The organism is Desulfosporosinus paludis, assembly GCF_045689965.1.
In the GTDB taxonomy this organism is placed as follows: domain Bacteria; phylum Bacillota; class Desulfitobacteriia; order Desulfitobacteriales; family Desulfitobacteriaceae; genus Desulfosporosinus; species Desulfosporosinus paludis.
The window spans coordinates 2890001-2947671 of the sequence record NZ_CP144211.1 but is presented as its reverse complement, the minus strand read 5'-3'; the positions used below and the strand labels follow the sequence as shown (position 1 = coordinate 2947671).

At 44.1% G+C, this 57671-nt stretch carries 56 protein-coding genes, 1 rRNA gene and 2 pseudogenes (2 of these 59 running past the window's edge); 55 read left to right on the top strand and 4 right to left on the bottom strand.

Annotated features, from left to right (window positions below):
* The 3 genes in view from VZF35_RS14830 to rsmI are tightly spaced (at most 36 nt apart) and all read left to right on the top strand, a layout consistent with a single transcriptional unit that may run on beyond the window.
* On the top strand, nucleotides 1-256 hold the 3' end of the coding sequence (locus VZF35_RS14830) for a stage 0 sporulation family protein (protein WP_407305959.1). Its footprint begins 557 nt before the window's first position; the window shows 256 of its 813 coding nt (coding positions 558-813); its start codon lies off the left edge, out of view; its stop codon occupies nucleotides 254-256.
* On the top strand, nucleotides 253-558 hold the full coding sequence (locus tag VZF35_RS14825; protein WP_407305956.1) for an initiation-control protein YabA: 306 nt from the start codon (nucleotides 253-255) through the stop codon (nucleotides 556-558). Before VZF35_RS14830 ends, VZF35_RS14825 begins: the two co-directional genes overlap by 4 nt.
* 36 nt (nucleotides 559-594) lie before the next feature.
* Nucleotides 595-1437, top strand: a complete 843-nt coding sequence (gene rsmI / locus VZF35_RS14820) for a 16S rRNA (cytidine(1402)-2'-O)-methyltransferase (protein ID WP_407305953.1) — start codon at nucleotides 595-597, stop codon at nucleotides 1435-1437.
* An 88-nt stretch (nucleotides 1438-1525) separates the two neighbouring features.
* On the opposite strand, the gene VZF35_RS14815 is transcribed toward rsmI, so the two are convergent.
* The gene (locus VZF35_RS14815; RefSeq protein WP_308892589.1) at nucleotides 1526-1804 is read right to left on the bottom strand and encodes an AbrB/MazE/SpoVT family DNA-binding domain-containing protein; all 279 of its coding nucleotides are present in this window, start codon (nucleotides 1802-1804) and stop codon (nucleotides 1526-1528) included.
* Nucleotides 1805-2018: 214 nt separating this feature from the next.
* On the opposite strand from VZF35_RS14815, the gene metG reads away from it, so the two are divergent.
* The 9 genes from metG to VZF35_RS14770 all read left to right on the top strand — a co-directional run bounded on the left by metG (nucleotide 2019) and on the right by VZF35_RS14770 (nucleotide 11562).
* The gene (gene metG / locus VZF35_RS14810; protein ID WP_407305950.1) at nucleotides 2019-3959 is read left to right on the top strand and encodes a methionine--tRNA ligase; all 1941 of its coding nucleotides are present in this window, start codon (nucleotides 2019-2021) and stop codon (nucleotides 3957-3959) included.
* Nucleotides 3956-4720 carry a TatD family hydrolase gene (locus tag VZF35_RS14805; RefSeq protein WP_407305947.1) on the top strand — a complete coding sequence of 255 codons (765 nt, stop codon included), beginning with the start codon at nucleotides 3956-3958 and terminating at the stop codon, nucleotides 4718-4720. The genes metG and VZF35_RS14805 overlap by 4 nt, the downstream gene beginning before the upstream one ends.
* Before the next feature lie 64 nt (nucleotides 4721-4784).
* Nucleotides 4785-5795 (top strand): 3D domain-containing protein, encoded by a 1011-nt coding sequence (locus VZF35_RS14800; RefSeq protein WP_407305945.1) that lies wholly within the window; start codon nucleotides 4785-4787, stop codon nucleotides 5793-5795.
* A gap of 76 nt (nucleotides 5796-5871) precedes the next feature.
* Nucleotides 5872-7044: a ubiquitin-like domain-containing protein gene (locus VZF35_RS14795; protein WP_407305943.1), complete on the top strand. Its 1173-nt coding sequence runs from the start codon at nucleotides 5872-5874 to the stop codon at nucleotides 7042-7044.
* Between the two features lie 167 nt (nucleotides 7045-7211).
* Nucleotides 7212-7919, top strand: a complete 708-nt coding sequence (locus VZF35_RS14790) for an N-acetylmuramoyl-L-alanine amidase (RefSeq protein WP_407305941.1) — start codon at nucleotides 7212-7214, stop codon at nucleotides 7917-7919.
* 110 nt (nucleotides 7920-8029) lie between these two features.
* Nucleotides 8030-9199 carry a glycosyl hydrolase family 18 protein gene (locus VZF35_RS14785; protein WP_407305939.1) on the top strand — a complete coding sequence of 390 codons (1170 nt, stop codon included), beginning with the start codon at nucleotides 8030-8032 and terminating at the stop codon, nucleotides 9197-9199.
* Nucleotides 9200-9351: 152 nt separating this feature from the next.
* Entirely contained in the window at nucleotides 9352-9903 is a 552-nt protein-coding gene (gene rnmV, locus VZF35_RS14780) for a ribonuclease M5 (RefSeq protein WP_407305937.1), read from the top strand.
* Nucleotides 9887-10723, top strand: coding sequence for a 16S rRNA (adenine(1518)-N(6)/adenine(1519)-N(6))-dimethyltransferase RsmA (gene rsmA, locus VZF35_RS14775; protein WP_407305935.1), 837 nt, complete (start codon nucleotides 9887-9889; stop codon nucleotides 10721-10723). Before rnmV ends, rsmA begins: the two co-directional genes overlap by 17 nt.
* A 245-nt stretch (nucleotides 10724-10968) precedes the next feature.
* Nucleotides 10969-11562, top strand: coding sequence for a hypothetical protein (locus tag VZF35_RS14770; protein ID WP_407305933.1), 594 nt, complete (start codon nucleotides 10969-10971; stop codon nucleotides 11560-11562).
* A 55-nt stretch (nucleotides 11563-11617) separates the two neighbouring features.
* On the opposite strand, the gene VZF35_RS14765 is transcribed toward VZF35_RS14770, so the two are convergent.
* Nucleotides 11618-12493, bottom strand: a complete 876-nt coding sequence (locus tag VZF35_RS14765) for a glycosyltransferase family 2 protein (RefSeq protein WP_407305931.1) — start codon at nucleotides 12491-12493, stop codon at nucleotides 11618-11620.
* 217 nt (nucleotides 12494-12710) lie between these two features.
* Between VZF35_RS14765 and yabG the strand changes: the two genes are divergently transcribed.
* Nucleotides 12711-13547, top strand: coding sequence for a sporulation peptidase YabG (gene yabG, locus VZF35_RS14760; RefSeq protein ID WP_407305929.1), 837 nt, complete (start codon nucleotides 12711-12713; stop codon nucleotides 13545-13547).
* Nucleotides 13548-13615: 68 nt separating this feature from the next.
* Here the strand turns inward: yabG and VZF35_RS14755 are convergent, their stop codons facing one another.
* Nucleotides 13616-13954, bottom strand: a complete 339-nt coding sequence (locus tag VZF35_RS14755) for a L,D-transpeptidase (protein ID WP_407305927.1) — start codon at nucleotides 13952-13954, stop codon at nucleotides 13616-13618.
* Between the two features lie 124 nt (nucleotides 13955-14078).
* Between VZF35_RS14755 and VZF35_RS14750 the strand changes: the two genes are divergently transcribed.
* From VZF35_RS14750 to VZF35_RS14715, 8 genes are all read left to right on the top strand, one after another.
* Nucleotides 14079-14879, top strand: a complete 801-nt coding sequence (locus VZF35_RS14750) for a cyanophycinase (RefSeq protein ID WP_407305925.1) — start codon at nucleotides 14079-14081, stop codon at nucleotides 14877-14879.
* A gap of 89 nt (nucleotides 14880-14968) precedes the next feature.
* Nucleotides 14969-17626, top strand: a complete 2658-nt coding sequence (gene cphA / locus VZF35_RS14745; RefSeq protein WP_407305923.1) for a cyanophycin synthetase — start codon at nucleotides 14969-14971, stop codon at nucleotides 17624-17626.
* Nucleotides 17627-17775: 149 nt separating this feature from the next.
* Nucleotides 17776-18642, top strand: coding sequence for a 4-(cytidine 5'-diphospho)-2-C-methyl-D-erythritol kinase (gene ispE, locus VZF35_RS14740; protein ID WP_407305921.1), 867 nt, complete (start codon nucleotides 17776-17778; stop codon nucleotides 18640-18642).
* A gap of 17 nt (nucleotides 18643-18659) precedes the next feature.
* Nucleotides 18660-19352, top strand: coding sequence for a GntR family transcriptional regulator (locus tag VZF35_RS14735; protein ID WP_407305918.1), 693 nt, complete (start codon nucleotides 18660-18662; stop codon nucleotides 19350-19352).
* Between the two features lie 5 nt (nucleotides 19353-19357).
* Nucleotides 19358-20185, top strand: a complete 828-nt coding sequence (gene purR, locus VZF35_RS14730; RefSeq protein ID WP_407305916.1) for a pur operon repressor — start codon at nucleotides 19358-19360, stop codon at nucleotides 20183-20185.
* A 117-nt stretch (nucleotides 20186-20302) separates the two neighbouring features.
* Nucleotides 20303-20557, top strand: a complete 255-nt coding sequence (gene spoVG / locus VZF35_RS14725; protein ID WP_014825186.1) for a septation regulator SpoVG — start codon at nucleotides 20303-20305, stop codon at nucleotides 20555-20557.
* A 159-nt stretch (nucleotides 20558-20716) separates the two neighbouring features.
* A complete protein-coding gene (glmU, locus tag VZF35_RS14720; RefSeq protein WP_407305914.1) occupies nucleotides 20717-22090 on the top strand; it encodes a bifunctional UDP-N-acetylglucosamine diphosphorylase/glucosamine-1-phosphate N-acetyltransferase GlmU in 1374 nt (457 codons plus the stop codon).
* A gap of 2 nt (nucleotides 22091-22092) precedes the next feature.
* Nucleotides 22093-23034 carry a ribose-phosphate diphosphokinase gene (locus VZF35_RS14715; RefSeq protein WP_407305912.1) on the top strand — a complete coding sequence of 314 codons (942 nt, stop codon included), beginning with the start codon at nucleotides 22093-22095 and terminating at the stop codon, nucleotides 23032-23034.
* Here the strand turns inward: VZF35_RS14715 and VZF35_RS14710 are convergent.
* Nucleotides 23031-23780: a PRC-barrel domain-containing protein gene (locus tag VZF35_RS14710; RefSeq protein ID WP_407305910.1), complete on the bottom strand. Its 750-nt coding sequence runs from the start codon at nucleotides 23778-23780 to the stop codon at nucleotides 23031-23033. The two genes, VZF35_RS14715 and VZF35_RS14710, sit on opposite strands and share 4 nt — an antisense overlap.
* A gap of 91 nt (nucleotides 23781-23871) precedes the next feature.
* On the opposite strand from VZF35_RS14710, the gene pth reads away from it, so the two are divergent.
* From pth to VZF35_RS14540, 34 genes and pseudogenes are all read left to right on the top strand, one after another.
* Nucleotides 23872-24429, top strand: a complete 558-nt coding sequence (gene pth, locus VZF35_RS14705; RefSeq protein ID WP_407305908.1) for an aminoacyl-tRNA hydrolase — start codon at nucleotides 23872-23874, stop codon at nucleotides 24427-24429.
* A 56-nt stretch (nucleotides 24430-24485) separates the two neighbouring features.
* Nucleotides 24486-24662: a hypothetical protein gene (locus tag VZF35_RS14700; protein ID WP_407305906.1), complete on the top strand. Its 177-nt coding sequence runs from the start codon at nucleotides 24486-24488 to the stop codon at nucleotides 24660-24662.
* Between the two features lie 112 nt (nucleotides 24663-24774).
* A complete protein-coding gene (mfd, locus tag VZF35_RS14695) occupies nucleotides 24775-28350 on the top strand; it encodes a transcription-repair coupling factor (RefSeq protein ID WP_407305904.1) in 3576 nt (1191 codons plus the stop codon).
* Nucleotides 28351-28387: 37 nt separating this feature from the next.
* Nucleotides 28388-29356 carry a peptidylprolyl isomerase gene (locus VZF35_RS14690; protein ID WP_407305902.1) on the top strand — a complete coding sequence of 323 codons (969 nt, stop codon included), beginning with the start codon at nucleotides 28388-28390 and terminating at the stop codon, nucleotides 29354-29356.
* Between the two features lie 169 nt (nucleotides 29357-29525).
* Entirely contained in the window at nucleotides 29526-30092 is a 567-nt protein-coding gene (gene spoVT / locus VZF35_RS14685; RefSeq protein ID WP_407305900.1) for a stage V sporulation protein T, read from the top strand.
* 80 nt (nucleotides 30093-30172) lie between these two features.
* The gene (gene mazG, locus VZF35_RS14680; RefSeq protein WP_407305898.1) at nucleotides 30173-31630 is read left to right on the top strand and encodes a nucleoside triphosphate pyrophosphohydrolase; all 1458 of its coding nucleotides are present in this window, start codon (nucleotides 30173-30175) and stop codon (nucleotides 31628-31630) included.
* Between the two features lie 83 nt (nucleotides 31631-31713).
* Nucleotides 31714-31989: an HU family DNA-binding protein gene (locus VZF35_RS14675; RefSeq protein ID WP_407305896.1), complete on the top strand. Its 276-nt coding sequence runs from the start codon at nucleotides 31714-31716 to the stop codon at nucleotides 31987-31989.
* A 95-nt stretch (nucleotides 31990-32084) separates the two neighbouring features.
* Nucleotides 32085-32354: an RNA-binding S4 domain-containing protein gene (locus VZF35_RS14670; RefSeq protein WP_407305894.1), complete on the top strand. Its 270-nt coding sequence runs from the start codon at nucleotides 32085-32087 to the stop codon at nucleotides 32352-32354.
* 215 nt (nucleotides 32355-32569) lie between these two features.
* Nucleotides 32570-32848 carry a sporulation protein YabP gene (gene yabP / locus VZF35_RS14665; protein ID WP_407305892.1) on the top strand — a complete coding sequence of 93 codons (279 nt, stop codon included), beginning with the start codon at nucleotides 32570-32572 and terminating at the stop codon, nucleotides 32846-32848.
* Nucleotides 32849-32880: 32 nt separating this feature from the next.
* A complete protein-coding gene (gene yabQ, locus VZF35_RS14660) occupies nucleotides 32881-33387 on the top strand; it encodes a spore cortex biosynthesis protein YabQ (RefSeq protein ID WP_407314627.1) in 507 nt (168 codons plus the stop codon).
* Nucleotides 33388-33534: 147 nt separating this feature from the next.
* Nucleotides 33535-33776, top strand: a pseudogene (locus VZF35_RS14655) (sigma factor-like helix-turn-helix DNA-binding protein).
* Nucleotides 33751-34056: an FtsB family cell division protein gene (locus tag VZF35_RS14650; RefSeq protein ID WP_407305890.1), complete on the top strand. Its 306-nt coding sequence runs from the start codon at nucleotides 33751-33753 to the stop codon at nucleotides 34054-34056. The pseudogene VZF35_RS14655 and the gene VZF35_RS14650 overlap by 26 nt, the downstream one beginning before the upstream one ends.
* A 99-nt stretch (nucleotides 34057-34155) precedes the next feature.
* Complete coding sequence (locus VZF35_RS14645; RefSeq protein WP_407305888.1) at nucleotides 34156-34545, top strand: S1 RNA-binding domain-containing protein; 390 nt, start codon at nucleotides 34156-34158, stop codon at nucleotides 34543-34545.
* Nucleotides 34546-34849: 304 nt separating this feature from the next.
* Nucleotides 34850-36948, top strand: a pseudogene (locus VZF35_RS14640) (SpoIIE family protein phosphatase).
* 318 nt (nucleotides 36949-37266) lie between these two features.
* Nucleotides 37267-39027, top strand: coding sequence for a formate--tetrahydrofolate ligase (locus VZF35_RS14635; RefSeq protein ID WP_407305886.1), 1761 nt, complete (start codon nucleotides 37267-37269; stop codon nucleotides 39025-39027).
* Between the two features lie 255 nt (nucleotides 39028-39282).
* Entirely contained in the window at nucleotides 39283-40740 is a 1458-nt protein-coding gene (tilS, locus tag VZF35_RS14630; RefSeq protein WP_407305884.1) for a tRNA lysidine(34) synthetase TilS, read from the top strand.
* Between the two features lie 79 nt (nucleotides 40741-40819).
* Nucleotides 40820-42724, top strand: coding sequence for an ATP-dependent zinc metalloprotease FtsH (gene ftsH / locus VZF35_RS14625; protein ID WP_407305882.1), 1905 nt, complete (start codon nucleotides 40820-40822; stop codon nucleotides 42722-42724).
* Between the two features lie 27 nt (nucleotides 42725-42751).
* The gene (gene ndk / locus VZF35_RS14620) at nucleotides 42752-43201 is read left to right on the top strand and encodes a nucleoside-diphosphate kinase (RefSeq protein ID WP_407305880.1); all 450 of its coding nucleotides are present in this window, start codon (nucleotides 42752-42754) and stop codon (nucleotides 43199-43201) included.
* A 165-nt stretch (nucleotides 43202-43366) separates the two neighbouring features.
* Nucleotides 43367-44077 (top strand): DUF881 domain-containing protein, encoded by a 711-nt coding sequence (locus tag VZF35_RS14615; protein WP_407305878.1) that lies wholly within the window; start codon nucleotides 43367-43369, stop codon nucleotides 44075-44077.
* Nucleotides 44077-44778, top strand: coding sequence for a DUF881 domain-containing protein (locus VZF35_RS14610; protein WP_407305876.1), 702 nt, complete (start codon nucleotides 44077-44079; stop codon nucleotides 44776-44778). Before VZF35_RS14615 ends, VZF35_RS14610 begins: the two co-directional genes overlap by 1 nt.
* Nucleotides 44779-44999: 221 nt before the next feature.
* Entirely contained in the window at nucleotides 45000-45482 is a 483-nt protein-coding gene (locus VZF35_RS14605) for an HD domain-containing protein (protein ID WP_407305874.1), read from the top strand.
* Nucleotides 45483-45498: 16 nt separating this feature from the next.
* Nucleotides 45499-46713 carry a dihydropteroate synthase gene (folP, locus tag VZF35_RS14600; RefSeq protein ID WP_407305872.1) on the top strand — a complete coding sequence of 405 codons (1215 nt, stop codon included), beginning with the start codon at nucleotides 45499-45501 and terminating at the stop codon, nucleotides 46711-46713.
* Complete coding sequence (folB, locus tag VZF35_RS14595) at nucleotides 46700-47077, top strand: dihydroneopterin aldolase (protein ID WP_407305870.1); 378 nt, start codon at nucleotides 46700-46702, stop codon at nucleotides 47075-47077. The genes folP and folB overlap by 14 nt, the downstream gene beginning before the upstream one ends.
* Nucleotides 47074-47535, top strand: coding sequence for a 2-amino-4-hydroxy-6-hydroxymethyldihydropteridine diphosphokinase (gene folK / locus VZF35_RS14590; protein WP_407305868.1), 462 nt, complete (start codon nucleotides 47074-47076; stop codon nucleotides 47533-47535). Before folB ends, folK begins: the two co-directional genes overlap by 4 nt.
* Before the next feature lie 247 nt (nucleotides 47536-47782).
* Nucleotides 47783-48649, top strand: a complete 867-nt coding sequence (locus VZF35_RS14585; RefSeq protein WP_407305866.1) for a Rossmann-like and DUF2520 domain-containing protein — start codon at nucleotides 47783-47785, stop codon at nucleotides 48647-48649.
* A 106-nt stretch (nucleotides 48650-48755) separates the two neighbouring features.
* A complete protein-coding gene (gene panC / locus VZF35_RS14580; protein ID WP_407305864.1) occupies nucleotides 48756-49613 on the top strand; it encodes a pantoate--beta-alanine ligase in 858 nt (285 codons plus the stop codon).
* A complete protein-coding gene (panD, locus tag VZF35_RS14575) occupies nucleotides 49606-49989 on the top strand; it encodes an aspartate 1-decarboxylase (RefSeq protein ID WP_407305862.1) in 384 nt (127 codons plus the stop codon). Before panC ends, panD begins: the two co-directional genes overlap by 8 nt.
* Before the next feature lie 134 nt (nucleotides 49990-50123).
* On the top strand, nucleotides 50124-51104 hold the full coding sequence (locus tag VZF35_RS14570) for a biotin--[acetyl-CoA-carboxylase] ligase (RefSeq protein ID WP_407305860.1): 981 nt from the start codon (nucleotides 50124-50126) through the stop codon (nucleotides 51102-51104).
* 100 nt (nucleotides 51105-51204) lie between these two features.
* Complete coding sequence (locus VZF35_RS14565; protein ID WP_407305858.1) at nucleotides 51205-51747, top strand: biotin transporter BioY; 543 nt, start codon at nucleotides 51205-51207, stop codon at nucleotides 51745-51747.
* A 29-nt stretch (nucleotides 51748-51776) separates the two neighbouring features.
* Nucleotides 51777-52544, top strand: coding sequence for a type III pantothenate kinase (locus tag VZF35_RS14560; RefSeq protein ID WP_407305856.1), 768 nt, complete (start codon nucleotides 51777-51779; stop codon nucleotides 52542-52544).
* A gap of 17 nt (nucleotides 52545-52561) precedes the next feature.
* The gene (gene dusB, locus VZF35_RS14555) at nucleotides 52562-53527 is read left to right on the top strand and encodes a tRNA dihydrouridine synthase DusB (protein WP_407305854.1); all 966 of its coding nucleotides are present in this window, start codon (nucleotides 52562-52564) and stop codon (nucleotides 53525-53527) included.
* A gap of 220 nt (nucleotides 53528-53747) precedes the next feature.
* Nucleotides 53748-54218 carry a transcription elongation factor GreA gene (gene greA, locus VZF35_RS14550; RefSeq protein WP_308892584.1) on the top strand — a complete coding sequence of 157 codons (471 nt, stop codon included), beginning with the start codon at nucleotides 53748-53750 and terminating at the stop codon, nucleotides 54216-54218.
* Nucleotides 54219-54489: 271 nt separating this feature from the next.
* Nucleotides 54490-55983, top strand: a complete 1494-nt coding sequence (gene lysS, locus VZF35_RS14545; protein ID WP_407305852.1) for a lysine--tRNA ligase — start codon at nucleotides 54490-54492, stop codon at nucleotides 55981-55983.
* Nucleotides 55984-56485: 502 nt separating this feature from the next.
* A 16S ribosomal RNA gene (locus VZF35_RS14540) occupies nucleotides 56486-57671 on the top strand (it continues 380 nt past the right edge of the window).

Below are 57671 nucleotides of genomic sequence, written 5' to 3'. Positions count from 1 at the left end.
ACTTTCGCTTAATCCTACCAAGATTTCCGGGATCTGTGGTCGACTTATGTGTTGCCTTAAATATGAAAACGGATGCTATAAACCTGATGACAAGGAACATTGCTTGAACTCCCAAACCTTAGAGGGAGATAAAGACATTGAAATTTTGGAGGACCAGAATTTCCAGATTGAGAGCGCTTACTCTGCCAAATCAAATGGAAAACAGCGTTGTACTAGGAAAGGGGAAAAGCCCAAAGGAAAGAGTGAGAAGGTATGAGCCAGTTAACACAGGCCCTCACAGAAGTGGAAGAGAAGCTGCGTTCTCTTCTGGAAGAAGTTAACCATCTGAAATCCTATGTTAAGGCTTTAGAAGAAGAAAATATCAAGCTTAAACGGGAATGTACTCTTCCTGAAAAGGAGACAGAACGTGTTATTGCCAATGCAGAACATATTCAAGGTGTCGCCCATGACAACTTAGTACGTCTCTATCACGAGGGATTTCACGTTTGCCACCTCCATTTCGGTCAACCGTTAGAAGGGGATTGTTTGTTTTGTATGGGTTTCTTAAGGAAAGACTAGAACATAAGATTTTATAAGGCGGGGAGTCTTTTAGGCATGTTGGTTAAAGGTACGTTGTATGTATGTGGGACCCCAATCGGTAATTTGGGAGATATAACTTTACGAGTTCTGGATACATTGCGGAACGTTGATTTGATTGCCGCTGAGGATACACGCCATTCGCGCAAATTGTTGCAACACTATGAGATTACTACGCATCTCACCAGCTACCATGAACACAATGAAAAAAAGAAATCCTTAGAATTGGTAGAACGGCTTAAAGCAGGCCAAACGATTGCCCTTATTAGTGATGCCGGATTGCCTGGAATCTCCGATCCGGGGAGTGAGCTTATTCGATTGTGCTTAGAGGAAACTATACCGGTGGATGTCTTGCCTGGACCTAATGCAGCCCTTACAGCTTTGGTTTTATCAGGGATGCCGTCTGAAAGTTTTACATTTTACGGGTTTTTACCCGCGGCATCGGGAGAGAGGAAACGCAGGCTGGAGCATCTGTCAAATTGTCAAGAGACCCTAATCCTCTATGAGGCTCCCCATCGTTTGGTGAGTACATTACAAGGATTGGACGAACACTTTGGCGAACGTGAAGCGGCGGTTGTTCGCGAATTGACGAAGGTCCATCAGCAGGTCCACAAGGATAATCTTTCTGAGCTGATAAAAGAGTTTGAAAAGACTCCTCCTCGAGGAGAATGTTGCATAGTGATTGCGCCCTATGTCCCGAAAAAATTGGTTGGAGGGCCCAATGAATGGCGAAATGAAGTGAACCAAGGAATTCAGCGAGGATTGACGAAGAAGGAAGCTATGAAAGATGTGGCCAAGCGTTATGGTGTGAGAAAATCGGAGGTTTATCAAGCATTGCTGGAGGATTCAAATATCAATTAGGCGGGTAAAGAAAAACGAAGACCCGAAGGCCTTCGAAGAGTTCATTGCTCGAAAGTAATGAGGAACGATCTATGTATAGATTCTAAAACTAGACAGCTTTGGAACCGGATTCTACATTGCCAAGGATGGCTTCACCCATCGCAACTGCGCATTCACGGCAAACATTTTTACCATGGAAAAGTTGATTATCGCTGGCATTGCCACAAAATACACAAGCTGGCTCATACTTTTTAAGAATAATCTTTTCTTGATCAACATAAATCTCCAGCGCGTCTTTTTCGTCAATCCCTAGTGTGCGGCGAAGCTCAATGGGTAAAACAATACGACCAAGTTCATCTACTTTTCTCACGATTCCCGTTGATTTCATCATTTTCACTCACTCCCTTTACAACAACATTCGACACAAAACTACAACCTTATGATACCAACGGTTCCAATTAAAGTCAACCATTTTTAGGGTTGTTAGAGATTAAAATTTTCAAAAGTGGCATTAGATTACATATTAATTTTTTATTATGGGTATACTTGACAGATATGAATTTATATATTATTGATTTTTGAGATTGAGAGGAGACCGAACGGTGAATTATTACATTACTACTCCAATATTTTATCCAAATTCGAGCCCGCATATTGGAACAGCTTATACGACAGTTGCAGCAGATGCACTGGCTCGGTATCATAGATTACTGGGAGACCGGGTTCACTTTCTAACCGGAACGGATGAGAATGCCCAAAAAATTGTTCGGACTGCGGAAGCGCATCAAGTAGATCCCAAAACATATGTCGATGGCGTTGTAATTCGCTTTAAAGAATTATGGAATGTCCTAGATATTTCTTATGACGATTTTATCCGAACCACTGAAAAACGTCATGAAACGGTTGTTCAGCAGATTTTTTCCAGATTATATGATCAGGGAGATATTTATAAGTCTGAGTATTCGGGTTGGTATTGTACTCCTTGTGAAACGTTTTGGACGGAAAGCAAATTGGTTGAGGGAAAATGCCCTAATCCTGATTGCCTGCGAGAAGTAGAACTCCTCAAAGAAGAAAGCTATTTCTTCCGTTTATCGAAATATCAAGGCGCACTTCTAAAACATATTCAAGAACATCCTGAATTTATTCAACCCGTTTCTCGGCGTAATGAAATGATTCGTTTTATTGAAAGCGGGTTAGAGGATTTATGTGTTTCTAGAACCACCTTCAAATGGGGAATTAAGGTGCCCTTCGACCCTAAACATGTGGTCTATGTTTGGTTGGATGCCTTAATTAATTACATTTCAGCATTGGGCTATCCTGACGGGGAACGCTTTAAGGAGTATTGGCCGGCCAATGTTCAGATCATGGGTAAAGATATTGTGCGTTTTCATGCCGTGATTTGGCCCATAATCTTAATGGCTCTGGGCCTTCCTCTTCCGAAGGTTGTCTATGGGCATGGTTGGTATTTGACGAAAGACGGCGGGAAAATATCTAAGTCCCGAGGAAATGTACAGGATTCCTTCGAGCTGATTCAAAGGTATGGCTCTGATGCTATCCGGTATTTCTTATTGCGTGAAATGCAAGTGGGAACTGATGGCACGTACTCTGAGGATAATTTAGTAGATCGCTTAAACAGCGATCTGGCCAATGACTTTGGCAATTTTGTCTCGCGGAGTTTGGCGATGGTGGTTAAGTTTAGAGAGGGGGTTGTACCTCGCCCCGGTCAAGACACCTCTTTAGAACAAGAATTAAAGACGTTGAGTTCCGAAGTTAAAAAAAGTGTTGACGAAAGTTTCCAAAGGTGTGATCTTGCCAGTGCTTTGGAGCAAATCTGGCGTTTTGTAGCAAGATGCAATAAATATGTCGATGAAACAGCTCCCTGGGCCTTAGCGAAACAGACAGACCAACAGGAGCGCTTAGATACTGTGCTCTATACGTTTGTAGAATGTATTCGAATCTTGGGAATCCTAACTGCTCCCTTTATGCCCGGTATACCTCCTCGGATCTGTGCGTTACTTAGCAGCAATGAACAGCTTATTTGTTGGCAAGAGGCAGATCAATGGGGAATAATAACTCCGGGAACCTATGTTCATAAGGGTGAGCAGCTTTTCCCCAGAATTGATGTTTCTCAATACACTGCAGCAGAGGAGACGAAACCGGTGGAACTTGAACCTAAGCAAGAGCAGCAGGTTGCAGCTTTGGAGTTTGAACCCATTAAAGAAGAAATTAGTATTGAGGAATTTGCCAAGCTTGATTTGCGTGTTGGGAAAGTTCTTAGTGCTGAGAAAGTCGCTAAGACGGAAAAACTTCTGAAATTAGACATTGAAATCTCTGGAGAAGTCCGTACCGTTGTTTCGGGTATTGCCAAACACTACGCTCCGGAAGATCTGGTGAATAAATTTGTGGTGGTTGTGGCGAATCTGAAGCCCACAAAGCTGAGGGGGATTACCTCCCAGGGCATGATTTTAGCTGCATCATATGGGGAAGTGCTGGAAGTGCTTATGGTGAACAAGGAGCTTCCAGGTGGGGCTCAAGTAAAATGATTTGGGATACGCATGCACATCTTGATGACAAAGATTATGAGGAAGATTTCCAGGATGTCTTGAGCAGAATGAAGGCGGCTGGAATTTCTCGAGTGACAAATGTCGGCTACGATCTTGCTTCTTCAAAAAGGTCGCTTAAATTAGCTCAAGATTACGACTTTATCTATGCTGCGATCGGTATCCATCCTCACAACGCTGAGGAGGTTACCGCTGAGCTATTGGATCAACTTCAAGACATGGCTAGACAGCCTAAAGTCTTGGCCTGGGGGGAAATTGGACTCGACTATTATCGTGACTTATCTCCTCGTTCCCTTCAAAAGGATATCTTCATCCGTCAGATTGAATTAGCTGACAAAGTTGGTCTTCCCATTATAATTCACAACCGGGATGCTCATCAGGATGTTTTAGAGATTGTAAGAGCTCATCCCCCAAACTATGGCGGCGTTTTTCATTGTTATTCTGGGTCCTGGGAAATGGCTAAAATTTTACTGAATATCGGATTTTATCTCTCCTTTGCTGGTCCGGTAACGTTTAAAAATGCCCGTCATACGGTTGAAGTAGCCAAAAATGCTCCTTTGGACCGCATCCTCGTCGAGACGGATTCACCGTATTTATCCCCTGAGCCGCGTAGAGGGAAGCGAAATGAACCGACCTATGTCAGCGAGGTTGTAAAGAAACTTGCTGAAATTAAAAAATTAAGCCTAGAGGATATGGCACATCAGACAAGGCATAATGCCGAAAAATTATTTGGGCTTGCTTAAGACCTTCCGATGGAAGGTTCTTTTTTTTGCGCTTACCTCATACCTTCTGTTAAGGAGGGATGAAATGTATTCGCTACCGATCACCACGTATTCCGATTATTGGCGGGCAACGAAGACTTGGAGCTCGTACTTAGGCGGTTTGGCAGTGTTCGCGGCAGGTACAAGGTATTCGACGTTGAATACTCCAGATCTTAATCGAACATCACAATTGCCCTATCAGCAAATCAAGCAGCCACAAAATGTTCAAAAATCAAAACTTGAAATTAGTTTTTTAGATTCTCGGAAGAGGGTTCCTCATGTCGGTAATGTTAGTCGGGGAATTTCATATTTAGGCGGGGGTAACTTAAGAGTTCCAAGCCTTGATCAGGACAATTCGGAAGTACCAAGTGATAGCAATTCTGACCCGGTTAATGCTGAGAGACCGAAACAGGTTAATGAGAGTCAAAGTCAGACGGAATCGGACCGATCAAATCACGAAGCGCCTACAGGAGAAGTAGACTCAAGTATGATTCAAAGTTCCTGGACCAGTATGACGAGTGTCACTAAAATCGTCGATAAAGAAATTCCATTTGATACGCAAACTGTTGAATCGGATAAACTTCTTCCGGGAATGAGTCAAGTCCAAGAAGAAGGAGAGAAGGGTGTTCTCAGGCAGGTTGTCAAAACGTTTGAAGTCGGGGGACAACCTGTGGATCAACAAATACAACGCTCAATTGAACTTAAAAGTCCTAAGAAAAAAGTCGTGATTCAAAATTCTAAGCCGGTAGTTGGAGAGAGCTTTGACTTAGATAACTTAAATGTTAGTAAGATAATAACTGTTGAATCAACGGCCTACACGTATACTGGAAACAAAACAGCAACAGGTCTCCCTCCCCGACAAGGCCTAATTGCTGTTGATCCGAGGGTTATCGCGATGGGGAGTAAAGTATATGTTGAAGGGTATGGATATGCTATAGCTGCCGATACAGGCGGAGATATCCATGGAAATAGAATAGATGTTTTCTTCTCTACCTTCCGTCAATGTTTAGACTGGGGACGGAAACCTGTACGTATCCATATTCTAAAACCCATATAATGTAATTTATTTTGACAACAGACTACTTATCAATTAAAATGAGGTTGGTAGATTATAAGGGTTTTGGAGGGATTCAATGCTTCAGGATACTCGAACTTGGGTTTCATCCTTAGTTCGTAAGTCTCGTTTCACTAAATTGATTGCTGTGTTTGTTACTTTTTTCATAATCAGTTCCATAATTTTGATTTGCAATTTAAAGACAATTAATGCCAATATTGATGGTAAAACCGTACGGGTGACAACGATCTTTAATACTGTCGGGAAAGCCCTCGCTCATTCGAAATACGAGTTTTATCCGGAAGACATCGTAATTCCGGGGCGAGATACCAAGGTCACAAATGGAATGACAGTCGCAGTAACGCGAAGTGTACCTGTTCATCTTACCGTGGACGAACAAACGTTAGCGACAAGGACTACGGCAAAGACCGTGGGTGAAGCTATCAAGGAATTATCAGAGCGGTATGGTCTTCAGATAAAAGATGTTGACGAAATAAATGAACCACGCTCTGAGGCTCTAATGGATCAAATGGATATCAAAGTGCGAAGAACGGTTCCTGTTGTTGTGCAGGCAGATGGGAAGACAATGAATACCTATCTGGCGCCACGCACGGTCGCCGAAGCTTTGAAGAAGCTTGATATTGTTTTGGGAGCTAAGGATAAAGTTTCCTTAACCTTGAATCACGTTTTAGCAGCTAACGATCAGCTTAAAGTTGTACGAGTGGCAGAGAAAGTGGAAACTGTCCAAGATGAGATCCCTTACCAGACGGTTACTCAACCAGGGGATTATCCCGTTGGGTTACCTGACAAAGTGGTCAGCCGTGGTTCCAATGGGCTTCAGGAACAGACAGTACGTTTAACCTTAGAAGATGGGAAAGAAGTTAATCGAGAAATTCTTGGACAGCGAGTCGTAGTTGCTCCTACAAATCAATTGGTCTCACGTGGAGCCCAAACTTCGGTTTCACGGGGAGGTAAAATGATTAATTTTAAACGTGCCTATGCAATGCGGGCAACGGCCTACTGTATTCCTGGCGGAACAACAACAACAGGGGCGCCGGTACGCTGGGGAGTTGTTGCTGTTGATCCGGGAGTGATTCCATTGGGTGCCAGCGTTTATGTCGACGGTTATGGAAGTGCCTGTGCACTTGATACCGGGGGAGCGATTCAAGGAAATCGAATCGATCTTTATATGGATTCGGAAGCAGCCGCAGACTCTTGGGGTGTTCGGAGTGTATTAGTTTACGTTCAGTGAATTGTGATGCTCCTAACCTCTGTACAGCGTGATCCCAAAATCTTGATAGAGAATAGTTAAAAGCAAGCCTCTGCATAGCGCAGAGGCTTGCTTTATGTCTGGTAAGAAGTATAACTTCTGAGCTCAAGTCATAATCTTTAGGGTAACGAGGAAACGGAGGAGTAAGAATGCGTCAGCCTATGGTAGCGCTGGGAAAGAAAGCGGCGATTGGTTTTGTAATGGGTGTTATGAGCTTGTTAGTGTTCTCAGTACTTTGGCAGGGTTCCACGGCCGTAGTTGGTCATTTGGACGTGAATCATGTCGTGATGTTAGATCCTGGGCATGGGGGGTACGATCCCGGGGCAATCTCCCCGCAAGGTGTTTATGAAAAATCCATAAATCTTCAAATCGCCCAAAAGGTAAAAGAAATGCTTCACCCTTGTGGAATTGAAGTATATCTCACACGGGATGAAGACATCGACTATGTTCCTAACGGAGTTAAAGGAAAGACGACTAAAAAGCAAATTGATCTTAACCACAGAATTGAAATGGCTAGTCAAGCCAAAGCCGATGTTTTTGTCAGTTTGCATGTCAATGCAACAGCTACAGGACGAAATTCTGGGGCGGAAACATTTTATCATTATAAGTCTGAATCAGGAAAACAACTTGCTGAATTGATTCAACAAGAATTGATTAAAATATCAGGGATGAATCGAAGAATTGCTAAACCAGGTGATTTTTATGTTATTAAAAATACGAGTATGCCTGCTGTTATCGTAGAAGTAGGTTACCTATCTAGTACTAAGGAGCAAAAAAAACTTCAGCAATCTTGGTATCAAGAACAGTTATCCCGGGCAATAGCTAAGGGAATTGCCAACTATTTTAAAATGCCATAATTATAAAGCAGAGGATAAATATGACTGTTGAGATTATGATACATAACGTTGTTTGAAGCGGGGAGAATAAAGTCAGTAACCGAATCTAATCGAAGGAGTTGAAGCGCAGCATGAAACGGTTTCTGACTTTTATGATGAGCAGTACCCTTATTTTAGGGCTTGCCTTAACAGGATGTTCGAATGTACCGACTCCTACTCCACCATCAAATCCAAAAACGACACAAAGCACAGAACCTCCTAAAGCTGAGGCCGGTGCAACCCGAGATTCTGTCATTGGAGCTGAAAAACGAGTTGTTATGGGATTTTACACAGACCCGGAAGGGCCGACACCCGGCTCAAAAGAATCAATGGTTAAAAACGGAAAAATGCTTGATGAAGTAGCCTTTTTCTGGTATTCCTTTGATGGATCAGGTAAAGTTGTCCCGGCAGGAAAAATTGATATGAGTGCTAAAAGCATTGCCCAAAAGAATGGATCTAAAGCCTATGCCTTGGTCCACAATATGAACCTAAGCGGAAGTGTGGGCTTTGATGCAAATTTAGCACATCGTGTTCTTGCTAATTCAAGCGCGAGGTCAAAGCTGGTCACAAATCTAGTCAATTTGACGACCAAAGATGGTTGGGATGGAATTTCAGTGGACATCGAAAAAACACCGCCTGGAGATCGTAACAATTTTTCGGCATTTGTTGCTGAGCTTGGCAAAGCTTTGAAAGCCAAGGATAAGGTTTTAAATATCTCCATTCCGGCAAAGTTCGTGGATTATCCTTCGGATTTGTGGTCAGGAGCCTATGATTATGCGGCAATTGGCAAGGCAGCTGATCAGATTATTCTTATGACCTATGATGAGCATGGGATGGGAACAACCCAAGGACCTATCGCCTCACAAGGATGGGTAGACCGCGTCATTACGTATGCTGTTGGAAAAATCCCCAAAGAAAAAATTATTATGGGACTTCCCGTTTATTCTTATGATTGGGGATCGAACAAGCCTTTAATGCCAGATTATATATCCCACAGTCAAACACTAGATCGGGCCAAGAAGCATGGAGTCCAAATTCTGACAGATCCCAGTGCTAAAGTTCCACAATTTACGTATACGGCTAACGGAGTTCGTCATGAAGTCTATTTCGAAAATACCGCTAGTTTAAGAACAAAAATGGATTATGCCCTCAAACACAAGTTGCATGGTGTAGGTATTTGGCGCTTAGGGATGGAGGACCCCACAATTTGGACATCTCTAATGAAAACGTTTGGTACCAATAAATCAACGGCAAAGAAATAAAGGAATATGAAGTCATTGAAGAGGATTTCGGAATCAGATTAGGGTAAAGAACGAAAGGATTTTCTTTCGTTCTTTCTCTTTGTAAAAGAACAAATTTGAGTCTTTATGCATTCTCGGTTAAGATAAAAGAGTTGGAAACGGAGGAAGCATAGATGATTAAGGAATTAATAGTGGTTGAGGGAAAAAACGATGCTCATGTGGTGCGTCTTGCCTTAGGAGATGTCGACATCCTTTGGACTGAAGGGTATGGACTCAGTAAGGAAAAATTAGAGTACATATCCGAGATGGCCAAACGTCAAGGGGTCATTGTTTTTACAGATCCTGATTCAGTCGGAGAGCAGATCCGAAATCGGATACGCAAACGTGTTCCGCAGGCTAAGCATACGTATCTTAATAAGAGTGTGGCCACGAAACAAGGAGATATCGGAGTAGAGAATGCTGATCTCGAAGAAATTCGTCGCGCCTTTGCTCATATCCAACAAGACCAGGGAAGCCCTGGTGAAACATTTACGACTGAGGATTTATGGTCCGTTGGTCTCGTGGGTTCAAAACGGGCAAGTGATTTGCGTTCGGCATTAGGGAGAAAATTAGGACTGGGGGATACTAATGCTAAACAATTTCTCCATCGTTTAAATCGCTTTGGCATATCACGGGAGTTGTTTTTTCAGGCAGTAGAGGAGGTTACTCATGGAGAGCGCAGCTGAATATATTCAACGTCTGATAAAAAGTGGCTCACGTGCTCGTAAATCATTGGGACAAGTTTTTCTTATCAGCGATCAAGTGATTGAAGGGATTGTTTCTGCGAGCATGTTAAAAGCGGATACACCACTCGTGGAGATTGGCCCCGGTTTGGGTGTCTTAACGAGAGCTTTGGCCCCAATGGTTGCTAAGATGTGGGCCGTTGAGTTAGATCACCAAAAAATTGAGACTCTAAAACGAGAGTTACAGGGATTTGCCATTGATTTTGTGAATAAGGATGCTCTTAAACTTAATTTAAAAGAGTTATGGGGCGACAAAAAAGGATATTTGGTAGGGAATTTGCCCTACTATATTACAAGCCCGCTGATCATGCATTTTCTAGAGCAAGAAGATGTTTTAAGCGGAATGACGATTATGGTTCAGAAGGAAGTAGCCGACAGGATTGCAGCACCGCCAGGCAGTAAGACTTATGGAGTTTTATCCGTAGCTGTTCAGATTTCCGCCCAGGTTACTAAAGTGATGGATGTTATGCCCTCCAATTTTTGGCCCGCTCCTAAAGTGACTTCTTCGGTGCTTCGCTTAGATCTGCGTCCTTATCCGGGGTTTGAAGCGGATAAAAAGGAATTTTTCCGAGTTCTTAAAGCTGCTTTTGGCCAGCGACGTAAAACATTAGGGAATTCTCTGGCGGCGGGTTTAGCGCTGAGCAAGGAAGACGTTATTAAGCGAATGCGTGATGCGGGAATTTCCGAGGGACGGCGAGCGGAATCACTGAGTATCGAAGAGTTTCAGGTTCTGACGAAGGTGTTTGCACACTCGTCATTTTAAATCAAAAAATATGCCCACTGTTGTCAAGGTATGATAACTGCAACGTTACGAAAGCCCCTTTACCTAAGGGCTTTCTTTTTTATGACATGATTCTTTTTGTAGAGGCTAACAAGTACAAGGTGTTTTTGAGCAGCAGGCAAGTTTTCTTTACCAAGCATAAAATTGGCGGGATTTTCGAACTATAAAAGAGCGTAAATTATGAGATAAAGGTATTTCTTGAAAACCAAAATTGGGGGAGAGAATGGTTGGGTAAGGCAAGTAACCGTCGTTTAATGAAGTGGTCAAATATTATTGCAACACTAGCGACGACTGTGTTAGCGGTAACAGCTTTGATAACTGTTTATTTAACTGTTGCGGCTTGGAAAGTACAGCAGGAGGCTGCACGGCCGTATTTTGTCTTAATGGAATCCCCTAAAGTGGATTTAGGGAATGAGATTAATTTGGAGCTGAAGTTTAATAATGTTGGGGTCCACCCGGCGGTAAATTTGTCGAGCGAAACGATAATTTTTGATGAACAGCTGTCAGGCAAGCCGATTCACCATGACGAATCAGCGATTGTTAACGAGATCCCTAAAGACGCGTTGTCCAGTCTGGTAATGACGCTTCCGGGCAATGAGTCTGATTTCCAGCAAAATGACATAAAGCCTCACTATGTGGTGGTTGACTTACAATATAACGATCCTATTTTAAACAAGGTCTATAATCAGACCATCTATATGAAATGGAATGGGATTCAAAAGGGTAAAATTCAATCAACGGTTCATGTACGTGTGGAAGAAAAAGCAAAGATATGGCAGTACTTTGAACGACAGGGAATAGATCCTAGGGTTAGAAATTAGAAAAACTCCCCAAGAGTCTATTGTTTAATTGCTTTGGCTAAGGGTTTAACCTTGATCACAAAGTTTCGTTAGGTTTTGGAGAGTTGTTGGCGTCAGCCTGAAGCATCGTAATAATAATATGTTGCTCGTAAAAGATATCCCGAGATTTTAAAGATTGTTCCCAGGTTCGGAGGAGGTCAAATCGCCGTTCTGGATGATAGCCTAATAATTCATGTTTGCCAAGTGATCGGGCCGGAGGACGATTTTCACTTAAGGCTATTCCCATAAGGCAATCTCCAATAATCGTTTCGGCAATCAAACGGGCATGACTCCGATGCTTTCTGGGCGAGCGCAGGCGTTCATGGGGGATAGAGGTGGCCACTTTAATCACAAGATTATTCCTTTTGGCCCAGTACAAGGTGAGCGGGGGGATGGCAATGGCCTCAGATGGCAGGCTCTCTAGGGCTTGCTTTGAAAGCGCATGGGGTCCGTGTGTGGGAGTAGAGAGACCGAGATTTTTAAATAGATCAAGTTCGCGATTGAGCTTGGCACGAAATTTTAAGACCAGATTGGCAAGTTTCTGACGGTTTGTAATATAGGGATAACAATTTGTTAAAGCAACATCAACCCCAGAGATTACCGTTGTAATGAGAGAATGGAGGTTTTGATAAATGTCGCCGGACATGTCGCCATCGACAAAGAGGGTTCCGTCGACTCCTAAATGTCGGGCGTAAAGTGCGCCTACTGCTCTGGGAATGTCAATGCCTAAAGGATCTGAAAAAAATAGTATGTGAATGCGGGCGTCGAGAACGGAACGGGCAAGCTCTAAAGTCTGATCAGTACATCCATTAAGGACCAGGATAATATAATCAACCGGAAGGCGTAAAACCGTCGTCAAAATTGCCAAGATACTCTTTTCCTCATTTCTACAGGGTAAAACTGCTGCGAACATCCTTGGTCCTCCTTTTTGATATTAGTCTGTGGCTACAGGGACACTCGGCCATCCATGGCCAGTGCATTGCAACTAACGGCTTCTGCCCTCGCAAACTAACCAGTGTGAAGACAGTGTCTTCGGGCACAAGCCAAGTTTTCTTTATTTAATCACTATAGTATATGCCGTTTAACGTTGCGCGACATAAGATATAGCGAAAAGGGAAGGAGGTTAGTCCATGTTTCATGTTGGGGATATTGTAGCTAGAATCTCTCATCAGCAGGATATTTATTTTCATATTGTAAATGTTAGCGTTGGTAATAATGGCGAACGTTCGGCAATGATCAAAGGGCTTAATTTAAGATTATTGGCGGATGCTCCGTTTACGGATCTTGTTTCTAAAAGTCCAGTGGAGATTATGAACTATGAGCGGGAAGATAATAAGATGATCTATCAGAAGTTACACAAGCTGACAAGTCAGAGAAAGGCCGAGCAAGATGATCTAAAGGAATATTTCGAGATTCCGGGTAGGGTACTGCAGCTGGACGGCGACCAAGATTATTTAAACCAGTGTATTAGGACTTATAAGCAAATGGGGATTGAAGCCAAAGGGATTTGTAAAAGTGAGATAGAGCAACCGAAAGTTATTCGCAAAATCCTGCAAGAAAACCCGACGGATATTTTGGTTTTAACAGGTCACGACGGTTTCCTTTGTGGGAAAAAAGATTTTCATAGTATGGACAGCTATCGGAGTTCTCGTTATTTTGTAGAATCAGTCCTTGAGGCCCGACGATTCCAGCCCAACCGGGACGGCCTGGTAATTTTTGCCGGAGCTTGTCAATCAAACTACGAGGCCATTCTGGCTGCGGGAGCCAATTTTGCTTCATCCCCAAAACGTATGCTGATTCATGCTTTTGATCCGGTTTTTGTTGTTGAGCGGATTGCCTTTACCCCCATGGATCAAATCGTCTCAGTGAAAGATATTTTAATGCACACAATCACAGGAACAGACGGGGTTGGCGGGGTAGAGACGCGAGGGCAGATGCGGCGAGGGTATCCGAGAAGTCCATATTAAGAATGTGTTGTGGGGACGGTCCTTTGAACACGCATGAGAGTGTTCAAAGGACCGTCCCCACAGCACAGTTATGATTGGATGGTTACGGGTGTGCCGATGGCAACATGTTGGAAAAGTGCTTCGACGTCATGATTATGCATGCGGATACATCCTTTGGATATTGCCTGCCCTATGCTGGAGGGGTTATTTGTGCCGTGGATTCCATAGCTTGGGAGGGAAAGTCCCATCCAACGGCTGCCAAAGACACCACCAGGGTGAAATGTTTTTGAGGCAATATAGTAACGACCATGGGGTGTGGGAGTTGCTCTTTTGCCAACAGCAATTGGATAACGCTTGATCAGGCGGTTCCCTTCATAAAGCTCAAGTTGACGGCGGCTGGTATAAATAACAATGGAAGAAGCGGGCATGGATCTGCAGCCTCCTTTCGTTCGTTTTAAAGGATATATCTCATGGTATGTAAGGGATTCTTGAATGTTCGTTGCATAATTAAACCCTTTTTAGGCGGAAACTATAAGGACTGGAGGGATTCGCTTGACCGAACATGTGGAAGGTAAACTGCTAATTATTGGCGGAGCAGAGGATAAAAAAGGGGATTGTAAGATCCTGAAACGTTTTGTGCAAGAGTCGGGAGGGAAAGAGAGCCGAATTACGGTTTTGACAGCCGCAACGGAACTTCCTCTCCAAGTGGGAAATGAGTATCATTCCCTGTTTCTCAAATTAGGGGCTCAGGAAGTGCAGGTTCTTGATGTGTCTGATCGCACCCAGGCTAATAGAATTGGGATTGGGAAAGAGTTTGAAAATTCCACGGGGGTTTTTTTTACCGGAGGGGATCAATTAAGAATTACCGGCCTTTTAGGCGGGACGATATTGGGAAGTACCCTCCAGCGACTCTATGAGCAAGGGGTTATTATTGCTGGCACCAGTGCCGGGGCATCTGTCATGTCGGATACAATGATCGTAGGTGGGGAAGCGGGGACGGCCAAAAAAGATTCATTAACAATGGCACCAGGACTGGGCCTTTTGCGTGCTGTGGTTATTGACCAGCATTTTGCCCAGCGTGGACGGATCGGCCGCCTTTTATCAGCGATATCTCATAATCCTTATGTTCTCGGAGTTGGGATTGATGAGGATACTGCAATTTTAGTGCAATCGGATGCGAGGTTTTCGGTGGTAGGAAGTAATACGGTAACTGTTGTTGATGCCTCTACCTCCACGACAACCAATGTTTCGGAAACTACGCAGGGTCAGTCTTTGGTTCTGAGTCCGATTTTAATGCATGTTCTGTCAGACGGCTATGGTTTTGATCTGAGACGAAGGGAATCCTTGCTTTAAGCCTATGCCTAAAAAAGGAATACCAATGAGAAAAAAGGTTAAAACTATTGCAGTATGATCCATGCTATTGAAGGGAGAACAATAAAATAATGGAGATAAGAGAAATCCAAGCGATCGAAGGGGCCAATGTTTATTGTCACAGGCCAATCATTCGAGCGATTGTGGATCTCCAAGAATGGACGGAACGATTCAGTAATGAGTTAGGAGATTTCCGTTTTCGTCTTGTACGCACGTTACCATCTTTAGTTGAGCATTATTGTTCCAAAGGTAAACCCGGTGGATTTCTAGAGCGGTTGGAAGAAGGAACCTTAATTGGACATGTGATTGAACATGTTACCATTGAATTGTTGACCCAAGCTGGGCAAACAATTAAATACGGCAAAACGATGGCTATTCTTGAAGAGCCAGGTTGTTATGAGATTATTTTTACCTATGAAGCCAAAGAAGGGGCAATTGAAGGATTTCGTCAAGGTTTTGCTTTAGTCCAAACTCTTCTGGAGCAAGAAACGTTTGATGTCTCAGGAGCAGTTGATCGGATTAGACAAATGATGGATGAATATAAACTTGGAGTCTCTACTCAAGTCATAGTAAATGCGTGTCAAGAGCGGGGAATTCCCGTGCATCGATTAAATGAGGGCAGCTTGCTGCAATTAGGATACGGCAGAAATCAACGACGGATTCAGGCAACTATAACCGATGTAACATCAAGCATAGGGGTAGATATTGCCTGCGATAAAGAATTGACGAAAAAACTCTTAAGTGAAGGAGGAGTTCCCGTTCCGTGGGGAGTCATCGTCAAGACCGAAGAAGAAGCAGTGCAGGCTTTCCTGGAGATGAATACTACCGTGGTGATCAAGCCTCTGCGGGGTAATCAAGGTAAAGGAGTTACTTTACAACTCTCGAATGTTAGCGAAGTCAGAGCGGCATTTAGAATGGCTCAAACCTATGGAGAATGGGTAATCGTTGAAGAATATATTTCAGGGCAGCATTTTCGTTTGGTTGTTGTGGGCGATCGTTTGGTTGCGGCGGCGCAGAGGATTCCCGCCCACGTGGTCGGCGATGGTTTGTCAACAATTGCTGATTTGGTGGACAAAGCAAACAGTGATCCTCGGCGCGGGGAAGATCATGAGAAAGCTCTTTCTAAGATAAAGATTGATCCTGTGGTCCTTTTATCGCTTTCTCAAAAGCAAATGACTATGTCCTCCATTCCAGGCCCTGGAGAGATTGTCTATCTGCGGGATAGCGCCAATCTGAGTACGGGAGGAATAGCCCTGGATGTAACGGATCGGATTCATCCTGACAATGCGGAATTGGCTGTGTATGCAGCAAAATTGATTGGCTTAGATGTTTCCGGCGTCGACTTCGTCATAGAAGATATTGAATCGTCCTATCGGGAAAAAAATGGACATATTATCGAAATAAATGCTGCGCCGGGCATTCGAATGCACCATTTTCCAAGTGTTGGTCAATCACGGGATGTGGGAAAAGCAATCCTTGAACAAGTAATACCCGCAGGTAATGGAAGGATTCCCATTGTCGCGATTACGGGAACAAATGGCAAAACAACCACAACCCGCATGATCAGCAAAATGCTGAACGATCAAAAACTTCAAGTCGGTATGACATCAACAGATGGCATTTATCTTAAACAAAAATTATGGATTAAGGGAGATATGACAGGGCCTGAAAGCGCCAAAATTGTTTTAAGACATCCCGAAGTTCAGGTGGCCGTCTTAGAAACCGCCCGAGGTGGAATATTGCGGGCGGGTTTAGGATACGATTATGCCGATGTAGCAGTTGTTACGAATGTTTCCACCGACCATATTGGCCAGTATGGAGTCGAGACGCTTGAAGATATAGCCCATGTTAAAAGTCTGGTTGCAGAGGTGGTTATGCCTCATAGTTATGTCGTATTAAATGCGGACGACCCTAATGTCGTCGCAATGGCAAAACGGACCAAAGGACGTGTCATTCTTTTCAGTACTGAGAAAGATAACCTTCATATTCGAAAACACTTGGGGTTAGGCGGAACGGCAGTTTTCGTCATGCGCGGAATGATAATACTCTGCCAGGGTTCGCAAAGTTTTCGAGTCTGCTCAGTGAAACAAATTCCCGTAACCTGGAACGGAAAGGCGAAACACAACATCCAAAACTCTTTAGCGGCGGTTGCAGCGGGTTGGGCCTTAGGGTTAAGTGCCTCAACCATTCGGAATTCTGTTCAAGGCTTCTTCTCGGATGCCAAAAATAATCGAGGACGCTTGAATCTTTATGAGCTTGAGGGCGTTCGAGTGTTTGTTGATTACGGACATAATGCTGCTGGGATTCAGGAAGTGGCGAAAACTCTTAAACATTTAAAATGCAATTCCTTAGTGGGGTGCATCACTGTACCCGGAGATCGTCCGGATGAATTAGTTCGTGAAGTGGCAAGGGTTGCGGCTCAAGGGTTTAATCGTCTTGTTATTCGTGAGGACACGGACTTGCGTGGGCGCAAACCGGGAGAAATTGCTCACCTTCTGTATGAAGAAGCGGTACACTATGGAATGGATGCCAAAAAGATCATGATAGTCCTTCCAGAGATTGAAGCATTTCGTCAAGGCTTAGATAGTTGTCTGCCAGGAGATACGTTCGTGATGTTTTATGAACATATTGAGCCGATCGAAGAAGAAATCCATCGGAGGTTGGAGGCTCAAACAGAAAGTTCCGGTAAACTTACCTCAAATGAATGGGCAGCTGGTGGAGAATACTAGAATCATGATAAAGCTCTTTGACAATGGGGCGAGGGAATACCTTCGTTCCTTTTGTTTTAGGATTTTACCCAGAGAAGTGCTGGAATCCCTCTTAAAAATATGTATAATAAGAAGAAATGTATTCATAATGTTCGGAGATGGTTCTGCTAATGAAACAAACCTTTCTTACAACGTTCGCCTATGCCAAGATTAATTTTGCTTTAGCAATCTTAGGCGTTAGGGATGACGGATACCATGAACTTCAAAGTGTGATGCAATCAATTGCCTTACATGATGTTGTACGAGTTCGGCGCACAGGTGAGGCAATGATTTGCCGCTGTGGAGCATTAAGCGGCAAAGGAAATCTTGCCTATATCGCCGCCGAATTATTTTTGAATGAGCTTGGTTTGCCTGGGGGAATAGAAATTGACATTGATAAATATATTCCAATTCAGGCGGGTTTAGCAGGGGGAAGCAGCGATGCTGCGGCGACACTTCGTTTATTAAATCAACTTTACGATACCCCCTTAAGTAGGGAGGAACTTATAGCTCTTGCCGGAAAATGCGGTGCAGATGTGGCTTTCTGCCTTAGAGGCGGAACTATGTGGGCAACGGGGCGCGGAGAACGACTGAATTTGTTGCCAAATGTCCTGGAAGTGGACTTGGTCTTGGTTAAACCGGCGGCAGGAGTGAATACACGTGAAGCTTATCGACAGTTTGACAGGAGTGGACGAGGTGGATTCCTTTCAAAATCAGATTGGGAGATGGCTTTAAGAGAGGCTTCACCGCTGAAAATTGCCGGCTTGCTTTACAATGATTTAGAGATTGCTTCGATGACGATGGTGCCGGAAATTTCTAATCTTAAGCGTCAACTGTTGGAAGAAGGGTGTTATGGAGCTTTAATGTCGGGCAGCGGCTCGTGTGTCTTTGGGATTTCTCAAAGCAGAGAACACGCACAGAAGGTCGCAGAACGACTGATAAAGAAGGGCTGCGCAAACGTTTGGGTTACCAAAACGGTTAAGGACGTATTAGTTTAAGGAAAGGGGATATATCGATGGAAAAACGATTAATGCCGGTTATACTTGATGGTTATAAACCATTACGGGAGATTGTTTTTGAGTCTATGCGGGAGGCGATTCTCACTGGGGTCCTTGAGCCAGGGGAACGGTTAATGGAGATTCAATTGGCTGAAGAAATGGGGGTTAGCCGGACTCCGGTTCGTGAAGCTATCCGAAAATTGGAACTCGAAAATTTCGTAGTCATGATTCCACGCAAGGGAGCCTATGTAGCCGGTGTTTCCTTAAAAGATGTAGCAGATGTTTTTGAAATTCGCTCGGCCCTAGAGGGCTTAGCCGCTGGCCTTGCGGCAGAACGTGTTACGGATGAAGAGTTGGAACAAATGGAGCAAGCGTTGTTTTATCGGGCTAATGAGGGCGATTTGAATTTAGAACAAATTGTGGAGAGGGATACAGATTTCCATGCTCTTGTTTATAAAGCAAGCCGCAATGAACGTTTGATTCAGATCCTAGCGAATTTGCGTGAACAAATTCAGCGCTTTCGATCGACATCCTTAGCTGTTCCCGGGCGTAACAAGCTGGCTATTGAAGAACACCGCATGATCGTTGAAGCGTTAAGAAATCATAATAGTGAGGAAGCACAGGCATTGGCAATGGCTCACATTGTGACCGCTGAGGATGTCATGTTTGAAACTCTAAGAATAAAGAATGACCCCAATAAGGCGGATTAATGATCGTGGAAAAGATGAAACGAGCAGAGCGCATGGTGGCCATCACTCAAGTGTTGATGTCAAACCCAAATGTCCTGACTCCATTAACTTTATTCGCCGAACGGTTCGGTACGGCAAAGTCAACCATTAGTGAAGATTTAATGGCAGTCAAAGGGAGTTTGTTGCTTTCTGGTCAGGGTCGCCTAGAAACTATTTCTGGAGCAGCGGGCGGGGTGCGGTATATCCCTGAAATCTCTAAGGAAGAAGCGACTCGATTCCTAAGCAAGTTGGCAGAACGTCTTAGTGAGAAGGGGCGAATTTTGGCAGGTGGTTTCCTCTATATGACAGATTTATTGTATGATCCCTCCGTACTTCGCCCACTCGGTCTCATTTTTGCGAGCGCTTTCAGGGACCAAGAACCTGAGGCAGTTGTCACCATTGAAACCAAAGGAATCCCTCTGGCTTTGGTGACCGCAGAAGCTCTTGGTTTACCCATGGTAGTTATACGTACGGGGAATAAAGTTACCGAGGGTTCTTCGGTAAGTATTAATTATGTTTCAGGATCCTCTCGGCGTATTCAAACCATGTCTCTTTCGCGCAGAGCCTTGGACCCAAGACGTAAAGTTTTAGTGATTGATGATTTCATGAAAGCAGGTGGTACTGCTTTAGGGATCAAGAATCTGATGGCAGAATTTGAGGCGGATGTTGTAGGTACAGGGGTATTGGTGGAAGCGCAGTTAACTTCAGAACCCAAACTGGTCGAGGGATATTTGTCCCTTCTGCAGCTTCGTGAACTTGATCTAAGCGGTGGGAAGTCGTCTGTTGTCCCTGACGATTTGCTCTTAAAGCGGTAATAAAAGAATTATCCAATCAAGTCAAAATTTTCCCGAATCGCAGGCAGGATTTTTTTACCATGCAGAGAATATCATTATGGACAGACCTGGAAAGCAAAGGAAGGGTGGTGATTCATAATGAATATTACTGATGTGCGGGTTCGGAAGATTAACACGGAAGGAAAGATGAAGGCAGTGGTTTCCGTGACCTTTGATAATGCCTTTGTTGTACATGACGTTAAAGTTGTCGAAGGTATGAATGGCATTTTTGTTGCTATGCCTAGCCGGAAAACACCTGAGGGAGAATTTCGTGATATCGCTCACCCTATTTCTGCTGCAGCACGGGAAGTCATCCAAACGGCTGTTTTAAAAGCGTATCAAGAAGCCATGTAATTAAATTGTTTAATACTGAAGGAGACCTTGTTGGGGTCTCCTTTTTTTTAGGATATTATCCTTGTACTAAAAAAGGATTTTAGGCAGATTTGACGAATAAAGAACTTTTGGGATGTAAAAATAAGTACAGGTTAAACTAAACTGGAGGCGAAGAAAACTATGCCTAATTTGGTAGCGGTGATCATGGCTGCCGGAAAAGGGACAAGAATGCAATCGAAGTTGCCGAAAGTCATGCATTCATTAGCCGGGAAACCGCTCATTGAACATGTCTTGGACGTGGCCAACCAAGTTGGGATTGAACGACCGTTAGTGATTGTCGGACATGGCCGCGAGGTTGTTGCGGCCAGAATCCAAGAACGTGCTGAGATAGTGGTTCAAACAGAACAACTGGGGACAGGGCATGCTGTTATGCAAGTTCTCCCTTATCTTGAAGGTGCTCAGACAGTGCTTGTCCTAAGCGGAGATCAGCCGTTGCTTAAACCTGAATCACTTCAGGCCCTCATAAAAATGCACGAAGATCAAGAAGCCTGTGCTACCGTATTGACCGCTTGTATGGATCAACCGTTTGGCTATGGTCGAATCCTTAAAGATGGGGAACATCTTGTAAGGATTGTGGAAGAAAAAGATGCCACACCGGATGAACGACAAGTGAAGGAAATTAACACTGGGACGTACTGCTTTAGAGGGTCAGCGCTCAAGGATGCCCTAACGAAAATTACTCTCCAGAATGCTCAAGGAGAATATTACCTGACAGAAGTCTTTGATGTTTTTCTTAAGCAAGGAGAACGGATGCTGACGTACTGTACTGGAGATTCTCATGAAGCCTTAGGAATAAATAGCCGGAGTCAGTTGGCAGAGGCTGAAGGGATTTTTCGCGAGCGCATTCTTGAGCGTTGGATGGCGGACGGAGTTACGATCGTTGACCCAGCTTCAACTTTTATCGATGCTGAAGTAGAGCTGGCCCAGGACGTCACGATCTTACCCTTCACCCGACTCATGGGGAACACTCGAATTAATGAAGATGCTGTGATTGGGCCTCAAACGAGTTTGGAAAATTGTAACGTGGGGTGTGCTTCTGAAGTAACCTATACCGTAGCGAAAAATGCGGATATTGGAGATCGTTGTCATGTAGGGCCCTTTGCGTATTTGAGACCAGGAACAAGCCTTGATGCGAATGTAAAAGTTGGTGACTTCGTAGAAATAAAGAACAGCAAGATTGAAGAGGGGGCGAAAGTCCCTCACCTTAGTTATATTGGGGATGCCCATGTTGGGAAATCTGCGAATATCGGAGCAGGTACCATCACCTGCAATTATGACGGTGTCAATAAACATCCCACGAAAATTGGCGATTATACTTTCATTGGCAGTAATACGAATTTAGTGGCTCCAGTAGAAATAGGAGACCACGCTGTAACGGGTGCAGGTTCAACAATCACCAAAAATGTACCTGCAAAGGCCTTGGCAGTCGAACGAAGTCAACAAGTGATAAGAGAGCATTGGCATCGCGAAAAGATAAATAGGGGGCAAAAATAGGCATGGCAGCAAAAGAATTTAAAATTTTCTGTGGAAATGCCAATCGTCCGTTGGCTCAGGAAATTGTGGATTATCTGGGAGTCCCGCTTGGGGAGGCTAAAATCAAACGCTTCCAAGACGGAGAAATCTCAATTGCCATTGATGAAAGTGTTCGAGGATCAGATATTTATGTGGTCCAACCAACTTGCTATCCTACGAATGACAACATTATGGAATTGTTGATTATGATCGATGCAATGCGCCGGGCTTCGGCGCGTCGGATCACTGCTGTGATGCCCTATTATGGCTATGCACGTCAAGAACGTAAGTCAAGGGCCCGGGATCCGATTACTGCTAAATTAATGGCTAATCTTATAACAACTGCGGGAGCAGACCGTGTTGTGACAATGGATTTGCACGCCCCGGCAATCCAAGGCTTTTTTGATATCCCCCTCGATCACTTGCCGGGTGTTCCGATCCTAGCGGAGTATTTCCGAGAAAAAGGTCTGGGAAATCTCTGCGTAGTCTCTCCGGACTTAGGAGGAGTTACACGGACCCGCAACCTTGCAGAACGAATCGGCGCCTCTATCGCCATTATTGACAAGCGGCGGCCGGAACCGAATGTTTCAGAAATCATGAATGTTATAGGGGAACTAAAAGGCAAAACGGTGATCATGATTGATGACATCATTGATACTGCTGGGACGATTACTCAAGGTGCTAATGCGCTGATGGAGCGGGGGGCCAAAGAAGTTTATGCTTGCTGCACCCATGCTGTTTTATCAGGACCGGCCATTGAGCGCCTTGAGAATTCGGTGATTCGAGAGCTTGTGGTTACGAATACAATTCCTTTAGGCAAGGAGAAAACAATTCCTCGGATTAGGGTACTGTCCGTAGCCCCTCTTCTGGGTGAAGCAATTGTTCGTATACACGAAGATCTTTCCGTTAGTAAACTTTTCAGTTAATGAGACCCCTGGGGATTACCCAGGGGTTCTTTGGTTTGAGGGTTATCAGGAGGGTCCTGCTCATCGGTTGGTATGACTTCAATTTCGTTTAAAACGATAGGCGATTTTTCCTCCGTGGCCTCTGTGTCTGTGTCATGGGCTAGTTTTTGTTTTTTGAAATAGTTGCTGAGGGTATGAGTGGTTCCTGAGGCCAGGTGAGAGGTTGAGTGTAAAAGATTTTTGAACGATTCACTGATTCCTTTATCGGCAACAGTTAGAGAATTTTCGCTTCCCGTTTGAGTTACGATGACGTCATGTCCAATGGTAGTGATATAATCTGCGGACATCAAAGCTTTGCCACTCAAGAAACCGTCAAGCTTTCCAGACGAAATCTCGATCTGGGTGATCTTTCCTGACGTTGGGTCGATATAGTATTCGTCAGCCATTCCCAGGGTTTTCCCGCTTTCAGTGATCATTTTAGTGCCGATAATGGTTAATTTTTCTTTGACTAATTCTAAAAGTTCGGGGAGATTAGAGGTTTTCTCCACGTGTGATTCTTTGTCAATGGTGATGGCATCGTCACCGACACTGACAACTTTGGCATAGGGTATAATGCGCTGATCCTTAAAGAAACCTTTGGGATCCACAATAATTGCTGCAAGAGATTTTGTGCTGGCATCGAGAATTAAACTTTTTACATAGCCTATTTGCTGCCCTTCTTTAAGGGAGATAATGGGTAAGGATAAAAATTTCCGACTTGGTTTCATTGGTTCACCCCCTTATGGTGATGATTATTCGTTGCTTATCCGTATGAATGTATTCAGAGTATGGGATGAATATGCTTGGGAGGGGATTAGAATGAAGGTTATTGTCGGTCTAGGCAATCCAGGACCTCAATATGCTGAGACTCGCCATAATATTGGCTTTCTGTTTATAGACAGTCTGGCTGAAACTCTTGGGCTTCAATTCCGAACGAAATTTCAGGGGTTATGGACAGAAGGGTCGGTACAAGGAGAGCGCCTTTTGCTCTTAAAGCCTCAAACGTTTATGAATTTAAGCGGTCGTTCAGTAAAAGAACTTGTTTATTTTTATAAAATCCCAGCCGAAAATATTTTAATTGTTCAGGATGACATGGATTTGCCGCTGGGTAAACTGCGCCTGCGTAATCAAGGGAGTGCCGGAGGGCACAATGGCATACGATCAATCCTAATGGAGTTGGGGACAGAACAATTCTGGCGTCTTAAATTAGGTGTGGGCAGGCCGCCAAAAGAATGGGACCCCGCGCAGTATGTTCTTTCGTCCTTCGGAGAAAATGAACTGCCAACAGTGGAGGACTTGTTAGAACGGGCTAATAAAGCAGCAGGTCTCTGGATCAAAGGAGAAACGGGTCGCGCTATGAATTTATACCATCGCTAACTGAGTATAACCTCTCGTACTAGGGGTAATTCTACTTCTAGGGAGGTGATTCAGGGATGAGAGTAGTTAAAGTGTGTCAGGCGTGCGATAGAATCATTGGCGAGATTGAGCTTGATGACTTGACCAACGCAGACTCGGCCCCTATAATGGATATCGTTGGAAATGTCTCCTATACGCTTTGTCCAGGTTGTCTGAATGAAATGGAAACAGAGCCGAGAAATGTTTTTCATTAGGGAGATTCGAAAACTTGGGTTTAGGGCGGATGATTAAGTTAGGTAAATGTGGGCATGCCTAGGAACGCCATGCCCTTTAGTCAGTATGGAGTAGGCAAATGGGGGTCCCATCATGGACGTTCATCTTTTTTTGCCGCCCGAAAGGATGAGTGTTTTTTTGGATACAATTAGTGATTACCTTCGACAGGGACTGGACATTCGACAAATCGAGCAGTCACTTGAACGCAGAGAATGGCCGCAAATGATTTATGATTTAACGGGTGGTCAAAAGGCAGCGGTTATTTCCCAATTATTACAGAAATCTAAACCTGGGTTGGTGCTGACCTATTCCGAAGAACAAGCTCAAAAGTGGGCTGCGGATTTAAAAACTTGGTGTCCTTGGAAAACCATCTTGCATTTGCCGGCTACAGAATGGCTTCCTTTTGAAGTGTTAGGAAAAAGCAGAGAGACGACGGCGGAACGAGTTCGAGTTTTGAATCGTTTAGCCCTGGACCAGAATTGTACCGTGGTTGCCTCTGTTCTGGCAATTGAACGCCGCGTCTTTCCGCTCCAGCGTTGGAAAGATTATACCCTTACGCTTGAAGTAGGGAAAGCGTATACTTTAACAGACGTTCTTTTTACCCTAACTGCCGGAGGTTATGAACGGGTCGAAACGGTTGAAGGGAAGGGCCAGTTTGCCTTAAGGGGAGGAATTCTAGACATTGCCCCTCTTGATGGAGAGGCTATGCGGATTGAATTTTTTGATGAAGAAGTTGATTCCATCCGAACATTTGACCTTGAAACCCAGAAATCCATTTTAGCTCAGGAGAGAGTTTTAATCTCACCGGCTATGGAGTATGTGGTAACAACGGAAGAACTTGAACAACTCCGCTTCACGATTCGCTCAGAAGCTCGTAAAGCGACGGGCCGGCTCCAAAGAGCTGGGAGAACAGATTCTGCTGAACGTCTGCACAATAAAGTTAATTTTATAGAAGAACGTCTGGAACAAGGAATTCTGGACGAAAATGTTTACCCCTTCTTGAGTTTGGTTAATACGCCCCTCGTTCCATTTTTCTCATATTTGGCAGAAAGCCATCTTATCATTTTAGATGAACCAATGCGTTTGAAGGAACAGCTTGAGTTTCAAGCCAATGAACGATTATTGGAATTTACTCAGCAATTAGAACAAGGTGAGGGATTTGTTCACCCTGAGACTCAGTTTATCAGGTACGAAGATTTATTAATGCACGGTTTAAAGCATCCTTTAATTGGCCTCTCAACCTTGCTGAGACAGGCTCCAGGGCTTACGCCCAAGCGGATTTTCAATTTGAATGCCCGTTCCTTAACAGGTTTCATGGGCAAGACAAGCAAGTTAGTTGATGAAATCGAACATTTCAAGGATGCAGGAAATGTCGTTGCCCTTTTCGTGGGGGACGAGGAGCATACCGATCGTTTAATCCAGGGGCTGAAAGATCGTGGAGTTGTCGCTAATCGTAAGAGGCTCGAGGATACAATCGAAGATGGACAGGTCTATGTGTATCCATATTCTTTAGATCAAGGTTTTGAACTTCCTCTTGGGAAACTTGTTATTCTCACGGAAACTGAGATTTACAAACGAGAGAGTAAAGCTGTTAGCAAGAAGCCAAGTCCTCCTTCGCCCAAAAATGTTTTTATTTCGGATCTTAAACCGGGAGACTATGTCGTCCATGTTCATCATGGGATCGGACAATTTACAGGGATTGAGCGTTTGGAGGTCGGGGGAATCGCCAAAGACTATTTTGGGATTCGCTATGCCGGTGAAGACCGCTTATACGTCCCTTTGGACCAACTCCATCTCTTGCAAAAATATTTAGGAAGTGCTGCCGAGACTTTACCTAAACTTTATAAGCTCGGAGGAACTGAGTGGCATAAAGTCAAGAGCAGAACCCGCTCTGCAGTGAAAGAAATGGCCTTTGATCTTTTAAAATTGTACGCTCAGCGAGAGTCTATCAAAGGGCACGCTTTCTCCCAGGATAACGTTTGGCAAATCGAGTTTGAAGAGAAGTTCCCATACGTTGAGACGCAGGATCAACTTCAGTGTATCGCCGATGTCAAGCGAGATATGATGCTTCCACGCCCTATGGATCGTTTGCTGTGCGGAGATGTGGGGTATGGAAAAACAGAAGTTGCTCTCAGAGCGGCATTTAAGTCGGTCATGGACAGCAAGCAAGTCGCCTTTTTAGTTCCGACGACCATCTTAGCCCAGCAACATTTTAATACCCTTCGAGAACGGTTTACGGGCTATCCCATAACGATTGATATGCTGAGCCGGTTTCGTTCGGCCAAGGAACAAAAAGAAATCATTCAGGCCCTTAAAGACGGTCGGATTGATGTTATAGTGGGTACCCATCGTATTTTGGCAGAAGCCGTGAAATTTAAGGATTTAGGATTATTGATTATTGATGAGGAACAGCGTTTTGGGGTTGCCCATAAAGAAAAGCTGAAAACTCTGAAGGGAAATGTTGATGTTCTGACGTTGTCAGCAACACCGATCCCCAGAACCCTCCATATGTCCTTGGTGGGTGTTCGAGATATGAGTGTGATAGAAACCCCGCCGGAAGGGAGGTATCCGGTACAAACCTATGTCACGGAATTTCGTCCCGATGTGGTTAGAGATGCCATACGCCGCGAGATTCAGCGTGGAGGTCAAGTATTCTATGTCCATAATCGAATTGAAGATATGGATAAGGTTACCCATTTCTTAAATCAATTAGTTCCTGAAGCACGCTTGGGTGTGGCCCATGGGCAGATGCGTGAAACTATGCTGGAGCGCGTGATGCTTGATTTCTTGGAACAAGAGACCGATGTTTTAATTTCCACAACAATCATCGAAACAGGCCTGGATATGCCGAATGTTAACACGCTGATTATTGATGAAGCAGATAGAATGGGTTTATCCCAGCTCTATCAATTGCGTGGCCGAGTAGGTCGGTCTAATCGCAAAGCCTTTGCCTATCTGTTATATAAACCGCAAAAAGTTCTGACGGAAATTGCGGAGAAGCGGTTGGCTGCCATTCGTGAGTTCACGGAATTTGGAGCGGGCTTTAAGATTGCGATGCGGGATTTAGAAATTCGAGGAGCGGGGAATTTAATCGGGGCTCAGCAGCATGGACATTTGTCAGCCGTTGGCTTTGAACTTTACAGCCAGATGCTTAAAGAGGCGGTTCAGGAACTGCGGGGGGAAAAGGTTGAAGAGATTGAAGAGCCGAGCATAGAGCTTCAAGTGGATGCCTTTTTGCCAGATTCGTACGTCGCGGATAAGCAGACAAAGGCTTCCTTGTATCAACGTTTAGCGATGGTGGGGAATGAAACAGGGCTTGAGGAGATGGTTGACGAATTAGTGGATCGTTTTGGAACTCCTCCTCGAGAAGTTGAGCATCTTATTGAAATTATTAGGATAAAGTTACTGGCCAGCACGATTCATCTTGAATTAATTCGACAAGAAAAACAAAATGTAAGCCTCCGTTTTGGAGCGGATCTCGGTATAACTGGCGAAAGCTTAATGGCCGTAGCGTCAGCGTCTCCTCTTCCTTTATCCTTTAAGACCATGCCTAATGGGAATTTAGAATGCAGGATTCGCGTTCGAACACTCGATCAAGAAGAGGTGATTGGGGCAGTTCGGCGTGTGCTTGTTATTTTTGGCAATATTGCTTCAAGGGCAACTCCTTGATATACTGGACTAAGGTGAATTGAAAGGGTGTGTCAGAATGAAAAAGTCCCGGGTGGGGATATTAATGGGCGTTCTTATACTAATGCTTGTAACTATGGGCTGTTCCTCGCTGGTAGATGGTAAATGGGCTGCTAAAGTCAATGGAGAATCGATAGCGATCAAGGACTATGATGATCGTGTGGCAGCGGCTCAAAAAACCTATGAAAGTCAAGGTATGAAGTTCGACACAGATCAAGGCAAACAAGCCTTAACCCAGCTCAAGAGTCAAATACTTGATCGAATGATTGAAGGTAAACTTCTGGCCCAAGAGGTTAAGAACCTTAAGCTGAATACAGATGATGCTTCTATAAAATCTCAGGAAGACACTATCAAGAAAAACATGGGTACAGATGCCAAATTCCAGGATACCCTGAGCCAACAAGGGATGACTGAAGCGGAATTAAAGAATTTTTTAACCGTGTATTCGAAACAAACTCAAGATGTTAAGCAACCAACGGACAGTGAGGTTCAAGCGTATTTTAATAAGAACCAAGCCAATTATGGTGAGCCTGAAAGCGTCACTGCTCATCACATACTGCTTAAAACAGAAGATGAGGCCAAAGCAGTCATTGCGCAGCTTCAGGCTGCAGAGAAAAATAAACAGGAAATTCTACCTCTGTTTGAACAGCTAGCCAAAGAAAAGTCCATCGAGCCGGGAGCAAAAGATTCCGGAGGGGATCTTGGCACGTTTACCAAGGGAAAAATGGTTCAGGAGTTTGAGACTGCTGCTTTTGCTCAGAAAGTGGGAACCTTTTCCGCAACACCGGTAAAGACGCAATTCGGCTACCATGTTATTTATGTCCAGGCACACACGCCTGCCAGCACATCGGATTTTGCGAAAGTAAAGACTCAAGTGGCTCAAGATGCCTTTAATGACGCAAAGGATACAAAGTTTCAGACCTATTTTGATGATTTGCGCAAGAAGGCTAAGATTGAATATGCCAAAGGATATCAGCCTGCAAGTTAATAGTTGTAATACTTGAACCAAAAGAAGGCAAAAATTTTTGCCTTCTTTTGTTGTGCCTTGGAAAATAATGAATAATTGGCAATCTCTAGATATATACTATCATTGATTTAAAATGGTAATAGAAAAAGGATGAAATGATTTTTTGGGAACAAAGGAGGAATGCGCGCCTATGAAAGCAACAGGTATTGTAAGAAGGATCGACGACCTCGGTCGTGTCGTTATTCCAAAGGAAATTCGTCGGACTCTTCGTATTCGAGAAGGAGATCCGCTAGAGATTTTTGTAGATCGCGAAGGAGAGGTTATACTCAAGAAATATTCCCCTATTAGGGAATTGGGGGAGTTCGCTAAAGAATATGCTGATTCGCTTTTTGAAGCTACTGGGCATATTACATGTATTACTGATCGAGATACAATTATAGCTGTCGCGGGAGCTTCGAAGAAAGAGTATTTAAATAAGCCCATAGGCCCTTCGGTAGAACAGGCTATGGAAGAACGGAGAACGATTCAAATTGGGATGACCAATTCCGGTGAGAATAATCTGCCTAAAAGTAGTGAAAACGACGAAGATGACAAGTCGAAGACCACCTGTGAAGTTATTGCACCAATAATTTCTCAGGGAGATCCTATTGGTGCTGTTATGATCATCTCAAAGGAGCCAGCTGCAAAGATGGGGGATTTGGAGATAAAGTTAGTTGAGACAGCAGCCGTATTTTTAGCCAAACAGATGGAACAATAGGATTTTCTGGCTAGTATGAAATAAAGCGGTACTCCCGCTTTATTTTACTTTATGCTAAACTAGCTTAAGGAGGTGAAAAAATGTCCTCATGTCTTCATGTTATCGGCCTAGGCCCTTCAGGGCTTGAACAGTTGACAATGGGAAACTACCGTCGTCTCTGTAAGGCAAAGCAGGTCTTTGTGAGAACGTCCCAGCATCCTTGTGTTCAGGAATTAATGGCAGAGGGAGTTCAGGTAGAATCATTTGATGAGGTTTACGCCTCAAAGTCTTCTTTTGAAGAAGTGTATCAACAAATCATAGAACGACTAAGAACAGAGTTGCTGAAGGGTTCCGAGGTCATCTATGCGGTTCCTGGGCACCCTATGGTTGCAGAAAAGACAATTCAACTTATCTGCGAAAATTTGGAGCAGGACTATGAAGTGATCATACATCCTGCCATGAGCTTTGTGGATGAGATCTTCCGAGTACTAAAATTTGACCCGATCGAAGGGGTAGTTATCCGCAATTATGACGCTCTTAAAGATGTTGGATTGACAGGGATGGAGTGGCTTATTATTCCCCAGGTTTATAATCAATTGATCGCTTCTGAAGTTAAGCTTGACCTGATGAATTCATATCCGGATGATGCAGAGGTATTTGTCGTACAAGCCCTAGGTACTGCCGTCGAACGGGTGGACAAGCTTCCCCTTTTTGAGATGGATCATGGTGCCTTTGATCACCTATCAACCATCGTTCTGCCGCCATGTTCGGAGGTTATTTCTTGGTCAAAGCTAGTTCAGGTGATGGCTGTGTTGCGGTCTCCCAATGGGTGTGCCTGGGATCGAGAGCAGACACACCAGACATTAAAGCCTTGTTTGATCGAAGAAAGCTATGAAGTATTAGAAGCAATCGAAAAACAAGATATGTATAATTTGTGTGAAGAGTTGGGAGACTTATTATTACAAGTTGTATTTCATGCTCAAATTGCTGCGGAGGACGGAGAATTTCACAGCCAAGATGTTTTACAAGGGATTATCCATAAACTAATTCGCAGACATCCTCATGTTTTTGGGGAAGAGAAGGTAGAAACAGCAGATGATGTGATTCAGGCTTGGGATAGAATTAAACAAGAGGAAAAAGCTGGTGAAAGCGAGGATAGAGCCTTTTTCAGCGATCCTAAGGGATTACCGGCTCTAATGATGGCTTCATCAACACAGCGCAAGGCGGCTCGAGTAGGGTTCGACTGGACTGATGTCGAAGGGCCTTACCAGAAGGTTCAGGAAGAATTGCTCGAACTGCAGGATGCCATGAAAACCGGAGTGGGTATTCATGAGGAATTAGGGGACTTGCTGTTTGCGGTTGTTAACGTATCTAGATTCCTTAAACTGGATGCCGAAGAAGCTCTAAGGGATGCCGTACATAAGTTTCAAGTACGTTTTCTCAAAATGGTGGAACTAAGTTGCGAAGAGGGTCAAGAGTTTGAACGGTTATCTCTCAAGGGCATGGACGTTTTTTGGGAAAAGGCAAAGTCCCAAGAAAAAGGTGGTAAATTGATGTAATATTACCCGAATAAGCAGGAGATTGATTTTTTATCGCGAAATATAGTTTACGAGATAAGATCAGTTATTTAGGAGGGACTATTTTGAATAAGGCTGAGTTAGTTAGTGCAGTTGCTGAGAAGGCGGAAATGTCCAAGAAGGACGCAGAAAAGGCCGTAAGTGCCGTTTTCGCCACGATTGAAGAGTCCTTAGCACAAAATGAAAAAGTCCAATTAGTGGGCTTTGGTACGTTTGATGTCAAAGAACGTGCCGAAAGAACGGGAAGAAACCCTCAAACAAAAGAAACAATCACAATTCCTGCCGCTAAGGTACCTGGTTTTAAGGCAGGGAAAGCTCTAAAGGACGCAGTCCAAAAGTAAGGCTTTGGGCTTTGTAAAAAATCAGGTTCCGGGTTTTCTGGGACCTGATTTTTAATAGCTCTGGCAGCGAAAGGGAAGGTTACCAACAGCGAACTATGCGTATTGACAAATATTTAAAGGTATCCCGCTTGATCAAACGACGTACAGTAGCAAAAGATGTCTGTGTGGGAGAAAAGATTAGCATCAATGGTCGAATTGTTAAACCTTCAGCAGAAGTCAAAATAGGGGATCAAATTGTTCTGGAAATGGCAAACCATATTGTTGAAGTAAAAGTTCTGGCAACGCCTAATAGCATAAAGGCCAACGAAGCCCAAACCCTCTATGAATTAATTAGAGATGAACGAAAGACAGAGTCTGATCGATAAGACTCTGTCTTTTAGTTTTACTGTCAGAAAGTATAACTTGGTTAAATACTTTCTACAGCATAAGAGCAACTAGGAAGCCGCCTGCGCTAAGGCTAACAAGTGCGAAGACAGTGTCTTCGGGCGCCAGCCAAGTTTTCTTTATATTGTTCAGAATGTCTAAAGGATGAGCGAACTGAATAGGGTTTAAGAAGAATAAGTTTTTGGGGGTATAGGGCATGGTGGACAAAATTGGCAAAGGACATCGCCTTGTCATGGAAAACCGAGAAACGATCGCACTGACCGGAGTTAAAAAGGTTCAATCCTTTGATCCGAAAGAGATTATTCTCGAAACAGAACTCGGAATCCTAAGTATTAAAGGAGATCAGTTAGGAATCAAACAGCTTAACCTTGAAGAAAGTATGGTAGATCTCCAGGGACATGTAAGTGCGCTTATTTACCATCGGAATACAGGTGGGAGTTCTCGTCAGGGTCTAATGCAGCGGATTTTTCGTTGAGAAGGTTTAAGTGAAGGAAAGGAGGAAGAACAATCTCAGAATTTGTAACATTTTTTTGGGTCATCGCTGCAGGAGCGATGGTCGGAATAGTCTTTGATTTTTTCCGAACGTTTAGACGCTGGCAAGGGTGGGGACCGGTCATAACTTTTGGAGGAGATATTCTCTTTTCTCTTATAGCTATGGTTATCCTGTATCGCCTTTTTGCCAGGGCCAATGCCCTTGCCTTTCGTTTTTATAATATCTGGGGCAGCCTTTTAGGCTTAATTCTTTATTTGAGATTTTTTAGCCGCTATCTAATACGAGGATATTTTGAACTATATCAATTGATTGAGAACCTATTGAAACTTCTCTACCGAGGGGTACTGATTCCTATTCAGGGACTTGTCCTCCTTATGCGGCCGCCTTATGCAATTTTGCGTTGGTTTAGTTTGCTTTTTTATCGTATTGGAGAACATACTATTTATAGACCCATTGAAAGGCTGAAAACTAATGTGAAGGAGTGGTTGAAGCAACGATGGCCACCTAGGCCTAATGGGTAAAATTTACCAGGGGGGTTGATTACCTCTAAGGGAGCGGCTATAATGATGTTATAACTCTTTGTAGATCCTTTGTAGATAACTTGTCCATAATTTGTCCACAGAGTTATTCACAGACTGTGTATAACTATTGAGCAAGGGTGTGCCACAGTGCAAATCGAAATTAGAGGCTTGGAAAAACTTAGCTTCCGGGAACGTCAGGCAGTAATCCTTAAGGAAAGCGGAAAATCCCTAGAAACCATAGCCAAGCAGCTTCAGCTAAGTACAAGCTCTGTAGCCACTTTATTAAATCGTGCCAGAAGCAAAGGGTACGAGATAGTATGTATTATCCCAAGCGGAGAGCTCGGTTTAGGGGGGAGGAATGGGATGAAGAGATCTCGACAGAAGAGTAAATCGAAGCATCGACTAAGGTTTCGGCCCGGGGTGATCTTCCTTCTCAGTCTTGTATTTGCTGGGGTTGGCAGTTCTGCTTGGCAGCTTTGGAAGCTCCATGTTTCGGTGGAACAGCAGTTAGCTCAATTGAATCAAGAAAAAGAAACCTTAGTACAACAACAGAAGTCCTTGCATGAGGAAATTGCCCAACTAAATACACCCAGTTATGTCGAACAATTAGCCCGCGAACAATTAGGACTCGTTAAGCATGGCGAAATTCTTATTTCTCCCAAGAATTAGTACAAGACAATGTCTTATTAAACCTTGACAGGCACGAAATCTACTGCATATAATATAAATATGTATAGATATATCATCACAAGGAGGAGTTTACTTCGTATGGCCATTGACGTTGGCAGTATTGTTGAAGGAGTCGTGACTGGGATCACGAACTTTGGAGCGTTTATCGAATTGCCGGATAGGGTAACCGGACTTGTACATATCTCGGAAGTTGCTGATGCCTATGTCAAGGATGTTCGAGATTATTTAAAGGAACAGGATCGTGTTAAGGTAAAGGTCATTCACGTGGATGAAAAGGGAAAGATCGGACTCTCGATTAAACAGGCAAATCCCACTGTTCGCAATACGAGTCGTGAACGCCGGATTCCGCCAACTGTCTCCTTTGAAGATAAATTGGCCAAGTTTATAAAAGACAGTGATGAGCGTCAGACGGAATTTCGTCGAGCCACAGATTCTAAACGTGGAGGAAGAGGCTCAAGCAGATACTAGAAGATAACCGCCATAAGGCGGTTTTCTTATACTGTCAGAAATTATAGCATTCGTCGAATGCTTTCTACAGTATAAGTGCAACTAACAGCTTCTGTTCTCGTAAGCTCGGCACAAGCCGAGTTTTCTTTATGTCCATTTTTCTGAAAATGTCGGTACATTTAAGAGATCATAAGCTTATGACGGCACCATGAAGAGATATAGAATGAACGGCGTCGAAAGTTGTTGTGCCTAAATGACCTTACTAGACAAGCTTTGCCATCTTATTAAGCTATAATATTACCATAAAAAGGTAAGAGGTGATATTGTGGCTGAATGGGCAACATTAAAAGTTGATCAAAGCCTGCGCAGCAGGATTTCAATGGAGAGTACGTTCTTTCCCCTTGTATTAGGAGGTTTTTTGGCACGGGTACCATATTAGGTCTGCATCCTTTTGGAATCGCCCTTGGAGCAGCTTTAATTTTAAGCGGTGAACGCGGGTTCTCTTTTGGTTTATTAGGAGTTATTCTGGGAACGATCTCCCTCGGTGTGAGGTCATTAAACGAAATATCCTTTGTAATCCAAGTTGCCGTAATCTTTGCGGCTCTGTTTGTGCTTTTACCTTTTATTCGCAAGAAAAAGCACGAGGGAACTTACTTAGTGATCCTTACGGGATTAATAGTGGCGCTTATCTCTTCTCTGGCAGTCAGTTTGTCCAAGCCAGATCCGTACGCTCTTTTTTTAGTGGCCCTCCAAAGTATCCTGGCAGGAGGTTTTGGAATTATTATTTGGTTCGCTCTGGCACATAAAGAGGCAATTTGGAGGGGAGAATTTCAACGCGAACAAGGTATAGCCTGGTTGTTAATCCTTATTGGGATCATTAGTGGGCTTCAGGGTGTCCAGGTAAGGGAGATAAACGTTTCAATTGTGTTGCTGAGCTTTTTTACTCTCTTTGTATCGGAACGCTATGGGGCTGGTACCTCGGCAGGAGTGGGTGCAATTCTTGGCTTTTTACCACAATTATCTATTAACAGCGAAAATTTAATGGCCGCTGGTATCTATGGACTTGCAGGTTTTTGCACCGGTGCTTTTCGTCGTTTGGGGAAAATAGGCCTTGGGACTGCTTTTATCGCTGTAATGTTGATGTTGACCATCTTTTTGCGCCAAGAAGATATTTATTCCCAGCTTATTTCTTCAGTTGTTGGACTATTTCTGTTTCTTCTCTGGCCAGGAATCACTCCCCAAAAAGATTTTTTGAAGCCCAAGGCCATACCAGTGGTCGAAACAACGGTTTCCAAGGTCAAGGCTCTGGCTGAGATTTTTGATCAAATTGCTTTGAGTTATCAAGCAGCAGAGACAGAATCTTTTGAGGCGCGGCAGGAAGTACCGGAACTGATGAACGTTCTGGTTGAACGAGTATGCCATACCTGCCCAACTGTTGATACTTGCTGGAACCGAGAATTCTATAAAACTTATCATATTTTCTTCGAGCTTTTCAGGTTAGTCGAAAATGAGGCGGATGTAAAATTACAGGCTTTGCCGATTGAATGGAAACGGCATTGCGGTCGATTGAAAGAAATGCTGCTAGGCGTACAATTTATTCTCGAGCAAGAAAAGAATCAGGAAACCTGGCGGCGACGTTTAGTTCTCAATCAGGAGGCTTTATCGCGTCAGTTCCTTAATGTCTCCCAAGTCATTGGTAATCTTGCCAAGGAACTTCATACTCAACACAACTGGGAGGTTGTGAAACCTTCGAACTTAGCACGTCGACGACGTAATTTTTTGGATGTCGGAGTTGCCACATTTACCAAGACCGGAAATGGAATGAGTGGGGATAACTATGCCTCGATTGCCTTTTCCTCGACTCAGCATGCCTTTATCTTAAGTGATGGGATGGGTGTAGGAGAAAGTGCAGCGAAGATGAGTGCAACAGCCCTCACGCTTTTGGAGCAATTACTGACCACAGGTTTTGATCCGGTGGGTTCTATACAAGCTTTAAATTCGATATTAGTATTGCGTTCGCCGGAAGAGAGTTTTGTTACCATTGATATGGCAATTCTCGATTTGGAATCCGCGAACCTAAAATTAATTAAAGTCGGAGCCTCATCTTCTTATCTAATTACGACGGAAGGGGTAAAGACTCTCACTTCTTCGAGTCTTCCGGTGGGTATTCTGAATCAAATTGATATTCCGATTCTTGATGAAGAGATGCAGAGCGGGGAAACCCTCGTTTTAGCTACTGACGGAGTGCAAGACGTCATAAAAGAAGGGTCAGACTGGATCAAGGGATTTTTAGAGCAAGCTGACCATTCCAAATCCCAGGAATTGGCTGATCTGATCGGCTCAGAAGTTCGTCGCCTGTCTGGCGGCGCTTTAGATGATGATGGAATTATCTTGGTAATACGAAAAAATTATTGGAATGAATGAGAGTTACTTAAGTTCTCTGATAAATTATTCGAACGGCAGGAAATCTGAAATGTATGTCGAATCAAACTATTATGTCTTTATCAACGACCCTGTCACCTTACGGTTGTAAGATATTGGCAACAAAGGGTTAAGCAAAGCGAATCGCAAGTCGTTTTGTTATACTCAACTAGACTTTTGATGGATATACTAAAGTTCAAACCGATTAGCGTAGAGGGATCCTATATTTTTCGAAAATACCGGGGTGATTGCTAGGGAAGGGTAAAGCTTTCTGTGCCTGATTAGCCAGAGAAGAAATAAAATTAAGGGAGCGGATTATTTATGGCTTGGGATGCAACCAAACTCAAGGACTGGCAAATTGCCGAAGAGGCCGAAAAGACCATGCCCACTGTCGATGAATTAGTCGAAAAATTGTCACTCGAGAAGGATGAACTGATTCCTTACGGAAAAACACCAAAAGTTGATTTCCTAAAAATGATGGAACGTCTCAAAGATAAGCCGGATGGCTATTATATTGAAGTCACGGCTATAACCCCTACGCCGCTTGGCGAAGGGAAGACAACCACTTCGCTGGGATTAATTGAAGGACTTGCTAAGAGAGGGGTTAACGTTGGGGGCGCAATCCGTCAACCATCCGGCGGACCAACCATGAATATCAAAGGTACGGCTGCCGGCGGCGGTAATGCGCTGTTAATTCCGATGACGGAGTTTTCTCTGGGCTTAACCGGTGATATCAATGATATTATGAACGCTCACAATCTGGCTATGGTTGCTCTCAATGCCCGGATGCAGCATGAGGCTAACTACACGGATGAAGAGCTTGCCAAACGTGGTCTGAAACGTTTGGACATTGATCCTAAAAATGTTGAAATGGGCTGGATTATCGACTTTGCTGCCCAAGGTTTGAGAAACATTATTATTGGTATTGGCGGCAAAAAAGACGGTTTTCAAATGCAATCCAAATTTGGAATTGCCGTCGGTTCCGAGTTAATGGCTATTTTGGCAATTGCTAAAGATCTTCCGGATCTGAGAGAGCGGATCGGTAAAATTATTGTTGCGTATAATAAAAAAGGTGAACCGGTTACAACTAAGGATCTGGAAGTTGACGGCGCAATGACCGCCTGGATGCGTAACACGATCAATCCAACGATTTGTTATACTGCTGAAGGGCAGCCTGTTATGGTTCATGCGGGTCCTTTTGCTAATATTGCCATTGGGCAGTCCTCTATTATTGCTGACCGCCTCGGCCTCAAGATGTTTGATTACCATGTCACAGAAAGTGGATTTGCTGCGGATATCGGCTTTGAGAAGTTCTGGAATGTTAAAGCTCGTTTAGGTGGGTTAAAACCCAATGTTTCCGTTCTTGTAGCTACTATTCGAGCTTTAAAGATGCACGGCGGCGGTCCTTCTGTAGTACCTGGCCGTCCGTTGCCTGAAGAATATACTCAGGAAAATCTCGGACTTGTGGAGAAAGGGTGCGCTAACTTATTACACCATCTCAGTATTATTAAGAAATCTGGGATTGTTCCGGTGGTCTGCATTAATGGATTCTACACAGATACCCAAGCAGAAATTGATTTAATTAAGAAGATCGTTAAAAACGCAGGCGGACGTTGTGCTTATTCCAATCACTGGCTTGAAGGCGGAGATGGTGCTTTGGAATTGGCAGATGCCGTTATGGAAGCTTGTAAAGAAAATGTTGAGTTTAAATGCTTATATCCCTTGGAAATGCCTCTCCGCGAACGTGTGGAACTTATTGCCAAAGAGGTTTATGGCGCTGACGGTGTAGATTGGGCACCAGAAGCTGAAGCTAAGGCAAAACGATTTGAGTCTGATCCGCATTATGCTGACTTTTCTACAATGATGGTGAAAACTCATTTGAGTTTATCGCATGATCCTGCGCTGAAAGGGGTTCCAACAGGTTGGAGGCTGCCGATTCGTGACATCTTAGTGTATGGTGGTGCGAAGTTCCTTTGCCCTATGGCCGGTACGATCACCTTAATGCCTGGCACAAGTTCTGACCCCGCATACAGAAGAATTGATGTGGATACCAAAACTGGTAAAGTTAGTGGTTTATTCTAAGTACATGAAGGCAACTACAGTGGCCCGGAATGTTATCAGGCCCCGAGAAATCGGGGCCTTTTCTATTCGATACAGTATACTCAAATGTTTCGAGAAAGGATATTTAGCTAAAGTAACAGCACTCTGATCGAGTTTGTTTCCTCTAAATGAAAAATTCCATCAAGTATGGCGTTGTGTTTATTCGGAGAGAATGTTAAGGTAAGAATGTTTAAGTTTTAAAAAAGCGGTCCTTCGTAAGAGAGTGGAGAGTCAAAGATGTTCGAAAAATTGCGTACAGACATACTACCTAATTTGATTCCGAATAATTCCAAAATCATGGTCGCTGTATCTGGAGGCCCAGACTCTATGGCTTTGGCTCACATACTATGGCGATATATGCGTGAAGATCTTTCCAGAGGAATTTCTCTTGTTATAACACATGTTCATCATGGGGTAAGGAAAGAATCTGATCAGGAATTAAAACTTGTTCAAGAGATGGCGGATCTATGGGAAGTCCCATGCCGTATTCATCGTTTTGACGCTAAAGGTTATGCAGAAGCCCTGGGGAAATCATTTCAAGAAGCTGCCAGGGAATGGCGTTACGCCCGATGGCAGGAGGATATACAGGAGGAGGGGTGCACTCATTTAGCTACGGCTCATCACTTGGGAGATCAAGCGGAAACTATTCTTTATCGATTACTGAGAGGGAGTGGGACTGCAGGCTTAGCCGGCATATTTCCGTCTAAGGATTCGATTATTCGCCCGTTGTTGACCTTTACAAAAGCGGATATTTTCCATTACTGTGAGCAGGAAGAGTTACCTTACGCCATAGATGCTTCCAATGAACAACCTGTTTACGCTAGAAATCGAATTCGTTTGCAGCTTATACCGGCACTGGAGCGAGATTATAATCCTCGGTTTCAAGAAGCCTTAGGAAGAATGGGAGAACTACTGCGCTGGGATGAGGAGTACTTTGCTCAGCAAACGAAAAAGGCTTGGAATCTCTTTTCGCTCGAAGGTCAAGATCACTCGGTAGGATTAAAACGAGAGGTTTTTAAGGAGCCGACTGCTATCCTTTCCCGTTTGTTGCGACGGGCAGCGATGATTGTCAGTCAGGAACGAAGAGGGTTAGGTTATACTTATGTTACCAAGATTATGGCTTCTCAGGGGAAGCCTGAATGGAGGCAAGATTTACCTGGGTTGACCGTCAGAATTACCAATGAGGGCATTTGGTTTAGTAAGCCTCAGGGATCAGAGGTCCGTGATGGAGGGAGATCTGTCGTTATCGGCGTACCGAAGCCTTCCTGCAGAGATATTCCTATAGCTCTGGGTAGTCGGCTTAAGATTTCCGGCCTTGAGGCGGAGGTTGCTCTGCTCACAGAAGAAGATTTTATGTCCTCCACAGTGTCGTTAGATAGTACTGAGTATGAAGTGGCTATTTTTAATGAGGAGTTTTTGGCGGAATCTCAGGATCAGTTGGTGTGCCGAACACGACGAGAAGGAGACAGAATGTGGTTTCAGGGCGTGGGACATAAGTCCCTGAAGAAAGTATTTCAGGAAGCAAAGATTCCCGCTTCTAAAAGAAACCAATATCTTCTGATTGCCTGCGGAGACGAGGTGCTCTGGATTCCCAGCCTTCGCCGGAGTGGGCTTTGGCTGGCGGAAGAAAACTCCCCAAAAGCCTATTGCGTTTTTAAGCCACAAACTGGGAATAGTAATCTGAATTCATTGTAAAACAAAAATCTGCATGGTATAATATGTGGAATTGCTTAGTGTAATGAGGCGATTTGCCAACTAGAGAGGAGGACCATATTTGAAGGTCTTTAAGAACGCAACAATTTATGTGCTAATCATTCTTATGGCAATTGTGTTGATTAAATGGTCGGCCCCTCCCGTGAACAAAGACGTGGGAATGGACTACAACTCGTTCAAAAGAGCAGTTGTGGAAAACCAAGTTAAAGATGTTTCGGGTATCATAGAAAACAATACGATTAAGTACACAGTCACCTTAAAAGACGATACTACGCACGAAGTGATTGGTCTGGCAAGCGATCCGCAGCTCACAGCAGATTTATTAGCTCATGGGCTTCCCTTAAAATTATCGGTGCCGCCGGAGTCACCTTGGTGGGTTGGGCTGTTATCCACACTCCTCCCGACTCTTATCATCGTAGGCTTATTCTTCTTTATGATGCAGCAAAGTCAGGGCGGCGGTAATCGTGTCATGCAGTTTGGAAAAAGTAAGGCGCGGCTTGTCGGTGAAGATAAGAAAAAAGTAACCTTTGCGGATGTTGCTGGTGCAGACGAAGTGAAAGAGGAGCTTCAGGAAGTCGTTGAATTTTTGAAGTTTCCCAAAAAATTCAATGAGCTGGGAGCTAAGATCCCCACAGGAGTTTTATTATTTGGCCCTCCCGGAACAGGTAAAACGCTCCTTGCGCGTGCAGTTTCAGGAGAAGCAGGTGTACCTTTTTTTAGTATTAGCGGTTCGGATTTTGTAGAGATGTTTGTTGGTGTTGGTGCTTCTCGGGTCCGGGATTTGTTTGAACAGGCTAAAAAAAGCGCGCCATGTATTGTGTTCATCGATGAAATTGATGCCGTTGGACGACAACGGGGCGCTGGTCTGGGCGGCGGTCATGACGAGCGGGAACAAACGTTAAACCAACTTCTTGTAGAGATGGATGGTTTTAACGGTAACGATGGTGTGATTATTATTGCGGCTACGAACAGGGCGGATGTCCTTGATCCTGCACTGTTGCGTCCAGGCCGCTTTGACCGGCAAGTGATTGTCGATGTGCCAGATGTTAAAGGGCGCGAAGAGATCTTGAAAGTTCATGCAAAGGGTAAGCCTATTACTAAAGAGGTTGATCTGGAGGTCATCGCGCGCCGAACCGCCGGATTTACAGGGGCAGATATTGCTAACTTAATTAACGAAGCAGCTCTTCTTTCCGCCCGAAGAGGAGAAACTCAAATTCGGCAGCAAACTATGGAAGAATCGATTGAACGCGTCATTGCCGGTCCGGAGAAGAAAACACGCGTGATCAGTCCTTTTGAAAGGAAACTCGTGTCTTATCATGAAGCAGGGCATGCTCTGCTTGGAGAACTGCTGACTCATACAGATCCCTTGCACAAGGTTTCAATTATCCCGCGCGGCAGAGCCGGAGGATATACCCTTCTTCTTCCTAAAGAAGATCGTAATTATATGACAAAGTCTCAACTTCTGGATCAAGTCACCATGCTGTTAGGTGGACGAGTCTCTGAATCTGTGGTACTTCATGAAATTAGTACCGGGGCATCTAACGACTTAGAGCGGGCTACCGGTATTGTCCGCAAAATGATTACCGAATTGGGAATGTCTGAGGAATTAGGTCCCCTGACGTTTGGACATAAAGAGGAACAGGTCTTTTTAGGCAGGGATATTTCACGTGACCGGAGCTATAGTGATACTGTGGCTTATGCGATTGACAAAGAGGCCCGCCGGATTATTGACGATTGCTATCAGAAAGCACAAACTTTGATTCGGCAAAATCTTGATAAGCTCCATGCCATTGCTGAAGCCTTAATGGAGAAAGAGACGCTGGACGTTAATAGCTTTGCTGCCTTAATGGCTAAATTTGACAAGCCGGTCAGTGAAGAAACTCAGGATTTAACCGTCAATTTGGATAAAAAGGAAGAACATTCGTCAACTCAAGCCCTTGAAGAGGAATTAAACAAGATTGAATAGAGATCACTGATGAGGGGAGATTTACGTATGGAAAAAACGTTTTTAATGCTTAAACCGGATGCAGTTCAGCGTGGGCTAGTCGGAAAAATCATTGCTCATTTTGAAGATAAAGGATTTAAGCTTGTTGGTCTTAAACTGGTTCAAGTGGACCGTTCTTTAGCTGAAGCCCATTATGCAGAACATAAAGGTAAGGGGTTTTTTGAACCCACTGTTGCCTATATTATGTCTTCTCCCGTAGTGGCAATGGTTTGGCAGGGAAAGAATGTTGTGACTTTAGCCAGAGAATTGATGGGGGCAACAAACCCTGCCAATGCTAATCCTGGTTCGATTCGAGGAAAATTTGGCATGGATATTAGCCGCAACGTGATCCACGGATCAGATTCCGTAGCGAGTGCGGAACGAGAGATCGCCTTATATTTTAAACCCGAAGAGCTTGCCGATTATGCCAAAGCTGGCGAAGAATGGCTAAGCGAATAAGAAGAAACTTGGCGGGCGCCCGAAGACACTGCTTGGCACTTGTTGTCTAGCGTAAGCAATGCCTAGTTGCGCTTATGTCCCAAAGATTTAGACTTTTGATATTTAAATTAAGGACGCCCTCAGGGGTGTCCTTTTTAAAAATTCGGCCTTTTGGAGGTGTCAAGAATGCAGTTGGAGAAAAGAGAACGGTCTTTATTAGGGTTAGGGTCAGTGTTGATTGGTTTTCTCTTTGTCATGTTGTTCAAAGCTCAAGGGGCTGCTGGTAATCAGACCTTTCACCAAGAGACAGCTGTACCGAGTTTGGTTCAAACAGAGCAAGAAAATCAACAAATTTCTGACGAAAATGACAAACTGCAACAAGAATTAGCTAAATATGCTCAAGGGCAAAGCGCTGCGACATTGGCTAATCAACAACTTCAAGAAGCAGAAATGAATGCGGGTGTCGTGGCTGTAGAGGGTCCGGGGATACGTATAACCCTTGATGATTCGAAACGTGTAGCTCAAGGGCAAGATGACCCCAATAGCTATTTCATCCATGAACAGTATATCCGAGAAATTTTTAACGCGCTTTGGAATGGTGGAGCGGAAGCCATTGCCGTTAACGGGCAGCGGGTAACGACAAATACGGAGGTCTTTTGCGGGGGGTCGTTTATTCAAATTAACAGTACTCGCCAGATGCCCCCTTATGTTATTGAGGCAATCGGGGATAAAAATAATTTGACAGCGGCGCTCAAATTTTATGGATGGGATAAATTAGGTGACTTTCAACAACAATATGGAATTACACGTAAACTTGAGATTATAGAGAAGGCGACGATCCCTGCGGGGACCTTGCGAGAGTATCACTACGCTCAACCTGTCAAGGAGGGAACATAATGCAGCGCTGGAAAAGAAGTTTAGCATTACCTGTTACGTTGGTGGCCATCGCTCTTGGTTTCCTAATATCGTTACAGGTTCAAACTCAAAAAAATGTTTCTGCTGCCGAACAAATTAGTGCTGAGCGCTTAAATCAAATGAATTCTGTATTGGCAAATTCCCAAGCCCAAAATGCCAAGCTTCAGGAAACACATCGTAATTTAGTAGAACAGTTGGATGCCGCAAGGAAAAGAGTGGGAACAGATCCCCAATTACTTGAACAATTAAAACAGCTTCAAATTCTCGAGGGGACTCAAGCGGTAGAAGGACCTGGAATACAGATTAGTATTGACGACCGAAGCAAAAAAGTACTCTTTCCTTTGAGCACGGATGATATCGCCCGCATGATTAATACCTTGAAGTTTGCAGGAGCTGAAGCGATAAGCTTAAATGGTCAGCGGATTGTGAGCACTACGGCGGTCGTACTTAGTGGAAATTCTACGATTTTAGTAAACCAAGTGCCTATTAATCGAGCAGAAGGGATTCCTTATGAGCTGGACGCCATTGGAGATCAAGATACTCTTTTTGATTATTTCTCCAAATTAGAGGCTCCTGCTCTAAAACAGAATGGCCAGACCGTAAGCATTACTCGAAAAACCTTGAGCATTCCCTCATTTAAGGGGGCTTATACCTATAAATATGCTAAACCTGTAGTCCCCTAACGATATCCGAATCTTAAGATTTCTTCGATTTTTAAGAAGGGAATTTGCTTGGTATATCGAATTAAAGATATTATTGGGATAATTCGATCAAAGGTGAGGTACCATTAGAGATGGTGCAAGCGAAAGCAAGGCCTTGGGTGATACCCAAGGCTTTCTTTACATTCAAGAGAAGATTACAAAATCAGGTTTCAGACGGGGAGTGAGTCACCATTCTACATTCAATGGCTCGCATAAATAAGCTGGTAGATCATGAAGATTATATCTCTTACCTGGCGATGATTGATCAGTTGGAAAAGAAACGTTATTTTTGTAAGCATGGTTTTGAACACGGTCTGAATGTCGCGCGTATTACCTATGCCTATATTTTGGAACAAGGGGTCATGGTTATCTCTAAAGAAGCAGTTTATGCAGCTGCTTTCCTTCATGATATAGGACGGTGGGTAGAATATCAGACTGGAGAGGATCATGCCGAAGCGAGTGCCAGACTGGCGCTTCCTTTACTCAAAGCCTGCGAGTTCAATTCTGAGGAAATAGATTTAATTTTAAGAGGAATACGTGAACATCGTCAGCACTCAGCTGAGAATCTAAGCTTGCTGGGTAAAGCTTTGGTTTTAGCGGATGATTGGGCCAGAAATTGTCGTAACTGCTTGGCTCAAGACCAGTGTTACAAGTTTAACCATGCTATGCGGCAGATCATGTATTAATTAGGAGGGCAATGTAATGCAAAAATATGGTATGCGCTGGGTTGCTTTAGATAATTTAATTGAAGCTAGAAAGGCCTTAACTGAAATTGGCGCTGACCCCGGGGGAATTGCCCATATGGCTGGCAAAGGATTAGGTCGGGGGATAAAATTGGAGCAAGTACCTTTGCGTGTTGCTCATATTCTCAAACAGGAGATGCTTTCGCTGGGTGGAGATGCAGCAGTGCATCGAGATGTGATCATAAACAAGGTTGAAACTACCGATGTCATGCTGTTGGGTACGGTTCGGCAGCTTGAGCATCTCTCTGCTAAAGTTTTAGCTCAGCCCTTTGGTTTAAAGCAACTTGGTCATGACTTGAAAAAGTTACTTTTCTCCCTTGAACCTCCGAAGTCCCGAATTTTGACTTGTCGAGGGAAGGATTTGCGACTTGGCGAACGAACGTTGATTATGGGAATATTGAATATAACGCCGGACTCCTTTTCGGATGGAGGAAGATTTTTCAGCATCAATGATGCTATAGCTCAAGCGGAACGGATGGTTGAAGAAGGGGCAGATATTCTGGATATAGGGGCGGAATCTACAAGACCAGGACATTTTGAGGTTAGTGCTGAGGAAGAATGGCAGCGTTTGGAACCTATTGTGAAAGCCCTGTCAGAACGTGTCAGCGTACCCCTCTCAATTGATACGTATAAAGCAGGTGTGGCAGCTAAGGCGCTTGAAGCTGGAGCACATATCATCAATGATATATGGGGGTTGCAAAAAGATCCTGACATGGCTGGGGTCGTCGGTCAATACAGTGCACCCGTTATTGTTATGCATAATCAGAATGGAACAGCGTATCACCATTTAATGGGGGATATTCTTACTTTTTTAAGACAGAGTATTGAATTGGCTGAAGCCCAAGGTTTGGTTGGGGATCAGATCATAGTAGATCCTGGAATCGGATTTGGGAAAACAACGGAGCAAAATCTTGAAGTGATGTCTCGATTAGCAGAATTTAAGTCTTTAGGGCATCCTGTGCTGTTAGGAACATCTCGCAAATCGATGATTGGAAAAACACTAAACCTAAACGTGGAGGATCGTTTGGAAGGAACCTTGACGACAAGCGTTCTGGGGGTGACGGCCGGAGTGGATATCATACGTGTTCATGATGTTCAAGAGAATCGCAGGGCTGTGCAAATGGCAGACGCCATTGTACGGGAGCAGAGAGGAGTACATTATGTCGGGGCATGATGTTATTCACCTGCGCGGACTTGAGTTTTATGCTTATCATGGAGCCCTGCCGGAAGAACAAGTGCTTGGGCAAAAGTTTGTTATCGACATGGACCTTTATGCCGACTTGAGTCGGGCGGGTATTTCAGACCAAGTCAAGGATACCATCCATTATGGTGAAGTATACCAGGTCATAAAGACATGTGTTAGGAATGATAAGCATCAGCTGATAGAACATCTGGCAGAAAAAATTGCCCAAACTGTTTTGAAACAGTTTGCATGTACCTCTGTTAGATTGGAGGTACATAAGCCGCAAGCTCCTATTGCAGGTATCTTTCGAGACATTTCTGTGGAGATATGGCGTGAGCCAGGTGGAAAGTCATGAGAGCATTTTTAGGTTTGGGCAGTAATCTAGGGGATCGCGCATATTATTTGAGCGAGGCTGTTGCAGCTTTGCAACGTCCAACAATAACCATTGCCTCTGTTTCGGGAATATACGAAACAGAACCTTGGGGAGTTCAGGAGCAGCCTATGTATTGGAATCAAGTGATAGAGGTTGAGACATCTCTTGCTTCGCTGGATCTGCTTCATATTTGCCAGGAGATTGAACAACAGTTAGGCCGAGTCCGCAAAGAACATTGGGGTTCGAGAACGATTGACATTGATCTACTTATTTACGATAATGAGGTGAGTGAATCCGACGAATTAACGTTACCTCACCCGTATCTGGAAAATCGAGAGTTTGTGCTTGCACCATTGCGTGAGATCGCCCCGGATCTTATTTTACCTTCGGGACGATCAATTAATGAAGTTTTTGGAGAAGGTAAGGTTTTGCCTTTGTAATGGATAGGAATCAGTCACCGAGTTGACAGACGATATCGTAAGAGTTGTACTGTCTCAGGTGAATATACCTAATCGTACTCAAATAATACTATCGGACATAGTACCGCTTGGATCACAAGACCGAGACGGAGGGTTGAGGAAGGGCCTTCACGTTCGTGGAGGCATTTTTTATTGGATATCTTCCCAAAGATAGGGTTCTAAACAGTACAAGAAATACTAAGATGTTTTTCTTAAGTGGAGGTCGAAAATGAAGTTTGGAATAATAGGAGCTGGGATCGTAGGCACTGCTTTAGCGGTTCGCTTAGAAGAAGCTGGGCATGAATGTATTGGGGTCCATACTCGGAGCCGCCTCTCATATGAGCGCTTTTGCCAGTACTTAGTTAAAGAACATCTTACCTTGGATGCACTCGTCTCGTCAGCGGATGGACTGTTTATAACTACACAGGATGACATGATTCGAGAAGTTGCCGAAAGTCTTAGCCTTAAGCCCCTAATTAAACCGGCACAAGTATGGATTCACTGCTCAGGGTCCCTTCCTTCGAATGTTTTGCGCATCAGAAATGATTTATCCGTGCGTTGTCTTTCCTTACATCCTCTGCAGGCGTTTGCCAGCGTTGAGAAAGCCTTGGCGATTCTGCCTGGGACACATTTTGGGATTGAAGGAGACGATCAAGAATTCGGAGAAGGAATCGTGAAGGATCTAGGAGGGATTCCCCATCACATATTAGCGTCTCAAAAGTCGCTATACCATGCAGGAGCTGTCGTAGCTTCAAACTATTTAGTGGTTCTCGCTTCTTTGGCTGTGGAACTTTTTGCTGAAGCTGGGATTGAAGGAACGGAAGCTTTGGCTTCCTTGCTTCCTCTAATGAGAGGGACACTTTATAATCTGGAGCAGGTGGGGCTTCCTCAGGCTTTGACTGGGCCGGTTGCGCGCGGAGATGCACAAGTTGTCCGAGGACATCTGGAACATATGCCCTCGAAACTTATAGAGATTTATCAGGGATTAGGACTAAAAGCCTTAGAGCTTGGACAAAACAAGAAAGCTCAGCAGGGATTAATCTATTCGCCAGAGGAGTTAAATAGGCTGAAATCATTGCTTAGCAAGTTTATATAGATCCAAAGGGCTGCGTTAACTTTAAGGGAGATAAATGAGTAATCCTTGGAACTTTACTTGGAGCACGTATAGGACTTAATTGAAGTAAAGAAAGGTGGAATAAAATTTGCAAAGGACTGCTAATATTTCTGAACTCCGCAAAATAATTGAAGAGGAGAAAAAGCTAGGCAGAGCTGTCGCCCTCGTCCCCACTATGGGGTACCTGCACAGGGGGCATTTAACGCTCATAGAGAACGCCAAAAAGACGGGAGCTTTCGTTGTAGTGAGCATTTTTGTCAATCCGTTACAATTTGGTCCCAATGAAGACTACGCTCGCTATCCAAGAGATTTGGAGCGAGATGCTCGTTTGATAGAAGAAGTTGGAGTTGATCTTTTATTTCAACCAACCGTAGAGGAAATGTACCCTCATCCGATGGTTACGTTCGTTGAAGTGAGTCAACTTGACAAGGTGTTATGTGGGGCGAACCGTCCGGGACATTTTCGTGGCGTAACCACCGTGGTAAGTAAATTGTTTCATATTGTCCAGCCGGACTTGGCTTTCTTTGGACAAAAGGATTATCAGCAATACTTGATTATTCGGCGTATGGTCAGTGATTTAAATCTGCCGATTGAGGTTCGAGGGGTACCGATTGTTCGGGAAGAGGATGGCTTGGCCTTAAGTTCACGCAATGTCTTTTTATCGCCGGACCAACGTCAAGAGGCTTTGATTCTATCTCAGAGTCTCAGGGAGGCTGAGACTCTGATCCAAAAGGGTGAGCGCTCGGCACGAGGGATTGAAGACTTTGTTCGAAACAAGATCACTCAAGAAAGCCAAGGAGTTATTGATTACATAGAAGTACGGAACGCGGATGACTTGTCAGATGTCGTTGAAATCAAAGGCCCGGTGCTGATAGCCCTCGCCGTTAAATTTGGCCCAACACGTTTGATTGATAATAAAGTGGTGGAGGTTGAACCTGATGTATAGAATGATGATGAAATCTAAAATTCATAGAGCGCTCGTAACGGAAGCTAATTTACAATATGTGGGGAGTATAACGATTGATTCCGCGCTGATGGAACAAGCGGATATCTTGCCTAATGAGAAGGTCCAGATTGTAAATAATAACAATGGAGCTAGGTTTGAAACTTATGTTATTCCTGGTGAACCTCATTCGGGAGTAATCTGTCTTAATGGCGCAGCAGCTCGTCAAGTACAAATTGGAGATCAAGTCATCATTATTTCCTATGCAGTACTTACAGATGAGGCTGCTCACTCATACAAGCCAAAGGTTATCTTTGTCAATGAAAATAATCAAGCGACAAAGATTGGGAGCGAAGAAGTTCACGGACAAAGATCATGATATAACTACGAGAGAAGTTATCACTATAGGAAGATGGTCATAGTTTGCGAGGGTGGGGATATGGACTATACTACTAAAGAAGAGCTGTTTCAGAATCTAGCTCTTAACAAGATCATGTTGGGAGAGAAATCTTAATGGCACGTCAGGATATACTTCATCTCCTCACCGCTCTGCCTGGAGAGTACGTGTCGGGTGAAAAAATCAGTCAACAATTAAATGTAACTAGGGCCTCTGTTTGGAAACAAATTAAATTGTTGAAAGAAGAAGGATTTGAAATCGAGGCCCATACCAATAAGGGGTATTGTATAATCAAGACTCCCCTTTCTTTGAATGAATGGGTTATTAAGCAAATGTTAAGTACTTTCTCGCTTGGACATTCTATCATTCTCCAAGATGAACTGCCATCAACCAATATTAAGGCCAAAGAATTGGCTCGTGAGGGTGGAAGCCATGGCGAAGTCATTTTGGCCAGACGCCAGCGGGCCGGACGAGGACGAATGCAAAGGGGGTGGGAGTCTCCCGAAGGTGGACTGTGGATGTCTGTAATTCTTCGCCCCAAGTTGTCCTTAGCAGATGCCTCCAAGGTAACCCTCGCAGCTAGTGTGGCTATCGTGGATGCCCTGGCGGAACTTTATCAATTACAGGTCGGGATTAAGTGGCCTAATGACCTTATTTATAATGGACATAAACTCGCAGGAATACTCGGAGAAGTTGTAGGTGAATGGAACAGTGTTCAAACGTTGATTTTAGGTATGGGCATTAATGCAAATTTTCCTCGTGAGAAATTGAGCATGGCCACAAAACCTACAACTCTACGAGACATTTTAGGTTATGAAGTCGATCTAAATAAGTTAACTGCTACAATCTTGAGGCACTTAGAGAATCAAGTCGCAGACTTGGAAAAGAATTTGTTTGAGGAGTTATGTTTTAATTGGACGGCACGAGCCGTAGGGTTAGGTTCAGAGGTGAAGGTCCTAAGGGGAGAGCAAATCTTTCATGGAATATTTCATGGGATCTCTCCAGACGGAGAATTGCTTCTGAGCACAGAGCAGGGAATGGAGCGCTTTTCGGCCGGTGAGGTTCAGCTGCGCTCTAAATCCGGTCAATATTTCTAGATAACATTTGGAACCATAAAGGTTGTAAACGCATTGCAAGTTAAGTGCTCTTATTGTAAACTCATATTAATAAAAAAGTTTACAATGGAGGATGAGATTTATGGACGTTCGTAAATTGGCCATGTCATCAGTTTTAGCGGCTTTAATGTGTTTAACTGGTATGCTGGTTCACTGGGCACCTGCTTTAATCCCTTTCAGTGTCCTACCCGTGTTTGTCTACCTTTCCGGACTTATTCTTGGAGCAGAATATGCCGCAATGGCCATGTTGGTGTACTTAGCTTTAGGTTTATTTGGACTACCAGTTTTTGCTTCGGCTCCATTTGGGGGATTTGGCTATATTTTGAAGCCGACATTCGGATTTTTGTTGGGTTATGTCGGAGCTGCTTATGCTGTAGGGCGTATTTATCGTGAAGGAAGTCTCTGGCGAGCGATCCTGGGAGTATTATGTGGACTTGTCATTCTGTATCTCTTTGGGTTAAGCTATCTCTATATGATTTTGCATTGGGTATTACATCAATCAACGAGCGTGGCAGGTGTTTTGATGATTGGTTTTGTCCCCTTGCTATTTTTAGGAGATTTGATTAAGGCCGGTATTGCGGTATGGGTTGGACAAGAAGTCGTACGTCGGCGTCAGGCAACCTAAGAATTCGCCGAGGCTAAAGGAGCGGTAGTATGATTCTGTTATTTGATGTAGGTAATACAAACATTGTGCTAGGGGTTTATGACGAAAGGACTCTGACTCATCATTGGAGAGTATCGACGGATAAATCCCGCACAGTTGATGAGTATGCGGTTGTCGTTAAAAATCTTTTTGACTTTAGCGGCTTAACATTCCAGGCGATCAGTGCCGTTGTTATTTCATCGGTAGTCCCTCCCGTGATGCCCACGTTAGAAACTCTTGCTCGAAAGTATTTTGGCGTAGAGCCTCTTGTTGTGGGCCCCGGTGTTAAGACAGGCATGCCAATTGTTTATGACAACCCTAGAGAGGTCGGAGCTGACCGCATTGTGAATGCTGTGGCTGCCTATTCAAAATACGGTGGACCCCTCGTAATCGTGGATTTTGGCACGGCGACCACGTTTTGTGTCGTTTCCAAACGTGGGGAATATTTAGGAGGGGCGATAGCTCCGGGAATTGGGATATCGACTGAGGCACTGTTTTTGCGGGCCTCGAAACTGCCTCGGATTGAAATGGTTAAACCTACTGCAGTTATTGCTAAAAATACGGTTGCCGGAATGCAATCTGGAATATACTATGGTTTCACAGGACAAGTGGATGGGATTGTCAAACGTATGAAAGAGGAATTAGGACCGGAGACGAAAGTGGTAGCGACCGGTGGGTTGGCGAAGATGATCTCGCAAGAATCTGAAACGATTGAAACAGTTGATCCGTTTTTAACCCTTGAGGGATTGTTGCTGATCTATGAACGTAATCGGAAATAATTAAACGAGGAATTGGCATGAAGTTAGGAAATTACGACCTTGAAGTTCCTGTGTTTTTGGCTCCCTTAGCGGGGGTAACAGATAAAGCCTTTCGAGAAACTGTATGTGCTCTCGGCGGAAAGTCTGTCTGGACAGAAATGATTAGTGATAAGGCTTTAACGTATCACAATTCAAAGACTTTGAGTATGCTAGATCTAAGTGGGGAAGCTGAACCTAGGATTGTACAGCTTTTTGGGTCTGAGCCGAAAACAATAGCTCAGGCAGCGTTGCTTGCCCTAGAATCTGGCGCAAACGCTATTGATATAAATATGGGCTGCCCCACTCCAAAGATTATTAAGAATGGCGAAGGCTCGGCCTTGCTAAGGGATCTTCCCCGGGCACAAGCTATTGCTGAAGCGGTAGTGAAAGCTGTCAACATTCCAGTTACCGTAAAGATTCGCCTCGGTTGGAATAATGATGAGATTGTGGCTCCGGAGCTTGCTCGTCGCCTTGAAACGGCAGGCGTTCAAATGCTTACCCTTCATGCCCGAACCCGAGAACAATTTTACTCGGGACAGGCTGACTGGGCCTGGATTCGTAAAGTAAAGAATGAAGTATCAATTCCTGTCATTGGAAACGGGGATATTTTTGTCCCTGAAGATGCTCGTAAGATGATCGAGCAAACAGGATGCGATGGGGTCATGATTGGGCGTGGAGCGCTGGGGAATCCGTGGCTTATTCCGCGTACCCAGTATTTCCTAAAGCATGGCACAATATTACCAGAACCATCGATCGAAGAACGTTTTTCTGTCGCCATGCAACATTTTGATCGAGTATTGCGCTACAAGGGTGAGCGTATCGGTCTTAACGAAATGAGAAAACATGCTGTTTGGTATATCAAAGGAGTTCGTAATGCCGCACAACTTAGGGATGTGATTATGCAAACAAGATCCCCTAAGGAAATGCGAGCTGTTATGGCTCGAATATTACCGAATAAAGAATAGATTTTGTCGAAGAGAGAAAAACTATGGAAACATTGCTCGCTAAGTGGAAAAGCGGTATCCTTGACAATATTTTGCAAGGTCCTTATAATAACGAGTAATGTAATTGGGGAATTACTCAAGGAGTTCCTAGATTTAAATGAAGTACGCTAAAGGGCTGTTAGAAAGTGCATGATACTATAAATAGCACAATGCGTAGGACGAGAAAAGGGAGCGAGAAACTATGCCTGAAAAAGAAGTCATTCTGACCTTAGAAGGCCTCAAAAAACTTGAGGAAGAGTTAGAACTGTCAAAAACCGTGAAACGTCGTGAAGTTGCCTTGCGGATTAAGCAAGCTATTGACTTTGGAGATATTAGTGAAAACTCTGAGTACGATGATGCTAAGAATGATCAGGCTTTCATAGAAGGCCGGATTATTACTCTGGAGAAAATGCTCAGAAACGCACGGGTTATTGATGAGGTTGAGGGAACTGACGTTGTAACTTTGGGTGCTAAGGTACTTCTGAAAGACGTTGACTTTGGAGATGAAGAAGAGTACTATATCGTTGGTTCTGCGGAAGCAGATCCTGGTACCAATAAGATCTCAAATGAGTCTCCTGTAGGAAAAGCAGTTCTGGGTCAGACAAAGGGATCGATCGTGGAGGTAAATGTTCCCGCAGGGATTCTCCACTATCAGATCTTGGACATTAAGTAGGTTTTAGTGCTGGGGACTGGGCGTTAAGTTGCCAACAACCAGGACAAATAGGATTTTTGGAGAGTGCAGTGCTTCTGCTAAGGGTAACCAGAATGCAGATACTGCACTTTGTTTATTGGGCTTGATTCCGACATAATATGGGAGATTTTACAAGATTTGACCTACAATGATATTTGGGCGTACGGTTTAATAGAATCTTGATTCTTCTTGTTTAGCTGCGTCCATATTTGGTAAAATTGATAAGATAAGAGTAAATGATGGAGGAATTAAGATGGATAATACTAGCGACCTTTGGCAGATTCGTTTAGAAAAGCTTGACCTTTTACGTCAAGCCGATCTTGAACCCTATGCGGATCGTTATGTTCGTACCCATAAGGCGCAGGATGTTCTGGATCATTTTGAAGAGCTAGAAGGCCAAGAGGTCAATGTTGCCGGTCGGATCATGAGCAAACGGGATCAGGGAAAAGTTATTTTTGTTCATGTTCAAGACTTCAGTGGACGAATCCAAATTTACATTCGTAAGGATGATTTAGGCCAGACTCTCTTTGACTTAATTTCTAAATTTGATGTAGGAGATATCATTGGGGCTGAAGGAATGGTCTTCCGGACAAAACGAGGGGAAATCTCTATTCATGCCCGAATGGTCAAGTTGCTTTCCAAGGCGATGAGGCCCCTTCCGGAAAAGTTTCATGGTCTTACGAATGTAGAAACACGGTATCGTCAACGATATTTGGATTTAGTGATGAATCCGGATGTCCGCCAAGTTTTTGTTATGCGGAGCAAGATTATTCGCTGCATGAGGGAGTTTCTTGAGGCGAGAGAGTTTCTTGAAGTTGAGACTCCTACCCTTCATAGCATACCGGGTGGAGCAGCAGCTCGTCCCTTTATCACACATCACAATACTCTTGACATTGACTTGTATTTAAGGATTGCCCTTGAGCTGCCTTTGAAGCGTCTCATTGTTGGTGGTTTTGAGAAAGTCTTTGAAATCGGTCGAACGTTTAGGAATGAAGGAATTTCGATTAAACATAATCCAGAGTTCACCATGATGGAGCTCTATCAAGCTTATGCCAATTATGAAGACATTATGGAGCTAACTGAAGAAATGGTCTCTCACATTGTCAAGAAGGTACATGGTAAAACAGAGATCACCTATCAAGGGCAGCAAATAGAATTCAAAACCCCTTGGCGCAGGCTTCCGATGTTGGAGGGCATTCTCGAGTATTCAGGTGTCGATTTCCGTGAAATCGATACGGATGATCAAGCACGCCAGATAGCGAAAGAAAAGGGAATTCAAGTTACGGAGGATACGTCGCGGGGAAAAATTATTAATGAGTTTTTTGAAGCGTTTGTCGAACCTAATTTGATCCAACCGACGTTTATTACGGGGCACCCAGTTGAGATTTCCCCGCTGGCTAAGCGAAACGCCGAACATCCGGAATATACTGATCGGTTTGAAGCGTTCATATTCGGACGCGAGCTTGCCAATGCATTCTCAGAGTTAAACGATCCCATTGATCAGCGACAACGTTTTGAAGCACAAGCAGCAGAAAGGGCTAAGGGAGATGACGAGGCCCATATCCTAGATGAAGATTTTGTGCAAGCATTGGAATACGGACTCCCGCCAACTGGAGGACTAGGGATAGGGATCGACCGATTGGTTATGTTATTAACAGATTCTGCGTCTATTAGAGATGTAATCCTTTTCCCAACCATGCGCCCCAGAGACGAGAATGTTCAAGACGAGGACGACGACAAGGAATAATACTTTTTAGGCAACTCGAATTGGGGTAGGTTATAATCGCTTGAGACAAGAGTCTGACTTATGGGTTAGACTCTTGTCTTTTTTTAGAAGGAATGTTAGTTAAAGTTCGGAGAGTAGTTAGTCAAAAAGAATATAAATAATGATAATAGTACTTATATGGAGTATTTAGGAGTATAATGGATGATCCTTACTATAAACACTGCAATATATTGATATAGGCTATTTGAGTTGTAGGCTCTTGTCATGGTATAGTACTAAATGTTCGCTCGACAAAATCATAGTCTCAGTTTGACTAAAGATTTTGTTGTAGGAGGAATTGATAAAAATAGTTCTTGACTAAGAAAATAGTCGGTGCTATAATGTAAACCTGGTCCGAACAACGAGTACATCCATGGTCTTTGAAAACTAAACAACAAGGACAGCCAATGAGAGGAACTCGCAAGAGTTCCACAAAGAAATCAAGAGCAAGATATCAACTTCAAACAAAGAAGTAGAGATAACTTTTTTGGAGAGTTTGATCCTGGCTCAGGACGAACGCTGGCGGCGTGCCTAACACATGCAAGTCGAACGGAGAATTCAATAAGTTTACTTAGAGAATTTTTAGTGGCGGACGGGTGAGTAACGCGTGGGTAACCTACCCAACAAACCGGGACAACCCTTGGAAACGAGGGCTAATACCGGATACGCTTAAGCTTTGGCATCAAAGCATAAGGAAAGATGGCCTCTGAAGATGCTATCGATGATGGATGGACCCGCGTCTGATTAGCTGGTTGGTGGGGTAAAGGCCTACCAAGGCGACGATCAGTAGCCGGCCTGAGAGGGTGAACGGCCACACTGGGACTGAGACACGGCCCAGACTCCTACGGGAGGCAGCAGTGGGGAATCTTCCGCAATGGACGAAAGTCTGACGGAGCAACGCCGCGTGTATGATGAAGGTCTTCGGATTGTAAAGTACTGTCTTTAGGGAAGAACGGTCTTCTTGAAAATATTGAGGGGACATGACGGTACCTAAGGAGGAAGCCCCGGCTAACTACGTGCCAGCAGCCGCGGTAATACGTAGGGGGCGAGCGTTGTCCGGAATTATTGGGCGTAAAGGGCGCGTAGGCGGGTATTTAAGTCCGGTGTGAAAGATCAGGGCTCAACCCTGAGAGTGCATCGGAAACTGGGTATCTTGAGGACAGGAGAGGAAAGTGGAATTCCACGTGTAGCGGTGAAATGCGTAGATATGTGGAGGAACACCAGTGGCGAAGGCGACTTTCTGGACTGTAACTGACGCTGAGGCGCGAAAGCGTGGGGAGCAAACAGGATTAGATACCCTGGTAGTCCACGCCGTAAACGATGAGTGCTAGGTGTAGAGGGTATCGACCCCTTCTGTGCCGGAGTTAACACAATAAGCACTCCGCCTGGGGAGTACGGCCGCAAGGTTGAAACTCAAAGGAATTGACGGGGGCCCGCACAAGCGGTGGAGCATGTGGTTTAATTCGACGCAACGCGAAGAACCTTACCAGGGCTTGACATCCTCTGAATCTCTTGGAAACAAGGGAGTGCCCTTCGGGGAGCAGAGAGACAGGTGGTGCATGGTTGTCGTCAGCTCGTGTCGTGAGATGTTGGGTTAAGTCCCGCAACGAGCGCAACCCCTGTATTTAGTTGCTAACACGTAGTGGTGAGCACTCTAGATAGACTGCCGG

Bases quoted from the DNA above. Each gene is read 5' to 3' on its own strand.
- VZF35_RS14825 (WP_407305956.1), top strand. From the start codon at position 253: ATGAGCCAGTTAACACAGGCCCTCACAGAAGTGGAAGAGAAGCTGCGT.
- rsmI (WP_407305953.1), top strand. From the start codon at position 595: ATGTTGGTTAAAGGTACGTTGTATGTATGTGGGACCCCAATCGGTAAT.
- VZF35_RS14815 (WP_308892589.1), bottom strand. From the start codon at position 1,804: ATGAAATCAACGGGAATCGTGAGAAAAGTAGATGAACTTGGTCGTATT.
- VZF35_RS14805 (WP_407305947.1), top strand. From the start codon at position 3,956: ATGATTTGGGATACGCATGCACATCTTGATGACAAAGATTATGAGGAA.
- VZF35_RS14800 (WP_407305945.1), top strand. From the start codon at position 4,785: ATGTATTCGCTACCGATCACCACGTATTCCGATTATTGGCGGGCAACG.
- VZF35_RS14795 (WP_407305943.1), top strand. From the start codon at position 5,872: ATGCTTCAGGATACTCGAACTTGGGTTTCATCCTTAGTTCGTAAGTCT.
- VZF35_RS14790 (WP_407305941.1), top strand. From the start codon at position 7,212: ATGCGTCAGCCTATGGTAGCGCTGGGAAAGAAAGCGGCGATTGGTTTT.
- VZF35_RS14785 (WP_407305939.1), top strand. From the start codon at position 8,030: ATGAAACGGTTTCTGACTTTTATGATGAGCAGTACCCTTATTTTAGGG.
- rnmV (WP_407305937.1), top strand. From the start codon at position 9,352: ATGATTAAGGAATTAATAGTGGTTGAGGGAAAAAACGATGCTCATGTG.
- rsmA (WP_407305935.1), top strand. From the start codon at position 9,887: ATGGAGAGCGCAGCTGAATATATTCAACGTCTGATAAAAAGTGGCTCA.
- VZF35_RS14765 (WP_407305931.1), bottom strand. From the start codon at position 12,493: ATGTTCGCAGCAGTTTTACCCTGTAGAAATGAGGAAAAGAGTATCTTG.
- yabG (WP_407305929.1), top strand. From the start codon at position 12,711: ATGTTTCATGTTGGGGATATTGTAGCTAGAATCTCTCATCAGCAGGAT.
- VZF35_RS14755 (WP_407305927.1), bottom strand. From the start codon at position 13,954: ATGCCCGCTTCTTCCATTGTTATTTATACCAGCCGCCGTCAACTTGAG.
- cphA (WP_407305923.1), top strand. From the start codon at position 14,969: ATGGAGATAAGAGAAATCCAAGCGATCGAAGGGGCCAATGTTTATTGT.
- ispE (WP_407305921.1), top strand. From the start codon at position 17,776: ATGAAACAAACCTTTCTTACAACGTTCGCCTATGCCAAGATTAATTTT.
- VZF35_RS14735 (WP_407305918.1), top strand. From the start codon at position 18,660: ATGGAAAAACGATTAATGCCGGTTATACTTGATGGTTATAAACCATTA.
- spoVG (WP_014825186.1), top strand. From the start codon at position 20,303: ATGAATATTACTGATGTGCGGGTTCGGAAGATTAACACGGAAGGAAAG.
- glmU (WP_407305914.1), top strand. From the start codon at position 20,717: ATGCCTAATTTGGTAGCGGTGATCATGGCTGCCGGAAAAGGGACAAGA.
- VZF35_RS14715 (WP_407305912.1), top strand. From the start codon at position 22,093: ATGGCAGCAAAAGAATTTAAAATTTTCTGTGGAAATGCCAATCGTCCG.
- VZF35_RS14710 (WP_407305910.1), bottom strand. From the start codon at position 23,780: ATGAAACCAAGTCGGAAATTTTTATCCTTACCCATTATCTCCCTTAAA.
- pth (WP_407305908.1), top strand. From the start codon at position 23,872: ATGAAGGTTATTGTCGGTCTAGGCAATCCAGGACCTCAATATGCTGAG.
- VZF35_RS14700 (WP_407305906.1), top strand. From the start codon at position 24,486: ATGAGAGTAGTTAAAGTGTGTCAGGCGTGCGATAGAATCATTGGCGAG.
- mfd (WP_407305904.1), top strand. From the start codon at position 24,775: ATGGACGTTCATCTTTTTTTGCCGCCCGAAAGGATGAGTGTTTTTTTG.
- VZF35_RS14690 (WP_407305902.1), top strand. From the start codon at position 28,388: ATGAAAAAGTCCCGGGTGGGGATATTAATGGGCGTTCTTATACTAATG.
- spoVT (WP_407305900.1), top strand. From the start codon at position 29,526: ATGAAAGCAACAGGTATTGTAAGAAGGATCGACGACCTCGGTCGTGTC.
- mazG (WP_407305898.1), top strand. From the start codon at position 30,173: ATGTCCTCATGTCTTCATGTTATCGGCCTAGGCCCTTCAGGGCTTGAA.
- VZF35_RS14670 (WP_407305894.1), top strand. From the start codon at position 32,085: ATGCGTATTGACAAATATTTAAAGGTATCCCGCTTGATCAAACGACGT.
- yabP (WP_407305892.1), top strand. From the start codon at position 32,570: ATGGTGGACAAAATTGGCAAAGGACATCGCCTTGTCATGGAAAACCGA.
- VZF35_RS14650 (WP_407305890.1), top strand. From the start codon at position 33,751: ATGAAGAGATCTCGACAGAAGAGTAAATCGAAGCATCGACTAAGGTTT.
- VZF35_RS14645 (WP_407305888.1), top strand. From the start codon at position 34,156: ATGGCCATTGACGTTGGCAGTATTGTTGAAGGAGTCGTGACTGGGATC.
- VZF35_RS14635 (WP_407305886.1), top strand. From the start codon at position 37,267: ATGGCTTGGGATGCAACCAAACTCAAGGACTGGCAAATTGCCGAAGAG.
- tilS (WP_407305884.1), top strand. From the start codon at position 39,283: ATGTTCGAAAAATTGCGTACAGACATACTACCTAATTTGATTCCGAAT.
- ndk (WP_407305880.1), top strand. From the start codon at position 42,752: ATGGAAAAAACGTTTTTAATGCTTAAACCGGATGCAGTTCAGCGTGGG.
- VZF35_RS14615 (WP_407305878.1), top strand. From the start codon at position 43,367: ATGCAGTTGGAGAAAAGAGAACGGTCTTTATTAGGGTTAGGGTCAGTG.
- VZF35_RS14610 (WP_407305876.1), top strand. From the start codon at position 44,077: ATGCAGCGCTGGAAAAGAAGTTTAGCATTACCTGTTACGTTGGTGGCC.
- VZF35_RS14605 (WP_407305874.1), top strand. From the start codon at position 45,000: ATGGCTCGCATAAATAAGCTGGTAGATCATGAAGATTATATCTCTTAC.
- folP (WP_407305872.1), top strand. From the start codon at position 45,499: ATGCAAAAATATGGTATGCGCTGGGTTGCTTTAGATAATTTAATTGAA.
- folB (WP_407305870.1), top strand. From the start codon at position 46,700: ATGTCGGGGCATGATGTTATTCACCTGCGCGGACTTGAGTTTTATGCT.
- folK (WP_407305868.1), top strand. From the start codon at position 47,074: ATGAGAGCATTTTTAGGTTTGGGCAGTAATCTAGGGGATCGCGCATAT.
- VZF35_RS14585 (WP_407305866.1), top strand. From the start codon at position 47,783: ATGAAGTTTGGAATAATAGGAGCTGGGATCGTAGGCACTGCTTTAGCG.
- panD (WP_407305862.1), top strand. From the start codon at position 49,606: ATGTATAGAATGATGATGAAATCTAAAATTCATAGAGCGCTCGTAACG.
- VZF35_RS14570 (WP_407305860.1), top strand. From the start codon at position 50,124: ATGGCACGTCAGGATATACTTCATCTCCTCACCGCTCTGCCTGGAGAG.
- VZF35_RS14565 (WP_407305858.1), top strand. From the start codon at position 51,205: ATGGACGTTCGTAAATTGGCCATGTCATCAGTTTTAGCGGCTTTAATG.
- VZF35_RS14560 (WP_407305856.1), top strand. From the start codon at position 51,777: ATGATTCTGTTATTTGATGTAGGTAATACAAACATTGTGCTAGGGGTT.
- dusB (WP_407305854.1), top strand. From the start codon at position 52,562: ATGAAGTTAGGAAATTACGACCTTGAAGTTCCTGTGTTTTTGGCTCCC.
- greA (WP_308892584.1), top strand. From the start codon at position 53,748: ATGCCTGAAAAAGAAGTCATTCTGACCTTAGAAGGCCTCAAAAAACTT.
- lysS (WP_407305852.1), top strand. From the start codon at position 54,490: ATGGATAATACTAGCGACCTTTGGCAGATTCGTTTAGAAAAGCTTGAC.